This is a genomic window from Campylobacter sp. JH23 (genome assembly GCF_017846595.1).
Taxonomy (GTDB): Bacteria; Campylobacterota; Campylobacteria; order Campylobacterales; family Campylobacteraceae; genus Campylobacter_D; species Campylobacter_D coli.
The window spans coordinates 57,672-115,342 of sequence record NZ_JAEQBP010000003.1; the positions used below are offsets into that span (position 1 = coordinate 57,672).

Consider the following 57,671-nt stretch of genomic DNA (forward strand, 5'->3'; position numbering starts at 1 on the left):
TTTCCCGCAAGCGTTCTTACTAATGTTAAACACGAAGATGAGATCATGCAAAAAGAAATTTTTGCTCCGATTTTACCTATTGCTAAATTTGATACACTTGATGAAGCTATTGATATGGCAAATGATTGTGAATATGGTCTTACAAGTTCTATTTATACACAAAATTTAGATATAGCAATGAGAGCTAGCAGAGAAATTAAATTTGGTGAAACTTATATTAATCGTGAAAATTTTGAGGCTATGCAAGGTTTTCATGCAGGCTTTAGAAAAAGTGGCATAGGCGGAGCTGATGGAAAACATGGTCTTGAAGAATATTTAGCTACCCATGTGGTATATTTGCAGTATAATACTAATAAACAATAATTTTATTATCTCATCTAGTTTTAGATGGGATAGGATTTTTAATTTTAGTCACTACTAAAACATCTCTAGTTTATATTTTTGTAAGTAAAATTTAGATATCATCTAAAGTTTATTATATTTTTTAAAGAAAGGAATTATTGTGCCTACCATAAATCAATTGGTTAGAAAAGAGCGCAAAAAAGTTTTAGAAAAATCTAAATCTCCAGCGCTTAAAAATTGTCCACAAAGAAGGGGAGTTTGCACTAGGGTTTATACTACAACACCTAAAAAACCAAACTCAGCGTTAAGAAAAGTTGCCAAAGTAAGACTTACTAGTGGCTTTGAAGTGATCAGCTATATCGGCGGTGAAGGTCATAACTTGCAAGAACACAGCATTGTTTTAGTGCGTGGTGGTAGGGTAAAAGACTTACCAGGGGTTAAATATCACATCGTTCGTGGTGCTCTTGATACAGCAGGTGTTGCAAAAAGAACAGTTTCTCGTTCTAAATATGGTGCTAAACGCCCTAAAGCAGGCGCTGCAAAATAATCATTCATACAGACAAATCCGTTAGATTTGATTTTGTTTGAGTAAAATTTAAAATTTGAAGGAAAAATAATGAGAAGAAGAAAAGCTCCGGTAAGAGAAGTCTTGCCTGATCCGATTTATGGTAACAAAGTAATCACAAAATTTATTAATTCTTTAATGTATGATGGTAAAAAAAGCACAGCTACTACGATTATGTATGGTGCTTTAGAACTTATCGATAAAAAAGGTGGAGAAAAAAAAGGTATTGATATCTTTAATGATGCGATTGAAAATATTAAACCTTTGCTAGAGGTAAAATCTCGCCGCGTAGGTGGGGCGACTTATCAAGTTCCAGTAGAGGTTCGTCCTGCTAGACAACAAGCTTTAGCAATTCGTTGGATTATTTCTTTTGCTAGAAAAAGAAGTGAAAGAACTATGATAGATAAACTTGCAGCTGAACTTTTAGATGCGGCAAATAGCAAAGGTGCTTCATTTAAGAAAAAAGAAGATACTTACAAAATGGCTGAAGCAAATAAAGCATTTGCTCACTATCGTTGGTAAGAAGGAGAAAAAATGTCTAGAAGTACTCCTTTAAAAAGGGTTAGAAATATCGGTATTGCTGCACATATTGATGCGGGAAAAACAACTACAAGTGAGAGAATTCTTTTCTTTACAGGTATGAGTCATAAAATAGGCGAAGTGCATGATGGTGCTGCAACTATGGACTGGATGGAACAAGAAAAAGAGCGTGGGATTACTATCACTTCTGCGGCTACAACTTGTTTTTGGAAAGATCATCAAATCAATCTTATTGACACTCCAGGCCACGTGGATTTCACCATAGAAGTTGAAAGATCTATGCGTGTTCTTGATGGTGCTGTTGCAGTATTTTGTTCAGTAGGTGGGGTGCAACCTCAAAGCGAAACTGTTTGGAGACAAGCAAATAAATATGGTGTTCCAAGAATAGTTTTTGTAAATAAAATGGATAGAATCGGCGCAAACTTCTATAATGTAGAAGATCAAATTCGTAATCGCTTAAAAGCTAATCCAGTTCCACTTCAAATTCCAATCGGCGCTGAAGATAATTTCAAAGGTGTTATCGATCTTGTAACTATGAAAGCTTTAGTTTGGGAAGATGATACTAAGCCAACAGATTATGTAGAAAAAGAAATTCCTGCTGAGCTTAAAGAAAAAGCAGAAGAATATCGCACTAAAATGATAGAAGCGGTTTCAGAAACTTCAGATGAGTTGATGGAAAAATATTTAGGCGGAGAAGAATTAAGCCTTGAAGAGATTAAAACAGGGATTAAAGCAGGGTGTTTAAGTCTTTCTATTGTTCCTATGCTTTGTGGAACTGCATTTAAAAATAAGGGTGTTCAACCTTTACTTGATGCTGTTGTGGCTTATTTGCCAGCTCCAGATGAAGTTGCTAATATCAAAGGAGAATATGAAGACGGCACAGAAGTTTCTGTAAAATCAACCGATGATGGCGAATTTGCAGGACTTGCATTTAAAATTATGACAGATCCATTTGTAGGACAACTTACTTTCGTGCGTGTTTATCGTGGATGTTTAGAAAGCGGTTCTTATGCTTATAACTCAACCAAAGATAAAAAAGAAAGAATTGGTCGTTTGTTAAAAATGCACTCTAATAAAAGAGAAGAAATTAAAGTTCTTTACGCAGGAGAAATCGGTGCAGTTGTAGGACTTAAAGATACTTTAACAGGGGATACTCTTGCAAGTGAAAAAGATAAGGTAATTCTTGAAAGAATGGATTTCCCAGATCCTGTTATTTCTGTTGCAGTAGAACCAAAAACTAAAGCAGATCAAGAAAAAATGTCTATTGCGCTAAATAAACTAGCTCAAGAAGATCCAAGCTTTAGAGTTTCTACGGATGAAGAAAGTGGTCAAACTATCATTTCAGGTATGGGTGAATTACACCTTGAAATTATTGTTGATCGTATGCTTCGTGAATTTAAAGTGGAAGCTGAAGTGGGACAACCTCAAGTTGCTTACCGCGAAACCATTAGAAAAACTGTTGAACAAGAATACAAATACGCTAAGCAATCAGGCGGTCGTGGTCAATACGGACATGTATTCTTACGCCTTGAGCCACTTGAGCCAGGTAGTGGATATGAGTTTGTTAATGATATCAAAGGTGGGGTAATTCCAAAAGAATATATTCCTGCGGTTGATAAAGGTGTTCAAGAAGCATTGCAAAATGGTGTTTTAGCAGGTTATCCTGTGGAAGATGTTAAAGTAACTGTTTATGATGGAAGTTATCACGAGGTGGATTCATCTGAGATGGCGTTTAAACTTGCTGCTTCTATGGGCTTTAAAGAAGGTGCTAGAAAAGCAGGTGCTGTGATCTTAGAGCCTATGATGAAAGTTGAAGTAGAAACTCCTGAAGATTACATGGGCGATGTTATTGGAGATCTTAACAAACGCCGTGGTCAAGTAAATAGCATGGATGAGCGTGGTGGAAATAAAATCATCACAGCATTTTGTCCTTTGGCTGAAATGTTTGGTTATTCTACTGATCTTAGAAGTCAAACTCAAGGTCGTGCGACTTATTCTATGGAATTTGATCATTATGATGAAGTTCCTAAAAATGTTGCGGATGAAATCATCAAAAAAAGAAACGGTTAAATTTTTAGCGGGATTTTTCCCGCTTTCTGTCCTCGTAGCTCAGCAGGATAGAGCGCAAAATTCCTAATTTTGAGGCCGTGAGTTCGAATCTCGCCGTGGACACCATTTAAATTTTTTAAATAAACTTAAATAGAATATAAATTTCAAGGAAAATTATGTTGAAATTTTTTTTCACAATATCATTATCTTCCTTACTTTTTGCTCAAAATTTTATAGATTTTGCAAGTCAAAATAATGCTTTAAAACAAGAACAAAACACAAGCAAAGAAAATACTCCTTTAAAAAGAATTAAAATTCCAACCCATTGAAAATGCAAGATAGTATTAAATTAGCCCAATTGAGTGATGGTTATCGTTACAACAGCGATTCTTTACTTTTAGCTGATTTTGTTTTAGAAATGGGTATTAAAAATCAAGTCTTGGAAGTAGGTTCGGGATGTGGTATTATAGGAATTTTACTTAAAAAATTTGTTTCTAATTTAGATTTATCTTTGCTTGATATACAACAAGAAAATATAGAACTCATTCATCGTAATCTAAAACAAAATAATATACAAGCTGGAGTATTGCATGAAGATTTTAGAAATTTTCAAAATGATAAAAAATTTGATTTTATAGTTTGTAATCCACCTTTTTATAGAGATGGGGCGCATGAGGGTAAAAATACGCATAAAAATATAAGTAAATTTCAAAAATATTTGACTTTAAATGAATTTATTGTTAGATCCAATGCTTTGTTAAAACCTATGGGGGTATTGTATTTTTGTTACGAAGCCTTGGCTTTAGATAAAATTTGCCTTGTTTTAGAGAGTAAAAAGCTAAAATTAACTAAAATTCGTTTTGTACATACTCATCAAAATATTTCAGCAAGACTTGTCTTGGTGCAAGCTAGAAAAAGTGTAAAATCGCCTTGTGAGATTTTACCCCCTTTTTTTATCTATAAAAATGAGAATTTGAGTGAGCAAATGCAAGAGATTCACTCTAGATTTAGGTTGGAAAGTTATGATATTTAATAAAGATTTTTCTTATGGATTTAATGAAAATGCTTGTCAAGAATGCGGTGGAAAATGTTGCACAGGAGAAAGTGGAAATATTTTTGCAAACAAGGAAGAGTTAAAGGCTTTGAGAGAGCATTTGCAATTAGATGAAAAAGAATTTGCTTTGAAATATTTAAAAAAGGTAGGCTTTAGAATGAGTTTTAAGGAAGTTGAATTTGAAGATGGATTTGCATGTATTTTTTTCGATAAGGAAAAAAGAAATTGCTCTATTTATGATTTTCGTCCGAAGCAATGCCGCACCTTTCCTTTTTGGGAATATTTTAAAACACATCAAGAGGAGCTAAAAAAAGAATGTATAGGAATTTGTTATTTGTCTTAATAGGCTTTTTTTTAACTGCGTGTGGGGCTTCAAAAACGATTATAGCTTACCCCGATTATAAGCAGCAAAAGAGCAATGAATTTGATTTAAGGATCATGAAAGCTTATAATTATGAATATTTTAATCAATATGAAGAAGCTAGGGATGAGTTTTTGGCACTTTTTAGAGATTATAATATTACTAATTTTTTAGAAAATGCATTTTTGCTAACTCTAGCAAACAACCTTGATAAAAAAGAAGAGATAAATAATATAGCCAAGCCTTATCTTGATAAGAGTGATAATCTTAAGCGTCTTAGTGCACTTTATGCCTTAAATTCTTATAATCTTAAAGAAGCTCAAGAGCTTATCCAAGGGCTTTTAAAGAAAAAAAGTGATGATCCAAGAAATTTAGAGCTTTATGGAGATGTATTAATACGCCAAAATAATTTAAAAGATGCCATAAAATATTATCAACTAGCCTATAATCAAGTTCAAAACGAGGAGATTTTGTTTAAGCTCGTGGGTGTTTATGCTATATTAAATGATACTTCAAGCATTAAAAATATACTAGAAAATTCAAAAAATATTAATGGTTGCACTCTTAAAACTTGCATTTTACTAGCAAAGATTTATAATGATAAGGGCAATAGCAAAGCTTTACAAGAAATTTATATAGAGCTTTATAATATTACAAAAAACAAAAGCTTTATCCTAGCTCTTATCGAGCTTTTAAGTTCTCAAAACAAAGACAAAGAAGCATTGCATTTTGCTTTAAAATATAATGCAGATGATGATATGAAGCTTTATTTATATCAAAGGTTAAAATTATACAACAAGGCTAAAGATCTTAGTATGCAAATTTATAAACGCACTCAAGAGAAAGAATATCTTTTGCGTGCAGCAGTGTTTGAATTTGAAGAAGCAAATTTGAATAAAAAAATCACTCCGCAGGTTGTTGCTCTTGTGAGCGAAAAATTTTCTAATGCGATTGATGAAAATAGTGATGCTTTGTATTTGAATTATTATGGGTATTTATTGATAGATTATGATTTAGATCTTAAAAAAGGTATGAAATTGGTTGAACTTGCCTTAAAAAAAGAGCCTCAAAATTTATACTATTTGGATTCTTTAGCGTGGGGGTATTATAAACAAGGTGATTGTAAAAAGGCTTGGGAAATTTTGAAGCAAACTTTAGAGGATAAAGAATTTGCAAATTCTGATGAGAGCAAGGCTCATGCAAAAGCAATAAAGGCGTGTATTAAACCATGATTTTAGATAAAATTTTTGAAAAAACTAAAGAAGATTTAAAAGAGCGTAAGGCGCAACTGCCTTATGATATGTTGGGACGATCTTTAGCATCGAATCCTTTTTTTCCTAAAGATGTTAAAGCTGCTTTAAAAAGAATAGAAAATGAAGTAAGAATTATCGCAGAGGTTAAAAAAGCTAGTCCAAGTAAAGGGGTTATAAGGGAAAATTTTGATCCTTTAGATATAGCTTTAAAATACGAAAAAAATGGAGCTGCTGCTATTTCAGTTTTAACAGAACCGCATTTTTTTCAAGGGAGTTTAGAATACCTTAGCATGATACGCCGTTATACGCACGCTCCTTTGTTGCGAAAGGATTTTATTTTTGATGAGTATCAAATTTTAGAAGCTTTGGTTTATGGGGCGGATTTTGTTTTGCTTATCGCTAGAATGTTAAGTATGAAAGAGCTTAAAAGATTGCTTGAATTTACAAGACATTTGGGACTTGAAGCCTTGGTGGAAATTCACGATAAAGAAGATTTGAGCAAAGCGATTTTTTCAGGAGCTGATATTATAGGCATAAATCATCGCAATTTGGATGATTTTTCTATGGATATGAATTTATGCGAAAAACTCATCCCACAAATTCCAAATTCAAAAATTATTATCGCAGAAAGTGGTTTAGAGGATAAAGATTTTTTAAGGCATTTGCAAAATTTAGGCGTTGATGCTTTTTTAATCGGAGAATATTTTATGCGTCAAAACGATGAAGGAGAGGCTTTGAAAGCCTTGCTTTAAAAGGATAAAAATGCAGTATTTGTATGCACCATGGCGAAGTGAGTATTTTGAAAAAGAAAAGAGCGAGTGCCCTTTTTGTGATTGTGCTAATAAAATCAAAAGCGACGAAGAATTAGGAGTGATTTTTAGAGCTAAGTATTGTTTTGGCGTGATGAACCGCTATCCTTATTCTGCAGGGCATTTTATGATAATACCTTATTTGCATGAAGAGCATATAGAAAATTTAAGTGATGAAGCTTGGCAAGAGATAAGTCAATTTGTGCGTCTAGGGGTAAGAATTTTAAAAAGTGAACTCCATGCAGGTGGGGTAAATATCGGTATGAATTTAAGTAAAGATGCGGGTGCTGGGATAGCTCCTCATTGTCATTATCACCTAGTGCCGCGTTGGGCAGGGGATACTAATTTTATCACCACTATAGGAGAGACTAGGGTTTGTGGTACCAATATAGAACAAGTTTATCAAAAACTTGTTTTGGCGTTTAAAAATGTTAAATGAAGTAGATTTTGCAGAATTTCAAAAAGAAAATTTCTCTCTTTTAATCGATGCAAGAAGCCCTAGGGAATTTTTACATTCTCATTTGATAGGGGCGTTGAATTTTTATGCTTTAAATGATGAAGAATATCAAGAAATAGGAACAATTTATAAAAAAAATCAAGCTTTGGCTAAGGCTAGGGGTGCGAGTTATATTTGTCAAAATATGTCAAAGCATATCTTAGAGCTTGCCCACAAATTCCGTATAGGAGATAAGATCGGAATTTACTGCTCTCGTGGGGGTTTGCGTTCAAAATCTATTGCAGTGATTTTGAGCGAATTGGGCTATAGAGTGGTGCGTTTAAAGGGTGGCTTTAAAGCTTATAGAAGTTTTTTGGCGCATTATTTTGATAATGAAATAAATTTAGATTTTTTTGCTCTTTGTGGTAATACAGGCTGTGGAAAGACAGAACTTTTGGAGCTTTTGCCCCATCATTTAAATTTAGAAAAAATGGCAAATCATCTAGGATCATCTTTTGGTGATATTTTAGGTGCTCAGCCTACGCAAAAAGCTTTTGAAGCAAACCTTTTTTATACTTTAAACTCTTTAAAAGATTTTATCTTTATAGAGAGCGAAAGTCGTAAAATAGGTGAAATAGTTTTACCTTTAAAGCTTTATGAAAAAATGCAAAAAGCATTTAAAATTCATTGTTTTTGTTCTTTAGAAAAGCGCATAGACAGGATACAAAAGATCTATCAAGAAAAAATGACTCCTTTAAAATTTAAAGAATGTCTTGCTAAGATCAGTCCTTATATCAGTGTAAATTTTCGTCAGGATTTGCTAAAAAGTTATGAGCAAAGAGAATGGCAAAGGCTTATTGCTTTGCTTTTGGCTTATTATGATAAGAGTTATAAAAAGCCACAAAAAATAGATTTTGAGCTAAACACTGATGATATCTTCAAAGCCAAAGAAGAGCTTTTAGGCTATTTTAAAACGCAATTGCTTTTTTAATACTAGATAATTTCTACTTTTAATTTAAAAAAAACTTTTACCAAATCATCAAAATTTTCTTTATTATCTTGCAAGAATTCTTTTTTATTGTTTTAGTTTAGCCCTAAATTTTTATTTTAATGCTAGTAAATTTGAATTATAGAGAAGTGAAATATTTTTTAAAATCCCTATTTATAGTAATTTCATATAAAAAAATAAACTTTGATAAAAAAAATATATAAAATATTTCTTAAATTTATATTTTTTTAAATCATTTTAAATATAATTATCTCGCAATTAAATTTTGTAAGAAAGGATAGGTAAATGAATGCGATAAATTCAAGTTTTATTGTGTTGTGTACTTTGCTAGTTTTGCTTATGACTCCAGCTTTGGCAATGTTTTATTCAGGTATGGTAAGAAGTAAAAATACTCTTAATACCATAATGAATTGCTTTATTGTTTTTGGTGTTATTACTTTACAATGGGTAGTGCTTGGATTTAGTCTTTCTTTTGGTAAAGATGAAGGACTTGGGCTTGTAGGAAATTTCGAGAATTTCCTCTTAGAGGGTATTAGCGGATACAACGCTTCAGGCGTTCCAAATATTCTTTTTGTGATTTTTCAAATGATGTTTGCACTTATTGCATCTGCTATTATAACAGGCTCTTTGGTGGGAAGAATCAAACTGGGTGTTTTGGTGATATTTCTACTTTTTTGGAGTACTTTAGTTTATGATGTGTTAGCGCATATGATTTGGAGCAGTGAGGGATTTTTGCTTAAAAGAGGAAGTCTTGATTTTGCTGGGGGCGGTGTTGTGCATATCAGCTCTGGGGTTGCCGGACTTGTAGGAGCTTTGATGGTAGGCGCTAGAAAAAGTGATGATGAGGATAAAAACGCGCATTCTATTCCTTATGCTTTCTTGGGTGCGATTTTGCTTTTTATAGGATGGTTAGGTTTTAATGCTGGAAGTGCTGGCGAAATGAATGATATTGCTATCAATGCTTTTATAGTAAGTATTATATCAGCAGCTTGTGGCTTTTTATCTTGGGTGGTACTTGAGTGGCTCATCCATAAAAAACCGACTATTTTAGGTGGACTTAGTGGGCTTGTAGCAGGGCTTGTGGGAATTACTCCAGCTTGCGGTTATGTAGATATTTATGCTTCTCTTGTTATAGGGACTTTGTCTTCTGTGTTTTGTTATTTTGGTTTAAGTTTTATCAAATACAAACTTAAATGGGATGATTCTTTAGATGCCTTTTCTTTGCATGGAATCGGAGGTATTTGGGGAGGAATTGCCACAGGGCTTTTTGCAAGTGCTAAAGTAAATCCTAATGTGATTGCCCAAAATGCACTTGGCGAGGGATTTTTTATCAGTGGAAGCCTAGAGCTTTTAAAAGAGCAAATTTTTGCTATTGTGATTTGTGTGGTTTTGTCAGCTCTTATAAGCTTTGTTATTTTTAAGATTATCTCTTGTTTTACAGACTTAAGAGTAAAAGAAGAAGTAGAGCAAAAAGGCTTAGATGTGAGTTTGCACGGAGAAAAAGCTTATACTTTAGCTTAGTTGGCTAAATTTTTACTAAAAAGTCCTTGTAATCATAAACAAGGACTTCAAAATCATTCTTAATTAAAATCAGACAAATACTTTAAAATAAAGTGGATAAATTCATCACTATCATTTGGGCAAGTGATTAAATCATAATCGCACTTTGCTAAATGTTTATACTCCATACCTAGCTCAAAAATCGTTTCAGAACAATCTATGCAAAAAGAAATAGGATAAATCAAAGCTTTGTTATCTAAATTTGCCAAAATATCGCTTGTATTTGGTTCAAGCCATTTTACTGGTCCTAGTTTTGATTGGTAAGCTAAGATAATCTCATCAAAATGATCTTTTAATCTTTCTTTTAAAAGTTCTACATGATGATTGACATGTTTTTCATATAAATCGCCCTTGTCAATAATGCTTTGCGGTAAAGAATGTGCTGAAAAAATTAAAGTTTTAGCATCAAACTCACTTTTTTTGGTCAAAATATGAGAAACAATCGTCTCATTATAAAGCTCATCTTCGTAAAAAATATCTACAATCTTTATTTTTGCCTTGATTTTTTGTTTTAAAATTTCATTTTGCAAAACTTCAAGCGATGAAGTAACTGTGGTGCTTGAGTGGTGTGGATAAAGTGGAAAAAGAATGATTTCATCATTTTCACTTAAAGTGTATTTTTGCAAAACTTCATTGGCAAAAGGCGGCACATAAAGATTGACAAAATCAAATTTAAAGTCTTTTGTTTTTGCATTAAGCTTTTCGCACAAACTTTGAGTAAGTTCATTGAGTGGAGATTTTCCACCCATTTGTTTATAATTTTCTCTCATAGCTTTTACGCGAGATTTCGTAATAATCCACGCCACAAATCTTCTTATAAATTTATTTTTAATACCCAAAATATAAGGATCATTAAACATATTTTTTAAAAAAGTTTCACAATCTTGTAAATTTGTGGCTCCGCCCATATTTAAAAATAAAACTAATTTCATCTAAAAACCTTTTTTTAATTTTATTTTACTTCAGTATGGATTTAAAATCAATAAATTTTTATCTAAGTGTTTTATTGAAACTCAAGTTATTTGGAGTTTATTGCATTATTTTAGAAAAATTAAAATTTTTCTAAAATTTCTTGCACAGCATAAGCATTTTGTATATTTGCTAGGTAATTTTCCTTATTTAAAAGCAAATCATATAAAGCCATATGTTCGCCAAAAAGGGGTGTTTGTGTCATCAGTTCTAAGTTTTGTCCATCTTTACTTAGGGAAAAATCTGCTAAATTTGCCTCGTAAAAATGATTTTTACTCACAAGTGTAATTTTTCTTAGTCTTTGCGTACTGTTCCAGCTTTGATGCACACAAGCGATCGTTTTTTCTAACTTGCAGGTTATAATGCTTTCATCTTCTCTTTGTTTGTCTTTATTGAAGCTTTTTAAAATGTTAGCGTTTATAATTTTCTCTGCGCTTAAAAAATGAAGTAAGTCAAGATCATGCACAGCCAAATCTTGTAAAATTCCTACATCACTGATTCTTTGCGGATAGGTGGAAAATCTTTGTATATTGATGCTGATAATTTCTTCATTTTGAAGCTCTTTTTTTAGAGCCAAAACTGCAGGATTAAATCTTTCACAAAATCCCACACCCACTTTTACACCATAGCTTTTAGCTAAATTTGAAATTTCATCTATTTCATTTAAATTCAGAGCTAAAGGCTTTTCGATTAATACACATTTACACTTACAAAAAACCTTTCTAGCTATTTCTAAATGTGAATTTGTCGGTGTTGCAATGATGATGATGTCATTATCTTGATTTAAAAATTCATCCAAATTAGTAAAAAAAGGCGCGTTTAAATTTTTATTTTCAACCATATCAAACAAAGCGTTGATTTTAAAATTTTTATTTTTACTAAGCTCGTTTAAATGGTTTTGCCCCATTTTTCCAAGGCCTACAATTCCTACTTTCAAGAGAAAAATCCTTCATTTTCAAGTTCGCTTAAAACTTGTTTTAAGAGTTTGATTTTTTCCCATTGAGAATGAGTGAAGATTTCATTTCCTTCTTCAGTGGAGCTAAAGCCACATTGTGTGCTGATTTCAATTTGTTTTGGATTTAAAAATTGAGCTGCTATTTTTACTCTTGCTTTTAACTCTTCTACGCTTGGACTTTCATTGGTTTTGCTAGTAAGAATTCCTAAAACCGCAATTTGATCGTTGATGTATTTTAAAGGTTCAAAATTTCCAGCCCTTTCATCATCAAATTCTAAGAAGAATTTATCGACTCTAAGTTCTCCAAAAAGCTTCTTAGCGACTTTCATATAGCCCCCACTTGCTACATAGCGACTGCGGTAGTTTCCACGACAAATATGAATTGCACTCATTATGTTTTTTGGCATAGTTTTTAAACTCTCATTTAAAAAATCTACATATTCTTCACAAATATCATCTGCGTTGATCTCATTTAAAGCGCAAAATTCATAATCACATAAAGAACCAAAGCTTGTATCATCAAGTTGCAAATATACTCCACCAAGAGCTGCAAATTCTTTGTAAAAATTTTCATAAGCATTTAAAATATCATTTTTAAGTTTTGTAAAATCTTTACCATAGTAATTAAATTCTGTGTTTTTGCCCCCGCGGATAAAAAGCATATATAAAAGCATTGAAGGGCTTGGAATGGTAAGTTTTAAGCGATTTGTATCTATTTTTAAACCTTTTGCAATTTGCATTAATCTTTCAAAATCTTTTAAAAAAGGATGGTTATTGCACTCGATTTTACTTTCAATTTCTATGCCCTCAGCCCTTGTTTCTATCCCTTTAAAGATATAACCCTTTTCTTTTTTGATTTTTTTAATGCCGCCAAAACCCCAGTAAAAATCAAGATGCCACCAAGAACGGCGTAATTCCCCATCACTTAAATAATAAATTCCCGCCTTATCGCACTCTTCTAAAAGATCTCTTATGCAAGAATCTTCAATGCTGCGAAGTTGTTCTTCATCGATTTTTCCCAAGGCAAAATTTTCTCTAGCTTCTTTTAAAATTTTAGGTCTTAAAAAAGATCCCACTTGATCTAATTTCATAGTCCTTCCTTAAACACTTTAATTACACTTTCTTGCTCACTTTGACTTAAAAATGCTGAAAATGGCAAGGATAAAATATGCTTACTCGCAAATTCTGATTTTTCTAATTTTAAATGCGAAAATTCACTGAAGCAAGGTTGCTTGTGAAGTGGTGTAGGATAATGGATAGCATAAGGAATGTTTGCTTTTTCAAAAGCTTTTAAAACTCTAGCTCTATCCTCTACTAAAACGCTATATTGCGCATAAGCACTGATGGCGTTTTCATCAATCTTTGGAATTTGGCAATTTGTCAAATTTTCGTTGTAGAATTTTGCTATTTCTTGTCTTTTGTTAATTTCTTCATCTAGGTGTTTTAATTTTACATTTAAAATGGCTGCTTGAAGAGTATCAAGACGAGCATTTATCCCTATAAATTCATGTTTATAACGATCAGTTTGTCCGTGGTTGAGTAAAATTCTTAAATTTTTAGCTATGCTCTCATCATTGCAAAAAATCGCTCCGCCATCGCCATAAGCTCCTAAGGGCTTAGAAGGGAAAAAGCTAGTGCATGAAATTTTGGCAATAGAGCAAGATTTTTCACTCTTAAAGCTTGCTCCAAAACTTTGTGCGCCATCTTCAATCAAGCTTATATTTTTACTTTCGCAAAAGGTGTTTAATTCTTGTAAGTTGCTCATTTGACCAAACATACTCACAGCAATAATTGCTTTTGTTTTAGGGCTGATAGCGTTTTTTAGGAGTTCAAAATCGATATTAAAATTATCTAAATTTATATCTACAAATACAGGCTTAGCTCCTAGTAGTGCTACCATTTCAGCAGTAGCTATAAAAGTAAAGCTAGGCACTATGACTTCATCTTCTTGTTTGATATCTAAAGCCCTTAAAGCAAGATATAAAGCACTTGTGCCACTTGAGCATCCTATGGCGTGTTGTACATGAGTGTATTGGGCTAAATTTGTTTCAAATTCATTTAATTTTGCACCCCCTATAAAAGAGGAGCTTGATAAAACACTTGCGATTTCAGAATCGATTTCTTCTTTATATTTAAGATATTGAGCTTGAAGATTGATAAAATTCATAAAAAACCTTGAAAATTAAAGAAATTAATTAAAAAGGCTTATTGTATTTTAGTTTTACTTAATTTAAAGTAATTTTGGTATGATATGCTTTTATAAAAATTTCTTAGGAAAATCTTATGGATGTTAGAAGTGAATATTTAAATTTTTTTAAGTCTAAGGGTCATGAAATCACCCCTTCAAGTCCTTTAGTTCCTGATGATGCAACCTTGCTTTTTACAAATGCAGGAATGGTGCCTTTTAAAAGTATATTTATAGGAGAAGTGCCTCGTCCAAATCCACCACGCAAAACAAGTTGCCAAACTTGTATAAGAGCAGGGGGAAAACACAATGATTTAGATAATGTAGGCTATACCGCTCGCCATCATACTTTTTTTGAAATGTTAGGAAATTTCAGCTTTGGGGATTATTTTAAAGAACAAGCTATCGCTTATGCTTGGGAATTTGTAACCGAGGTATTAAAACTTCCTAAAGATAGACTTTATGTAACCGTACATGAAAGCGATGATGAAGCGTTTGAATTGTGGCAAAAACATATCCAAAAAGAAAGAATTTATAGATTTGGCGATAAGGATAATTTTTGGCAAATGGGCGATACAGGTCCTTGTGGTCCTTGTAGTGAGATTTTTTATGATCAAGGCGAAGAGTATTTTAATGGCGAAGAAGATTATATGGGTGGAGATGGAGATAGGTTCTTAGAAATTTGGAACCTTGTTTTCATGCAGTATGAAAGAAGTGCTGATGGTAAACTTACGCCTTTGCCAAAACCAAGTATTGATACAGGAATGGGGCTTGAAAGGGTTACAGCTATCAAAGAGGGTAAATTTAGCAATTTTGATAGCTCGCTTTTTATGCCTATTATCGATGAAATTGCAAAACTTTGTGGTAAAACTTATATTTATGAAAGTGGAGCTAGCTTTAGAGTTATCGCTGATCATATAAGATCGAGTGTATTTTTGCTCGCTCAAGGAACGAGTTTTGATAAAGAGGGTAGGGGTTATGTTTTACGCCGTATTTTACGCCGTGCTTTAAGACATGGGTATTTATTGGGGCTTAAAAAACCTTTTATGTATAATTTAGTTGATGTAGTTTGCAAGCTTATGGGTGAGCATTATACCTATCTTAATGAAAAGAAAGATTTTATAAAAGAGCAAATCTGCTTAGAAGAAGAGAGATTTTTGAGCACTATAGAAAACGGTATTGAAATTTTTAATGAAGAGCTTAAAAATACCAAAGAAGTTTTTAGCGGAGAGGTTGCATTCAAGCTTTATGATACTTATGGTTTTCCACTTGATTTAACGCAAGATATGTTAAGAGAAAAAAATCTTGTGGTAGATGAAGCTAAATTTGAAGAATTGATGAATGAACAAAAAAATCGTGCAAAAGCTTCTTGGAAAGGAAGCGGCGATAAGGTAGTAAGTGGAGATTTTAAAAATTTACTTGAAAAATTTGGAGAAAATTGCTTTGTGGGTTATGAAAAAACAGAATGTCAAGCCACCGTTTTAGCTCTTTTGGATGAAGATTTTAAAGAAGTTTCAAGTCTTAAAGGCCTAGGCTGGGTTATGCTTGATAATACTCCTTTTTATGCAACAAGTGGGGGGCAAATTGCTGATACAGGATATATAGGAACTAGCGAAGTGCTAGATACTCAAAAGTTTTTCAATCTCAATCTTAGTCTTGTAAAAGCTAATGAAGAAATCAAGCTTAATGATAAGATAATAGCAAAAATTGATACCGACAAAAGAGAACAAACTGCACGCCATCATTCAGCTACTCATCTTTTACATCACGCTTTAAGAGAAATTTTGGGTTCTCATATCAGTCAAGCAGGTTCTTTGGTTGAAAGCAATAAATTAAGATTTGATTTTACTCATCACAAAGCTTTAAGCAAGGAAGAATTAGAAAGTATTGAAAAAAGAGTTAATGAAATGATTATTAGCTCAAGCGAAGCAATTTTAGAAAATATGCCTTTAGAAGATGCTAAAAAAAGTGGAGCTATTGCTTTATTTAATGAAAAATATCAAGGTAATGTACGCGTTTTAACCTTAGGTGAAAGTAAAGAGCTTTGCGGAGGAACTCATGTAAAAAATACAGCTCAAATAGGAAGTTTTTACATAGTTAAAGAAAGTGGTGTAAGTGCAGGTGTAAGGCGTATAGAAGCGGTTGTTTCAAGAGCAGCTTTAGAATTTTGCAAGACTTTTATGAATGAAAATCTAAACCTTAAAGAAGAGCTTAAAAGCAATGATTTAAGTCTTGGGGTAAAAAAACTTAAAAATGAAATTCTAAAATTAAAAAACGAGCTTAAAAATTCTAACAAATCACAACTTAACTCAAGCAATATCAATGGAGTTCAAATTTGCGTTGAATGCGTAGAAAGCGGTGATATAAAAACCATGATTGATGAATTTAAAAACAAATTTGAAAAAGCTGCTATTTTACTAATACAAACAAAAGATGATAAGATAACCCTTGCAGCAGGTGTGAAAAATTGTCCTTTAAAAGCTGGAAATTTGGTTAAAAATATTGCTCAAATTTTAGGTGGCAATGGCGGCGGAAGAGATGATTTTGCTACAGCAGGCGGTAAAGATATAAGCAAGATAGATGAAGCTTTAAAACAGGCTTTGGATTTGATCCAAAAAGGACTTTAAGCAATGTTAATTCTTGCTTCAAGTTCTGTTTCTAGATCGAATTTGCTCAAAGAGGCAAAGATTGAATTTCAACAAATAAGCTTTGACTATGATGAAAATTTAGACAAAAATTTAAAGCCTAGTATTTATGTGCAAAAAATCGTCTTAGAGAAAGAAAGACAATTTTGCACGACTTATGAAGAGAAATTTAAAGATGAAACTTTACTCTTTGCAGACAGCATAGTTTGCATAGGAGATAAAATTCTTACTAAGGCAAATACCAAAGAAGAAGCTTGTGAAATGCTTGATTTACAAGATGGAAAATGTGCTAGTATTTTAAGTGCTTTTTTGTTAAAGAATTTAAAAAAAAGAGTTTTCTCTCTTTCAAAAACAACGCTTTATTTTTCAAAATTTGATCCTCGTGATTTAAAAGACTATGTAGAAAATGGATTTTATAAGGGTAAAGCAGGGGCGATTATGTGTGAGGGTTTTCATAAAAACTATATCATTAAACAAGAGGGAAATTTAAACACCGCTTTAGGACTTGATACTCAAAATTTAAAGGCTTATTTATGAAAATTTTAAAATATATATTTTCATTTTTTGTTGTGTGTTTGATCGCTGTATTTATTTATGTGGCCTATCTTTTTGCAAATGCAGATACTCAAGGATATACTTTTAAAGAGTATAAACCTCCACTTACAACGCAAATTTACGATAGAAATGGAAAATTAGTAGCCAATATCTTTGAACAACATCGTTTTTATGCAAGCTATGAAGAATTACCCCCGCGTCTTATAGAAGCTCTTGTAGCTATAGAAGATACTAGCTTTTTTGAACATGATGGGGTAAATATTGATGCTATTTTTAGGGCTATTGTTAAAATTATAAGAAGTGGTGGAAAAACCATGGAGGGAGCTTCAACGCTTACTCAACAATTTATCAAAAATACAGAATTAACCCCTGAAAGAACTATCACTCGTAAAATTCGCGAAGCCTTGCTCGCCTATAAAATGGAAACAATTTTAAGCAAAGAGCAAATTTTGGAAAGATATTTAAATTATATCTTTTTTGGACATGGATATTATGGGGTTAAAACAGCTGCGCAAGGATATTTTCATAAAAATCTAAATGAGTTAAGCCTTAAAGAGATTGCTATGCTTGTGGGTATGCCAAAAGCACCAAGTAGCTATGATCCTACAAAACATTTAGATCTTTCTATCGCAAGGGCAAATAATGTTGTAGCAAGAATGTATACATTAGGTTGGATTTCTAAAGCAGAATATGATGAAGCTATGAAAGAAATTCCTCAAGTTTATGATGATACTTTAACGCAAAATGCAGCTCCTTATGTTGTAGATGAGGTGATTAAGCAATTAAGTCCTAGCATTAAAGATCTTAAAACAGGCGGCTATAAAATCACTTTAAATATAGATTTAGATGTGCAAGAAATGGCTCAAAATGCCTTAAAATTTGGTTATGATGAAATAGTAAAGCGTGATAAGGATGCAAATTTAAGTACGCTAAATGGAGCTATGGTGGTGGTTAATCATCAAAGTGGAGATGTTTTAGCCTTAGTGGGTGGGGTTGATTATGAAAAAAGTAATTACAACCGAGCTACTCAAAGCACACGACAACCAGGCAGCTCCTTTAAACCTTTTGTGTATCAAGCAGCTATTAATCTAGGCTATTCGCCTATGAGTGAGATTGCAGATATTTCTAGAATTTTTGAAGGTGGAGCAGGGGATAATAAAGACTGGAAACCTAAAAATGATGGAGGTAAATTCCTTGGCTTGATTACCCTAAAAGAAGCCTTAACACGTTCAAGAAACCTAGCTACTATCAATCTTGCTCTTGGTATGGGACTTGATGTGCTTCATTCAAAGCTTGTAGAATTTGGCTTTAGGGATATTCCGGCTAATTTATCGATTGTTTTAGGAAGCTTTGGAATTTCTCCTTTGGAGTATTCTAAATTTTATACTATGTTTGGAAATTATGGAGTTATAAAAGAGCCACAAATCATTAAGCAAGTACAAGATAGAAATGATCAAATTATTATGGAATTTAACTCAAATGAATACAGAGTGAGCGATGAAGCGCAAAGCTTTTTGGTTTTGGATATGATGAGAAATGTTGTAGAGCATGGTACAGGACGCAATGCAAGGGTTGAAGGCATAGAAATAGCAGGCAAAACAGGAACTACCAATAAAAATATCGATGCTTGGTTTTGTGGCTTAACACCTGAGATTGAAGCTTTGATTTGGTATGGAAATGACAATAATAAGCCTATGCGTTATACAGAGGGTGGGGCTAGGACTTCTGCTCCCGTGTTTAAGGAATTTTTAAATAAATACTTAGAGAAATTTCCTGATGCTACAAGAAAATTCAGCATTCCAAATGGGGTATATAGAGGAAGTTATAAGGGGCAAAATGCTTATTATACTATCAAATCACCTCTGCCAAGAGCGAATATGAAATTTAATGAAAGTGAGATTTTATTTTAAAAGTATGTGAAGAAATAGAAAAATCTATTTCTTCTAAAAGAGTTAAGCTTTTTCGATAACAATCTCATCATTTTTTGCATCGATAACAATCTCATCATTTTCATTAAGCTTGTCTGCAAGTATCATATCGCTTAGCTTGTCTTCGATTAAATCATAAATAGCCCTTCTTAAAGGTCTAGCACCAAAGTCAGGATCAAATCCGTCCTTAGCGATTAAAAGCGCAGCATTTTCACTAAGACTTGCTTTTATACCCTTATTTTCCAAACTTTTTTGCAAGTCTTTAAATAAAAGTTTAACTATCTCATATGCCTCATCTTTTCCAAGTGGATTAAAGGTGATGATATCGTCTAAGCGGTTTAAAAATTCAGGTTTAAAGAAATTTTTTAACTCATTTTTTACCGCATCTTCTTGTTCTTTTCCGCTTAAATTCATGATAGCACTTGAGGCGATATTAGAAGTTAAAATAATAATGGTATTTTTAAAATCCACAGTTACACCCTTGCTATCAGTTGCCCTACCATCGTCTAAAATTCCTAAAAGTACATTAAACACATCCTTGTGGGCTTTTTCGACTTCATCAAATAAAAGCACGCTATAAGGTTTTCTACGCACCGCTTCAGTAAGCTCTCCGCCTTCTTCATGCCCTACATAACCTGGAGGCGCTCCTAAGAGTCTTGAAACGCTATGTTTTTCCATAAATTCACTCATATCAAAGCGAATCATTGCTTTTTCATCATCAAATAAAAATTTCGCCAAAGCCTTAGCAGATTGTGTTTTTCCTACTCCTGTAGGCCCTAAAAATAAAAAGCTTCCTATAGGCTTATTGTCTGCATTTAATCCTGCTTTATTGCGTTTGATAGCTCTTGCTAAAGCGCTTAGAGCCTTATCTTGCCCAATCACACTTTCTTTTAAGTGTTTTTCTACTTCCAAAAATTTTTGCTTCTCTGAAGTCAGCATTTTTTGCACGCTAATTCCTGTCCATTTGCTTAAAATTCCAGCAACCAAATCTTCATCCACTTGATTTTTAAGCAAGACTCCATTTTCGCTCATTTTTTTCCATTTTTCTTCTAAATTTGCCACTTCTTTTTCGCATTCTGGAATTTTGCCATATTCTAATTCTGCAGCTTTTTGGAATTCACCCTTATTTTTTGCAAAAACAGCTTCGTTTTTAAGACTATCGATTTCTTTTTTCTTTGCGCTTATGCTATCAAAAACTGCTTTTTCATTTTCAAATTGTGAATTTAAAGCACTTTGTTTTTCTTTTAAATTGGCCAGTTCTTTGGCAATTTCATCTAGTCTTTTTTGATTTTTTTCATCATTTTCCATCTTTAGAGCTTCATTTTCTACTTCTAAAGTTTCTATGTCTTTGCGTGCCTTTCTCAAAGAGCTTGGTTCGCTTTCAATTTGCATTTTAAGTTCAGCCGCAGCTTCATCGATTAAATCAATTGCTTTATCGGGTAAAAAACGATCGGCAATATAGCGTTTTGAAAGCTTAGCTGCCGCTACTAAAGCACTATCATTGATGGTGACATTGTGATGAATTTCAAGTTTTTCTTTAATACCCCTTAGCATTGCTAAAGCTTCATTTACGCTAGGTTCGCCTACATTTACAGGTTGAAAACGGCGTTGCAAGGCCGCATCTTTTTCAAAGTATTTACGATATTCTTTAAGAGTGGTTGCTCCTATGGTGTGAAGTTCGCCTCTTGCAAGTGCCGGCTTTAAAATATTTGCAGCATCCATACTTCCTTCGCTTGCTCCTGCGCCTACTATGGTGTGAATTTCATCGATAAAAAGTATGATATTTTCACTTTTAATGACCTCATTTACCACCGCTTTTAATCTATCTTCAAATTCTCCACGATATTTTGCTCCTGCGATCAATGCACTCATATCAAGAGCTATGACTTTTTTATTTTGTAAAGATTTTGGCACATCTTTTTTGATAATTCTTTGTGCTAAAGCTTCTACGATCGCTGTTTTTCCTACTCCTGGTTCACCTAAAAGTATAGGGTTGTTTTTTGTTTTGCGTATAAGAATTTGCATTAAGCGTTCGATTTCTTCTTCTCTGCCTATAACAGGATCAAGCTTTCCTTCACTTGCTTTTGCGGTTAAATCTATACCAAATTTATTTAAGCTATCTAGGGTTTCATCACTTGTTTTGCTTTCGATTTTGCGTCCTGCTCTTAAATTTTGGAGCTCTTTTTGAAATTCTTTAATATCTATAAATTTGGCTAAAATTTCTCTAATAGGATTTTTTTCGCTTTCGCTTATAAGCCAAGTATCTACACTTAAGTAATTATCACCATTGGCACTCATAAGTCCTTTAGCACTTTCTAAGGAATTGATAAATTCATTAGAAAAACGCATATTTTCACGATTGACATTAGAGCTTGTTGCAAGATTTGAAATTCTGCTTTTGATTTCAAGTTCTAAGGCTTCTTTAGAAATATTTAATTTATTTAAAATTTGATTTAAAATACTTGTACTATCTACGCTTAAAGCCCATAAAAGATGTAAAGGGACAACTTCATTATTTTTAGAATGAATCGCCAAAGACGCTGCACTTTCAAGGTTTGAAAGCATATTGTCGGTTAAAAATTCTTGTATATTTGCCATTGTATATCCTTTTTCAAGTTTTATATATGAAGTATTATATAACTTTAGTCAAATAATGTCAAGTTATTTTATAAAATTTTTGCAATAAAATTAAGTATATTTTAGAAAGTATTGAATTTTAAGCACTTAAATAGCTATTTTACAAACATATCAATAGCCTTGTTTAAATCCTCTATGCTTTGCGTATCTTTTTCCATCACCGCATGATACATACAATGGGCTAAATGTTCTTTAAGTATGGCTTTAGCGGTATTGTTAACCGCTGCTTTAACCGCAGCAAGCTGGATAAGAATATCACTACAATCCTCATCTCTTTCAACCATTTTTTTAATAGCTTCTAAATGTCCTATAGTGCGACTTAAACGATTACTTATGGCTTTGATATGTTTTGGAGAATGCGTATGAGTGTGTTTCATTTATATTCTTTCTTGCTTTGAAATTAAAAAATATAAAATATTTTAGCATTAATTTTTTTAAATCCATTAAACTTATAACAAATTTAGTATTATTTACGAATTTTTAAGCAAAAGTTATTAAAATTTGGGCTTAAAATATTTAATTTTGGAGTTCATTTTGAGTAGTAAAAGATTTCTAGCCGCTATTACAGGTTTTACAGGCTCTTTGGCTCTTTGTGTTTTTTTAGCAAGCAACCTACAAGCAAAACCAAAGAATCCATCTGATTTAATGCAACAACGCTTAGAGTCTTTAGATAAATTGACTAAAACTTTGGCTATAGTTGAGCAGTATTATGTAGATGATGAAAATATTACAGATTTGATTGATAAATCACTTTCTGGACTTTTGAGCAATCTTGATGCGCATTCTTCTTTTTTAAATGAAAAAGATTTTAATGATATGAAAATTCAAACAAGTGGTGAATTTGGTGGACTTGGGATCACTGTAGGTATGAAAGATGGCGCCTTGACTGTTATTTCTCCTATAGAGGGAACTCCAGCAGATAAAGCTGGGATTAAATCAGGCGATATAATATTAAAAATCAATGATGAGGCTACTTTGGGAATCAATTTAAACGATGCAGTGGATAAAATGCGCGGAAAACCAAAGACGCAAATCACTCTTACTATATTTAGAAAAGGAGCAACTAAGCCTTTTGATGTTACTTTAACGCGTGATATTATCAAAGTAGAAAGTGTTTATGCAAAGCTTATCGAAGATGAAAATATACTTTATTTAAGAGTTACGAATTTTGATAAAAATGTTGTGGACATGACAAGTAAAGAGCTTAAAAAACATCCTAATGTAAAGGGTGTAATTTTGGATTTAAGAAATAACCCTGGCGGTCTTTTAAATCAAGCTACAGGGCTTGTTAATTTATTTGTAGATAAAGGAGTAATTGTTTCTCAAAAAGGACGCGTTACAAGTGAAAATCAAGAGTATACAGCAAATCCAAAAAATAAAATTTCTAACAGTTCTTTAGTAGTGCTTGTGAATGGCGGAAGTGCGAGTGCTAGTGAGATTGTTAGTGGGGCTTTGCAAGATCTTAAGCGAGCTATAATCGTAGGAGAAAATACTTTTGGAAAAGGCAGTGTTCAGCAAATTATTCCGATCAATGAAACTGAAGCTTTAAGACTTACTATTGCAAGATATTATTTGCCAAGTGGGCGCACTATACAAGCAGTAGGTGTAAAACCTGATATTGAAGTATTTCCAGGAAAAGTTAATACTCAAGAAGATGGCTTTAATATCAAAGAAAGTGATTTAAAGCAGCATTTAGAAAGTGAATTGGAAAAACTTGATAAAAATGAGAAAAAAGAAGACAAAAAAGAGCAAAAAAATGATAAAAATATCATTACTCAAAAGCAAATTAATGATGATGCGCAGTTAAAATCTGCCATAGATACCATTAAAATATTAAATATTAAACAAGGACAATAATTATGAAAAAAAAAGAATTACTTTATGAAGGTAAGGGTAAAAAACTCTATACAACCGAAGATGAAAATTTTCTTATAAGCGAATTTAAAGACGATTTAACAGCCTTTAATGCTGAAAAAAAAGGAAGTGAAAGTGGAAAGGGTGCATTAAATTGCAAAATCAGCACAGAACTTTTTCATTTGCTTGAAAAAAATGGCATAAAAACTCATTTAGTTGAAACCATTAGTGATAATGAGCAAGTGGTAAAAAAATGCAAAATTGTGCCTATTGAGGTTATAGTGCGCAATGTTGCAACAGGATCACTTACAAAAAGATTGGGTATTAAAGACGGCACAGTTTTGCCTTTTGCTTTGGTGGAATTTTGTCTTAAGAACGATGAGTTAGGAGATCCTTTTATCAATGATGAGCATTGTTTGATTTTAAATTTAGTACAAAATGAAGCACAGATTAAAGAAATTAAAGAAATGGCTAAAAAAATCAATGCGATTTTAACTCCTTTTTTTGATGCTAAAAATTTAAGACTTATTGACTTTAAAATTGAGCTAGGTTTAACTAAAGACAATGAGCTTGTTTTAGCCGATGAAATCAGTCCTGATAGCTGTAGATTTTGGGATAAATTTAGCAATGAAAAGCTAGACAAAGATAGATTTCGTCAAGATTTAGGAAATGTTAAAATGGCCTATGAAGAAGTTTTAAAAAGAATTTTAAACTAAGGAATATCATGAAAATACTTGTCAATGTTTTTTTAAAAAATGGTGTTTTAGATCCTCAAGGAAAAGCTATAGAAAAGGCTTTACATTCTTTAAATTTTAATGAAATCAAAGAAGCAAGAGTAGCCAAACAAATCGTGCTTGATTTAGATGAGAGTGATGAACAAAAAGCAAAAGAACGCGTGAAAAGTATGTGTGAAGAGCTTTTGGTAAATAGTGTAATCGAAGATTATGAGCTTATTGTAAGTGAGAAATGATGAAAGTTGCTATTATTAGATTTCCTGGAACAAACTGCGAATTTGATACCCAATATGCTTTTGAAAAACTTGGTGTAAAAGCACAAATCATTTGGCATGAAGAAAAAGAAATTGATGCAGACTTAGTGGTTTTGCCTGGAGGATTTTCGTATGGAGATTATCTAAGATGTGCAGCCATTGCTAAAATCGCTCCTGCTATGCAAGGTGTTATCGCACATGCGAAAAGAGGAGGATATATTTTAGGAATTTGCAATGGCTTTCAAATCTTGCTTGAAAGTGGACTTTTAGAAGGTGCTATGAAGCACAATAATAATTTAAGTTTTATCTCCAAAAATCAAAATTTAAGAGTTGTTTCAAATGATAATGTTTTTTTAAAGAATTTTCAAAAAGATGAAATTATCAATCTTCCTGTTGCTCATGGTGAAGGAAATTATTATGCAGATGAAGCTACCTTGAAAAAAATGCAAGATAAAGATTTAATTCTTTTAAAATACGAACCAAATCCTAATGGCTCTGTGTTGGATATCGCAGGAATTTGTGATGAAAATAAAAAAATTTTTGGCCTTATGCCTCATCCAGAGCGCGCTTGCGATAAAATATTAGGTAATGATATAGGCTTAAGAATGCTCGAAGGTTTTATGTGAGAATAATATTTTTTTTAGTTTTTGTTTGTCTGAGTCTTTTTGCTCGAAGTGAAATTTCTGTTTTTGATGGTCAAGATGAAAATATGCAAAGAGAATTGCAAAAACTTCCAAAAGAGGAACAGCAAATCTATCAAAATATCGCTCCAAGTGATGAAAATTCCGATTTTGATAGTAATATATATGATCCTTTTATACCTCAAAGTTCATTAGTTCTTACTACTGATGATTATGTTAATAAAGTATATGTTGGAGAAGTATTTCCCATAGTTCTTCATGCTAAGATTACAGAGGATACAAATTTTGATTTTAACATCACTTTGCAAAAAAGCAAGGACTTGATCTTTTTAAATCCTGATTTAAAATGGGAATATATTAAAGGCGATTATAGGACTGTTTTGTGGTTTGAGGCTAAAACTTCAAATGCAAATTTAGAACAGATTTCAGTCAGCCTTTTAAGAAATGGAAAAATTTTTCAAAGTGCTAGTATTAGTATAGGTGCTATCCATTTTGAAAATACACCTAATAATAAAAATTTTTCACATCTTGTGGCAAGTTCCTTGGAGGTTAAAAAAATCAAAACCAGTTATTTTGATGATTCAAGCATTATTACAATGATTGAACTAAGCGCCACAAATGCAAATCTTAAGAGCTTTTTTGTAAATGGAGTCGAGAAACAGGGTATTGAAAATTTAAAGGGTGATTTTAATTCTTCTAATGCTTTTTATTATGCTATTTTTCCATCGACTAAAACAGATTTTGAATTTTCTTATTTTAACAAAGATACTAAAAAAATGGAAAATATGAGCTTTAAGCTTAAAATCAGCGATGATGAGGTGAGCACTCAAAGCGATTTAAATCCTACAAATAGGGATTTTAATATTTATAAACAATATGCTCTTTGGGCTTTGACTCTTATTTTGGCATTATGGTTTGTTTGGAAGAAAAATTATTTTATTTTAGCAGGAGCGCTTTTATGTTTTATACTTGGTTTTCTTGTAGATACTAACACAGAAAATGCAATTTTAAAAGCGGGTTCTAGGGCTAAAATTTTACCAACTGAATCATCAACTTATTTTTATACAGCAAATTCTAACGAAAAGGTTGAGGTGTTAGGCAAAAGACTTCATTATGTTAAAGTGCTTTTTCGCGATGATAAGATAGGATGGGTTGAAAGTAGTGATTTACAAAAAAATTAAAGCTTTATATTTTTGGTTCTTTTTTATTATAAGCGTAGCTTTTGTTGTGCTATGTTTTTGTTTTATCAAATCTCAAGATACGCTTTGGAAACTTCGAAAATCTTGGGCTAGATTTCAAAAAAATATTCTTTTTTGCAAATATGAAGTCATAGGGGAATTTGATCTTAAAGCAAATATGATTTTAATGAATCATCAAAGTACCTTAGATATCATAGCTTTAGAGGATTTGTATCCTAAAAATTTATGTTGGATTGCCAAAAAAGAATTAGGCGAAATTCCTCTTTTTAAAATTGCCATTAAAAAACCTAAACTTCTTTGCATAGATAGAAAAAATCCACGCGATTTGGTGCGTGTTTTAAAAGAAGCTAAACAAAGGCTTAGTGAAGATAGAGTTTTGGCGATTTTTCCTGAAGGAACGCGTTCTAGGAATGAAAAATTGCTTAAATTTCAAAGTGGTGCTAAAATTTTAAGTGAAAAGCTTGATTTAAAAGTGCAGCCTATTTTGATTGTTGATTCTGCGAAAATTTTAGACACTAAAAGTTTTAGTGCTAGTTCTGGAGTATTGAAAATCATTTGCATGGATTTAGTGGATACGAGTGATAAAAAATGGCTTGAAAATACTAGAAAAAAAATGCAAGAATTACTAGATCAAGAAAGAGCTAAGCTTTGCTAAATACCATTTTAGTTGTTGGTCTTGGGGGTTTTATAGGGGCGGTTTTAAGAATGCTTTCTATCAATTTGATAAATAAAATTTTACCCCATTCTATAAGCTTTGGTACTCTTTTTGTTAATGTCTTAGGATCTTTTATGATGGGGCTTTTGTTTTCTTATACACATCATAAGGGTTTATCTCCTGCGCTCAAAAGCTTTATAAGTACAGGATTTTTAGGAGCTTTTACAACTTTTTCTACATTTTCTTATGAAAATTTACTGCTTTTACAAAGTGGAAATTATTTTAATTTTTCTTTAAATATTTTATTAAATATAATCCTTTGCCTGATAGCAGTTTGGCTTGGTTTTATAATTTTTAAGTAAGCTCTTGAAATTTACCTTAGAATTTGTATTTTTTGCTAAAATATCTGTTTCAAAATTTATAAAGGAGAAAAAATGCAGTTTCAAACTGAAGTAAATCAACTTTTACAATTGATGATTCATTCCTTATACTCAAACAAGGAAATATTTTTAAGAGAACTTGTATCAAATTCAAGTGATGCTTTGGATAAACTTAATTTTTTAAGCGTGAGTGATGATAAATATAAAAGTTTAAAATTTGAACCTAGAATAGATATTAAAATCGATAAAGATAAGAAAACCCTTACTATTAGCGATAATGGTATAGGTATGGATAAAGATGATCTTATTAACAATCTTGGAACCATAGCAAAAAGTGGTACAAAAAGTTTTTTAGAGAATTTAAGTGGTGATGCAAAAAAAGATTCTCAACTTATAGGACAATTTGGTGTAGGTTTTTATTCTGCATTTATGGTGGCTAGTAAAATCGAAGTTTTAAGCAAAAAAGCTTTAGATGATAAAGCTTATCTTTGGATTTCTGATGCAAATGGCTATGAGATTGAAGATGCGACTAAAGAAGAGCAAGGGACAAGTATTACTTTATATTTAAAAGATGATGAATTTGCAAATTCTTATAAAATCGAAAGTATTATAGAAAAATATTCAAATCATATCCAATTTCCAATTTTTATGGAAAAAGAGGAATTTATCCCTGCTAAAGAGGGCGAGGAAGAAGGAAAAACCGAGCTTAAAATTTCTCAAATTAATAAAGCTAATGCCTTGTGGAGAATGCAAAAATCAAGCCTTAAGACAGAGGATTATGAAAGATTTTATGAGCAAAATTTTCACGATTCTAACAAGCCTTTGCTTTATCTTCATACTAAGAGTGAGGGAAAATTAGAATACAATTCTTTATTTTTTATTCCGCAAAATGCACCTTTTGATCTTTATCGTGTGGATTATCAAAGCGGATTAAAACTTTATGTAAAACGCGTATTTATCAGCGATGATGATAAGGAGCTTTTACCGACTTATTTGCGTTTTGTGCGCGGGATTATTGATGTAGAGGATTTACCACTTAATGTAAGCCGTGAAATTTTACAAGAAAATCAAATTTTAAAAGGCGTAAAAGAAGCCAGCGTTAAAAAAATACTTAGCGAGCTTGAAAAACTTAAAAATAAAGATAAAGAAAAATATTTAAGCTTTTTTAAGAATTTTGGCAAAGTGTTAAAAGAGGGACTTTATGGTTTTGGTGGCGAAAAAGACAGTCTTTTAAAACTCATGCTTTATAAAAGCACTAAGGGTGAAAGTTTGCGCTCTTTAGAAGAATATAAAAATGATATACAAGGCGAGCAAAAAGAAATTTTCTATATCACTGGAAACAATGAAAGCTTGCTTAGAAATTCACCTTTACTTGAAGAATATAAGCAAAAAAATATAGAAGTATTACTTATGGATGATGAGATTGATTCTTTGATTGCTCCTATGCTTGGAGAATATGAAGGCTTGAAATTTATAGCCATTAATCAAGTTGAAGATAAAAATGAATTAAGCGATGAGGAAAAAAATGAATTTGCTCCATTGGTGGCTAAATTTAAAGAGCTTTTAAAGGATCAAGTTGAAGATGTGAGACTTACAAGTCGTTTAAAAGATAGTCCAAGTTGTATTGTTTATGATAAAAATAAGCCTGATTTTGCAATGCAGCAGCTTTTAAAACAAATGGGACAAGAACAAAACTTTAAACCTATTTTAGAAATCAATCCAAAACACGCCATTTTTACAGGTCTTAAAAATAATGAAACTTTTAGTGCTGATATAGCAACCTTAGTTTTAAATATGGCAAAACTTAGCGAAGGTATGGGTGTGGATAATCCGGCTGAATTTAATGCAAGCCTTACAAAAATCATCACTAAGGCTTTCTCATGATTACAAATCTCCCAGCAAGTGTTTGGATGAAGCAGGATTTAAGCGAATATCAAATTTTTGATGTTCGCACTCCAGCTGAATGGGAGGAGGGTGTTTTACCTCATGCTGAATGTGTAGCTTTGTATGATAATCATGGGCTTTTAAATGCTAATTTTTTAGAAGAATTTCAAGCGAGAAGAAATGAAAATAAAAAACTTGCTTTTATTTGTCGTGGAGGTCATAGAAGTATGATGGCTGCAAATTTTATTAAAAATGAACTCGGTTTAGAAAGTGTAAATTTAGATGGTGGGATGTTGGCATTAAAAGGCTTGATATGATAGGACTTTATTTGTTGATAGCAGCGTTATCTTTTTTACTCCTTTATTTTGCACTTAAAAAACTTACTTTAAATATAGATGAAAAGGCCTTGCTTGAGCCTATAAAATCAGATATTTATCCCAAATTTTGTGATATTATCGATGAAAGAATTAGAGAATTTAAGGATGGGGTTCAAAATAATAGTTTTACCTTAAAAGATCAAGATAAAAAAGATGAATTATTGGAAAAATTAGGGGATTTAAGCAGAGAGCTTACCTTCATACAAACAATGAATTTAAGCAATAAAAGCGATAGTGTATGGCAAAGTGAGCTTTTTGATTTTTTAAAAGAGCTTGAAAAATTATTGCTTGAATATTTGGAAAATGGCGAAGAAGAGGCTGAAAATTTAAGAGAAAATTTGATGAATGAATTTGAAAAGCTTAGAGGCTAAGGTGCAAGAACGCAAAAACTTTTTAAAATATCTCAAGATGACTTTTTGGGGTATTTTTACTTTGGTTTTAATCTTTGCTTTAATTCGATTTAGTGAATTGGCTAATTTATTGGCTGGAGTTGCAATTTTACTTATAGGAATGACCAATTTAAGCCTAGGATTTAAATCTTTTAGTGGCGGCTTGCTTGAAAAAATTCTTACTCACTCGACAAATACAAAACTTAAAAGCATACTTTTTGGTGCTATTAGCACTCTTATCATGCAATCTTCAACTTTAGTTTCGATTATCTCTCTTTCTTTTTTGAGCGCAGGACTAATATCTTTAGTTGCTGGTGTGGGTATTATTTTTGGTGCAAATTTGGGAAATACTGCAAGTTCATGGTTGATTGTTTGGCTTACAAGAGTTAATATTTCTATCTTGGCTATACCTTTGCTCGTAATTGGAGTTTTGTTTTTCTTTCAAAAAGATAATATGATTAAAAGTTTTGGAAATATTTTTATAGGTATAGGTTTTTTCTTCTTAGGAGTGGATTATATAAAAAATGGTTTTAATGAATTTCAAGATGCTATAGATTTGTCTTATTTTGATTTTACAGGTTTTAAGGGAGTGTTGATTTTTGTAGGTCTTGGGGCTTTGCTTACAGGTATTATTCAATCAAGCACAGCAACAATAGCCATTATAGTCGCAGCACTATTGACAGGGCAAATCAGTTTTGAAAATTCTTTAGCAGCGACTTTGGGTACGAGTGTAGGAGGTGTGGTAACAGCTGTGCTAGCTTCTTTAAGTACTAATGTTGAGGGCAAAAAGCTTGCTTTTGCAAATTGTATTTTTAATTTTACTATTGCAATTATAATCATACTTATTTTTCCTTATTTTATTGATTTTTTAAATGGGATGGCAAAAATTTTAAATATAGAAAATTTAGCTTTAAAAATGGCCTTATTTCATACTTTGTTTAATCTTTTAGGAATATTTATCTTTGTATTGTTTATCCCACAATTGGTAAATTTTTTAAACAAAATCGTTAAAGCACCTAAAGATAAAAATAAAGATCGACCCTTATATCTTGAACCTAGTTTATTGAAATTTAGTGATACAGCTATCGAAGCTTTGCAAAAAGAAAGTGAACATCTTTATGATAATGCGTATGCGATTATCGCTCATGCTATAGGGTTGAGTCGTAAAGATATACAAAGCAATAAAAGCTTTGAAGAAATTTTGCAAAATAAAAAATGGTTTAGTAAAAATGTGGATTTGGATTATTTGTATCAAACTAGAATCAAAGTGCTTTTTGAAGCTATCATTGACTTTTCAACCAAAGCGCAAATTCACATAGATGATGAACTTAAAAATCACAGAATTTTTACTTTTAAAATCGCTGCTAAAAATCTTACAGAGGCAACTAAAAATTTAAAATTAGTTCAAGAAAATATCAAAAAATACTCTAATTGCGGTAATAAAGATTTGGCCTTAGAATACAATAAAATAAGATCTAATTTAGGAGAATTGCTAAGAAGTATTCAAGAGCTTAGAAGCGTGGACGATGAAAAAGTGTATTTGATTATTAAAAATCTTCAAAAAGGTAAGGAAATTCTAAAAGAAATTGATGGTTTAACTCTTAATAATGTCGAACATCTTATTTTAGTTAGAAAAATCACTACCGCAGAGGGTATATCTATAATTAATGATACAAGTTTTATTGCTAAGATTGCTAAAGATCTTATAGATGCCGTTGAAATCATTTTCGCAAGAGAAAAGGTGCTTTGGGATGATATTAATTAAGAGTTTGATTATTTTCTGTGATGATAGGGGTTAGAAAATCTTCATTGATTAAAATATCTACAACATCTTTAAACATAGGCAAAGCACTTTGAGCAGCATAGTAACTATAAGGCTTGGTAGGGTTTCTTACTAAAACCCCTATGGTATAGTTATGTTTTGTATCGTTGGCAAAACCGAAAAAAGAAGCATTATAGCGATTGGAGGTATAGCCTTGTCTTTCTGCAATACGCGCAGTTCCTGTTTTACCCCCTACGATTATACCTTGAGTGATAGCTTTTTTTCCTGTACCTTTTTCTATAACATCAATAAGAATTTTTTGCATGGTTTGCGCTGCTTGCGGGGTTAAAATAACTTCTTTTTTGATATCCTCTTCAAGACTTACAAAGCGTCCATCTTGATAGAATTTTTCAGCCAAATGCGGAGTGATGTAAACTCCATTGTTATTAAAAACATTATAAGCAGCAAGTAGTTGTATAAAGGTTGTTTTTAAGCCATATCCATAGCTTAATACCGACTTTTCTATATCTCTTAAGCGCTTGGAATTAGGGATTTCTCCTTTTTGCTCGTAAGGCAAGTCAATTCCGCTTTTTTCGCCAAATTTAAAAATTTTAAGTCCAGCAATGATTTCAAGATTACTCAATCTTTTCGCAATTTGTATCATACCTATATTAGAAGAATATCTAATCACCTCTTCCATAGTCATTTGATCCATTTTATGATCATCTCTAATAGTGAAACGCCCCAGTTTATAAGCTCCACCATAGGTGTTAATTACTTCATCTGTCTTGAGTTTGCCAAGTCTTAGAGCAGTTGTAAAAATAAAAGGCTTGATAACCGATCCTGCTTCATATCCATACTCTATAGCGCTTGCATTTAAAACAGATAAATCTTTACCGCGATTTTGGGGATCATAACGCCTAGAACTTGCCAGAGCTAGAATTTGACCTGTTTTACTATCCATAACTCCAACTATGATTTCATTAGCTTTTAAATCTTCATTTCTTCCATCAATCGCTTTTTCAATGCTTTTTTGAAGTTTTAAGGATATATTAAGATATAAAAGACAGCCATCAATCTTTTTTTGCTGCAATGAGTTTAAATTTAAGATTATATTTCCACCTATATCTTTTAGGCCTTGAATTTTTTCATTTTGGAGTGGACTTAAGCAGTCGTCATAGTATTTTTCAAGTCCTTTTACTCCAACATTTTTTAAAATTCCGCTTTGAGGATCTAAAACCATTTTAGTATAACCTATGGCTGGAGTTAAAGCATCTTTAGACATATAAATTCTATCTTCTTCATGTTCGATAATGCTTAAACCTCTTGTTTCAACCTTTCCTAGGTTATTGGTAAATGCTTTAAAAAATCCTTGTATATAAAGCTTTTTTGCAAGATCTCTAAGATAGCTTGCTTGTTTAGAATCTAAATTTTGAGAAAGGATAAAATGATAGGATCGTTTTTTCTGTTTTTGAATTCTTTTTTTAATATCTGCAATTTCATCATCGCTAATTCCACTATATATTTGAAAAAGCTTTAAAAATAAATCAAATTTATCCTTATTGATACTTCTTAAATCAATTTCTGCGCGATAAATTTGCCTTGAGCTTGTGATAGTAAAATTATCTTTAGTGATGATATTTCCGCGTAAGGCAAGAGAGTATTGATCTTTTTCAGTGTTGGGGATATGGCGCTTTGAAGTGAGAAAAAAGGTAGAGCTAAGAAAAATGATCATAAAAAAAAGCGCCATGCAGTAAGCAAAGGCGACTTTTGAAACACGATTTTTCTTATGCTCTTGCATACAGCTTAAATTTGTGTTCTTGTGATTTCTTTATAAGCGCTGATAGCTTTATTTCGAACCTCTAGCATAAATTTCATACTGCTTTCAGCTTTTGTGATAGCAATAGCTGCTTGGTGTAAATCTTTTACCTGTCCTGTTGCAATATCTGTCATCGCAGCTTCTGCAGTTTTTTGAGTTTTATCTAAATCTTCGATTTCGTTTTTAAGCATTTTAGCAAATTCGTCGCCGATTTTATCATTAGAATTTTGGCTTTTGTTTGCATTTGAAATGTTATTATTTAATCTTAAATCATTAATATTATTCATATTTTATTATCCTCTTAATAAATCAATCGCACTTTGAGCTATGGTTTTTGCACTTGTAAAAGCACTAACATTAGCTTGATAAGCTCTTGTTGCTTCAATCAAATCTGCCATTTCGATGACAGGATTTACATTTGGATATGCTACATAGCCTTGCGCATTAGCATCAGGATGAGAAGGATCATATTTCATACGAAAATCTTTATCATCTCTTACGACTTTATCTACAACAACGCTTTGTATAGCAGGCTTTGCCTCTTCAGGTGAGCTTGGATCATTTAAAGGATTTTCATATTTTAAAAAGTTATTGTCCTTATTAATTTGCTCGTTTAAAAGCTTATCAAAATCTGTCGCTTTAAAGATCACTTCGCGTCTTCGATAAGGTCCGCCTTCAGCTGTTCTTGTTGTGTTTGCATTAGCTATATTGGAGCTAATAACATTCATTCTAAAGCGTTGCGCACTTAAACCATATCCGCTAATATCAAAATCACTTAAGTATGCCATAATTTACCTTTAACTTAATTTAGAACTTGCATCAAGTATAGAGCTAAAAATATTACTTTGTCTTCTTAAGACCCCATCAAGAGCTGTAATCATCACTGTATTTTTACTCATTTCAGTTGTCTCAACATCTAAATCCACAGTATTTGCATCATTTCTTGCTAAATGTCCATCCCTTAGATAAATAGTAGATTTGCTAGGATCTGGGAATTTCCAAGGTTTTTGATGTCCTTCTTCAGTTATTGCTAATTGTAATTCTTTATTATCATTTTTTTTAAAGATTTCATTTGCACGATTTACTAAAGCAGTTTCAAATTCAATATCTCTTGCTTTATAAAAAGGAGTGTCAACATTTGCAAGGTTTGCATTGATGAGTTGATTTCTTAAATTTCTACCCGCTAAAGCACTTGTGATAAGTTCTTTTGATTTGAATGGGTTAATCATTTTTTATCCTTTTTATAATTTCAAAAATTAACAAGCAAATACTGTTCCAACTTGCATAAATTTTTGCAATTTTAGTTATTTGTTTTTTTGTGATTGAATGGCTTTATTATGATCATTGAGATTGGTGCTAAAAATATGCGCCCCTGTGGTTTTATCTCTTACAAAATATAAATAATCAGTTTTTGCAGGAAAGATAGCAGCACGAATTGCGGATAAAGAGACATTACAAACTGCTTCTTTAGGCAAACCTTCAAATTTATAAGTATTATAAGAGCTATTATCTTCTCTTATTCTTTGAGGAGTGATTTTTGTATGAGAATAAAATCCATAGTTTAAGGTTCCATCCATTTGGAGCTTCATACCTTTTTTTATACGGTTATAAATAACGCTTGCAACTATAGGCATTTCGCTTTCATTAGCCGCTTCTTTTTGAATGACTGATGCTGTTATGATGTATTGGTGCCATTTTTTGGCATTGTATTCGCCAAAAATTTTCTCCGAAGTTTTTCTATTTGAATTTTCTGCATGTTTGAGCAAAACTTGAACCAAAAGTGCTTCTGTGATTCCTTTTGGAATTTTGTAAGTTTCAGGAAGAAAAACCCCTTCTTTATATGTAGCTTGTTTTTCAAATTCGGCTAAAAGCGTGTTTTTATCAAGTTCTAATTGTTTTGCAGCTTGCTCTAAAAAAATCACACTGGTTTCTCCAGGGATGAGAGTAAGGGTTTCTAATGCTGCTTTAGCTATGGTGAGTTTGTGTAAAAATTCTATTCTATTGAGTTCTTTTGTGCCTATATTTATCCAGCCTGATTGAGGATGACCCAAGAAAAATAAGATATATTTATCAATCGTGCTCATTTCATATTTATTTTGTTTTAGATGTGTTATAATTTGAGCAATGGAACCTTGAGGCAAAAAAACAACAGAATTGCTTTTTAAAGGTTGTGTTAAATAATAAAAAATTCCTAAAATAAATATCAAAAAGAAGTTTCTAATGAAAAAGAAAATTGTATATGCATTACTTGTTTTAATTGTATTTATCTCAGTTGTATTTTTAGTTCTTAAGAATGGTATTCTCATATCTCATATCCAATTTAGTTTTTTAAATTTGGAGCAATTATATATTAAATTAGATAAAAAACTCATTGTGCGAGCAAAAAATATCACATTTAATGAAGATAACAATGCAAGTATTCAGGATGATAAGAATGTAAATTCTGACTTTGCTTCTAAGGAATTGTTAAATATTACTAAAAATTTAAAATATCTTTATACTTTTGTTGAGGAAATAGACATACAAAATTTCAATATCAAAGATAATCATATGCGTATATTGTTTAAAAATGATGAATTTTTTGTAGATAATGATTTATTGTTTTTAAAACTTGCGCTACACAGAGAAGGAAAGGAAATTAATGCTGATATTAAAAATCTTTTGCTTAAAGATTATAATTTAAGCATAGATGGAAATTTAAGTATTAATGCAAAAAGTGAATTTTATAATTTTAAAGGCCAAGCAAATAGTGATTTGGCTGATTTTAAGATAAATATTTCTTACAAAAATCAAAACCTAGCCTATAAATTTGAAGATATCAATATTAGAGATATTACCACTATCTTCAATCAAGCAAAAAAAAGAATAGCATTGCCCGAACCTTTAGTTCTTTGGGTTGCGCATAGGGCTAAAGGAGATTTTTATCATTTTGATTTTATTCAAGGTTTTATTGATTTTTCTAAAAATAATTATTATTTTGATGATATCAGTGCTTGGGGTTATGCAAATAATGTAAAAGTTCGTTTGGATAATCAAATGAATGCTATTAATTTTCCAAAACTTGATTTAAATTTAAGCAATCAAAAATTAAATTTTACCTTCAATAAGGCAAGTTATAATGAATCAGATTTAAGTGAAAGCAAGGTGTTTTTATATGATTTATTTGATAATAAAAAGCATGGAATTTACTTGCGTATCAAATCTAAAAATTTAAAATTTGATGAAAAACTTGCTAAGGCATTAAAAAATTATGATTTAAATTTACCTTTTTACCAAAAAAATGGAAAACTTGGAAGTGATTTAGAGCTTATAATCGATTTTAACGAAAAGGGTGATGTAAAATATAATGGCACTTTGTCTTTAGAAAATGCGGAGCTTTCATTAGCAAATTTTAGCGTGGCTAGAGCTTTTGTTAAATTAAATCAAAATGCTTTGAGTATAGAAAATGCAAGCGTAAAAAATGAGTTTTTGGAAGCAGATTTTAATGCTAAAATCGATCTAGCTACCCATAAGGGTATTTTTGATACTCAAATTTCAAGATTATATTTTGACAATGGCGAGCTTTTTGATATGAGAAATCAAAAAACAAAGATAAATTTAGACTATACAGATGATTTACAGCTTAGTGTGCCAGAATGGGATTTGACTTTAAATTTTAAAGAAGGACTTGAAGCATATGCAAACAATCCTAATATTTTAATCCCTCATTCGCCTTTATTAAAAAAATTCGGTTTTATGGGTGCAAAAAGTATTTATTATAAAAGTGTAGACTTTAATGATTTTAATGCGCAAATACAGGATGCTCATTTTAAAAATAACTTATTGGTTAATAACAAGCCTTACGAAAATGATAGCTTTGGTATTGTTCGTAAAAGTGGTGTTTTAAACATAAATACACAAAGTGGTTTAGCTAATGTTAAGGTTATTGATAATAATAAAACCATACATCTTAAAAATTTAACTTATATTTACCAAAAAGATGAAAATGCTTCTACTTCTTCATTTGATATAGCAAAAAATACTCAAAATATTATACTTAATGGAGAAAATCTCACTTTGATTTTAGCAGATTTTAACAAAACTCTAAATTTCGATAAAATGGAGGCAAATTTAAAAAGTGATATCTTAGATGCTAGGGCTACTCGCAAGAATGCAAATTTTGATCTTCATTATAGTCCTAATGATTTGAAATTATTTATTAAAAATATAAACGATGAACATCTGAATGAATTTTTGCAAAAACGGGCTGTGCAAGAGGGTGTCTTTAATTTTAGCGTGATAGGTAGTGGCCTAGATTATTTTGAGGGGGAATTTAATTTTAAAGATACCTTTATAAGGGATCTTAAAGGGGTTAATCAGCTTATATCTTTTATCGATACGGTTCCAAGTCTTTTGATGTTTAAAACTCCTACTTTTAATGAAAAAGGTTTAAGTTTGCATGATGGAAGAGTTGTTTTTAATCGTAAAAAGGATTTGTTAAGTTTTGAAGCGATTAATTTAAATGGCAACAGTATGGATTTGTATGGTTTAGGCAGTGCAAATTTAAGATTAAATACCATAGATATAGATTTAGAATTAAAAACTTTAAAATCAGCTTCTGAAACTATTTCAAAGGTTCCGATTTTAAATTATGTTATTTTGGGGAAAAATCAAGAGATAAGCGCCAATATAAAAGTCGATGGCGCTTTAGATGATCCAAAATTTCACACTCAAATTTTAAGCGATACTTTAAAAACCCCTTTTAATTTGATTAAAAATATCATACAACTTCCTTCTAATTTGTTTAATTAAAAGTGTTTAAAGTTTGTTTTAAAACTAAAACAAACTTTAAATTTACTCTTGCATTTTTTTTTAATTGTAATATACTTTAGATTGAAAAATAAAATTAGTGTTTAAAAGGACAGAAAATGCAAGTTACTTACACTTTGACAGATGAGTCTCCAGCACTTGCGACCTATTCGTTTTTACCTATAGTAAAAGCTTTTTTAAGCAAGGCGCATATAGGAGTAAAAACTTCTGATATTTCGCTATCTGGAAGAATTTTAGCTACTTTTAGTGAGTATCTAAAAGAAGATCAAAGATGCGAAGATGCTTTGGAGCTTTTGGGTGAGCTCGTAAAAAAATCAGATGCAAATTTAATCAAAACTCCAAATATTTCAGCTTCTATTCCACAGCTGAAAGCTGCTATTAAAGAATTGCAGGAAAAGGGTTATATGTTACCAAACTACCCAGACGAACCAAAAAACGATGAAGAATTTCAAATAAAAGCAAAATATCAAAAAGTTTTAGGTTCAGCGGTTAATCCTGTGCTTAGACAAGGCAATTCAGATCGCCGTTCTACTAAAGCGGTAAAAGATTATGCAAAGAATAATCCTTATCGTGTGGTTGAGTTTAATCCTAATTCTAAAACTCGTGTATCTTATATGAAAGAAGGTGATTTCTTTTCTAATGAAAAAGCGGTTTTAATCGATGAGGATTGTGTAGCAAGTATTGAATTTGTTGCAGATAGTGGTAAAAGTGAAATTTTAAAAGAAGGCTTAAAGCTTGAAAAAAATGAAATTTTAGATGCAACCTTTATGGATGTAGAAAAATTGCAAGATTTTTATGCTAAAGAAATCAAAGCAAGCAAAGATAATGATTTACTTTTCTCTCTTCATTTAAAAGCTACGATGATGAAAGTAAGCGATCCTATACTTTTTGGTTATGCGGTAAAAATCTTTTTTAAAGAATTATTTGATGAATTTAAAGATGAATTTGAAACACTTGGAATCAATCCAAACAATGGATTGAGCGAACTTTTAAGCAAGGTGCAAACTTCAAGCAAGAAAGACGAAATTTTAAGAAGATACAACGAAATTTTAAACAGTCGTGCTGATATTTCTATGGTAAATTCAGATAAGGGTATCACCAATTTACATGTTCCAAGCGATGTTATTGTTGATGCTTCTATGCCTGCTATGCTTAAAAATGGTGCAAGATTATGGGATAAAGAAGGCAAAGAAAAAGACACAAATGCAGTTATCCCTGATCAAACTTACGCAACTATTTATGAAGCGGTTATCGAAGATTTGCATAAGAATGGCACTTTAAATCCTGCGAAATTAGGCAGTGTATCTAATGTAGGTTTGATGGCTAAAAAAGCTCAAGAATACGGCTCACATGATAAAACATTTGTTGCTAAAGAAGATGGAGTGTTTAAAATCATTGCCAAAGGTAAGGTTTTATTAGAGCATAAAGTTAGAAAAGGTGATATTTATAGAGCCAATCAAGCTAAATTTGACGCTGTTTTAAATTGGATCGATTTGGGTATAGAAAGAGCTGATTTGACAGGAGCTGAAGCGATTTTTTGGCTAGACAGTAAAAGAGCTAGTAATAAAATTATGATAGATTTAGTTCAAAACCGTCTTAAGGAAAAAAATAAAAATATAGCTATCCTTGCTCCTTATGAAGCTTGCTTAAAAAGCTTAGAATTGATTCGTGCTGGAAAAGATGCTATTTCTATTACAGGAAATGTCTTAAGAGATTATTTAACCGATCTTTTTCCTATTCTAGAGCTTGGAACAAGTGCTAAAATGCTTTCAGTTGTACCAATGTTAAATGGTGGAGCTATGTTTGAAACCGGAGCAGGAGGTTCAGCACCAAAGCAAGTAGAACAATTAGTCGAAGAAAATCATTTACGTTGGGATAGCTTGGGTGAATTTTTAGCCCTACAAGCAAGCTTAGAATTTTATGCTAATAAATGCAATAATCATAAAGCTAAAGTCTTAGCAGAATGTCTTGATGAGGCTATAGGTGAATGGCTTGAAAACAATAAAGCTCCATCAAGAAAAGTAAAAGAAGATGATAATCGTACAAGCCATTTTTATTTAGCAATGTATTTTGCAAATCATTTGGCAAGACAAGCAAATGATATGGAGCTTCAAAGCTTTTTTAAAGATATTGCCTTAGAGCTTTCCTCTAATGAAGAAAAAATTAGAGCCGAATTTAATGATGCACAAGGTGTGAAAGTCGATTTGGGTGGATATTATAAATTTGATGATGAGAAAGCAAATAAAATTATGCGCCCAAGTGCAACTTTTAATGCTATCATAGAAAAAATAGGACAAAGATGAAAATCACAATCATCGGTGCAGGGAATGTAGGCTCAAGCGTAGCCTATGCTTTAATTTTGCGTGAATTGGCAAATGAGATTGTTTTAGTTGATATCAATGAAGATTTATTGATTGCAAGGGAATTAGAATTATCCCAAAGCATAGCTGCTTTAAATTTAGACATAGAATTAACTTGTACTAAGGATTATACTTATACAAAAAATTCTGATATTGTGCTTTTTAGCGCAGGATTTGCAAGAAAAGATGGCCAAAGTAGAGAAGAGCTTTTGCAGCTAAATACAAACATTATGCTTGATTGTGCTAAAAAAATTAAAGAATTTAATCCTGATCCACTTTTTATCATTTTAACAAATCCGGTGGATTTTTTGCTCAATACTCTTTATGAGAGTGGAATTTTTTCTTCTAAAAAAATTGTTGCTATGGCAGGGGTTTTAGACAATGCAAGATTTAAGTATGAAGTAGCTAAAAAGTTAAAAGCTAGAATTTCAAGTGTGGATACAAGATTAATTGGTTTTCATAATGATGATATGGTTTTAGTAAAATCTTATGCAAGTGTTAAAAATCAAAAACTCGGAGAACTTTTAAGTGAAGAAGAATTTGAGGATTTGGAAAATGAAGTTAAAACCGGTGGAGCAAAGGTGATTAAACATCTTAAAACTTCAGCATATTTGGCACCTGCAAGCGCTTGTGTAAGAATGCTCGAATCTATAAGAAGTGGAGAATTTTTACCTATGAGTGTGATTTTGCATGGAGAATTTGGAGTGCAAAATAAAGCTTTAGGTACTATGGCAAGATTGGGTTTAGAGGGCGTTGTTGAGATTATGAAGCTTGAACTTAGCGACGAAGAAAAAGACAAGGTAAAAAAATCATTAATAAAATATCAATATATAAAGGAAGATAAATGAATATACATGAATATCAAGCAAAAGCGATTTTTGCAGACAATGGTATCCCTACTTTAAAGGGAAAGGTTGCATTTAGCGTAGAAGAAGCTGTAGAAAATGCTAAAGAATTAGGCGGTAGCGTTTGGGCTGTGAAAGCTCAAATCCATGCAGGTGGTCGTGGTCTTGGCGGTGGTGTTAAAATCGCTAAAAATTTAGATGAGGTAAAAGATTATGCAAGTAAAATTTTAGGAATGAATTTGGTTACTCATCAAACAGGACCTGAAGGTAAGCTCGTGCAAAAACTTTATATAGAAAGTGGTGCAAATATAGTAAAAGAATATTATTTGGCTATTTTATTTAACAGAATGGCAGAACAAATTACAATCATTGCTTCAAGCGAAGGGGGGATGGATATAGAAAAAGTGGCTAAAGAAAGCCCTGAAAAAATCGCAAAAGTAGGCATTGATCCACAAATTGGCTTTAAAATGTTTCATGGTCTTGAAGTGGCAAAGGTTTTAGGATTAGATAAAGATGAAAGCAAAAAACTTATTTCTATGATAGCAAAACTTTATAAGCTTTATATGGATAAAGATATGAATATGCTTGAAATCAATCCTTTAATTAAAACTGCAGAAGGAGATTTTTACGCTCTTGATGCAAAATGTAGTTTTGATGACAGTGCACTTTATCGCCATCCAGAGATTGCCGAACTTAGAGATATCACAGAAGAAAATCCTGCTGAAAGAGAAGCAGCTGAATTTGGTTTAAGTTATGTAAAATTAGACGGTGATGTTGCTTGTATGGTAAATGGTGCAGGACTTGCTATGGCAACAATGGATATTATCAATTATAGTGGTGCAAAACCTGCAAACTTCTTAGATGTGGGCGGTGGCGCATCTGCTGAAACAGTTGCAAAAGCTTTTGAAATCATTTTAAGAGATAAAAATGTTAAAGTAATATTTATCAATATTTTTGGTGGTATTGTTCGTTGTGATAGAATCGCAAATGGTATTTTGGAGGCAACTAAAAATGTTGAGGTGAACATTCCTATCGTAGTGCGTCTTGATGGTACAAATGCAGCTGAAGCAAAAGCGATCTTAGATAGTTCAAATCTTAAAAATATCAAAGCAGCAACCAATCTTAAAAATGGTGCAGAATTAGTAAAAAGTTTAGTAGGATAAGGATAAAAAATGAGTATATTGGTTAATAAAAATACAAAAGTAATAGTTCAAGGTTTTACAGGTAAAGAAGCAACTTTTCATGCAGAGCAGTGTATGGCTTATGGTACAAATATAGTCGGAGGTGTAACTCCTCATAAAGGTGGTCAAACTCATCTTGGCAAGCCTGTTTTTGATACAGTTGCAGATGCAGTTAAAGCCACAGGAGCTGATGTAAGTTTGATTTTTGTTCCTGCTTTTGCAGTAGGTGATAGTGTGATTGAAGCAGCGGATGCAGGCATTAAGCTTGCTGTTGTAATTACAGAACATACTCCGGTTAAAGATATGATGTTTGCCAAGCAGTATGCAAATAAAAAAGGCATGAAAATTATAGGACCAAATTGCCCAGGAATCATTACTTCTGAAGAATGCAAATTAGGCATTATGCCAGGCTTTATCTTTAAAAAGGGTTGCGTAGGGCTTATTTCAAAAAGTGGAACTTTAACTTATGAAGCAGCTAATCAAGTAGTTCAAGGTGGGTATGGAATTTCAACAGCAGTAGGCATTGGTGGAGATCCTATCATAGGACTTGCTTATAAAGAACTTTTAAGTGAATTTGAAAAAGATAACGAAACAAAAGCTATTGTTATGATAGGGGAAATCGGCGGTAGCTTAGAAGTAGAAGCAGCAAAATTTATTAAAGAAAATATTAGCAAACCTGTGGTAGCATTCATTGCGGGAGCGACTGCGCCAAAAGGTAAAAGAATGGGACATGCAGGAGCTATAGTAGGTAGTGCTGATGAAAGTGCTGCAGCTAAAAAAGAAGCATTAAAGTCTTATGGAATTCATGTAGTGGATTCTCCAGCTTTAATCGGTGAAGAAATACAAAAAATATTAGGCTAAAAAAGGAAAAAGATATGAGTATAGCAGCTCCAAAAGATACCCCTGTTTGGGTAGATGAGCATAGATGTAAAGCTTGCAATATCTGCGTTAGCTATTGCCCTGCAGGGGTTTTAGCTATGCGCGATGATGTTCATGCGGTTTTGGGACAAATGATAGAGGTTGTACATCCTGAGTCCTGTATAGGTTGTACTGAGTGTGAAACACATTGTCCAGATTTTGCTATTATGGTGGCAAAAAGAGATGAATTTAAATTTGCCAAACTGACTCCGGAAGCTAAAGACAGAGCCGTAGCAGTAAAAAATAATAAATATAAAAAATTAGCATAGGAAAGACAATGAGAGAAGTTATAGCAACAGGTAATGTTTTGATTGCAAAAGCAGCAATTGATTGTGGATGTAAATTTTTTGGAGGTTATCCTATTACACCAAGTTCTGAAATTGCACATGAATTAAGCCATATGCTTCCTGCAAATGATGGAACTTTTATACAAATGGAAGATGAAATTTCGGGTGTAAGTGTGAGTATTGGTGCTGCTATGAGTGGCGTAAAATCAATGACCGCAAGTAGTGGTCCTGGAATTTCGCTTAAAGCAGAGCAAATCGGTCTTGCTTTTATCGCTGAAATTCCACTTGTTATTGTAAATGTTATGCGTGGTGGTCCTTCAACAGGTCTTCCAACAAGGGTGGCTCAAGGGGATTTATTTCAAGCAAAAGCACCTACTCATGGGGATTTTGCTAGTGTGGCTATCGCACCAGCGAGTTTAGAAGAAGCTTATACAGAAACCATAAGAGCGTTTAATTTGGCTGAAAAGTATATGACTCCTGTATTTTTACTTATGGATGAAACTGTAGGGCATATGAATGGTAAAGCGGTATTGCCTGATTTAAAAGATATAGAAATTATTAATCGTAAAAAATTCACAGGCGATAAAAAAGATTATAAACCTTATGCAGCGGGCGAAAATGAACCTGCAACACTCAATCCATTTTTTACTGGCTATCGCTATCATGTAACCGGACTTCATCATGGAGATATAGGTTTTCCAACAGAAGATGGCGCTATAGTTAAGAAAAACATGGAAAGACTTATAGGTAAAATTAAAAACAACCAAGATGATATTTGTACTTATGAAGAATATATGCTTGATGATGCTGAATTTTTAATCATAGCTTACGGAAGCGTAAGTCGTTCTGCTAAAGAAGCTATCAATAGGCTCAGAGAAGAGGGTATTAAGGTAGGACTTTTCCGCCCTATCACACTTTATCCTGTAGCTGAAAAGAAAATTGCTGAAGTGGCAAGCAAATTTAAAAAGGTAATGGTAAGCGAATTAAATATGGGACAGTATCTTGAGGAGATTGAAAGAGTAAGTTCTCGTCGTGATTTTATTAGCTTACATCGTGCAAATGGTCGTCCTATAACACCTAGCGAAATCATTGCTAAAGTAAAGGAGAATATATAAAATGGCGTTTAATTATGATGAATATTTAAGAACTGATAAACTTCCTACTCAATGGTGTTGGGGTTGTGGCGATGGTGTAGTTTTAAAATGTATTATCCGCGCGATAGAAAAGCTGGGTTGGAATATGGATGATGTTTGTCTTGTTTCAGGTATAGGATGTAGCGGTAGAATGAGCTCTTATGTAAATTGCAATACCGTGCACACTACTCATGGTAGAGCTATTGCTTATGCAACAGGCATAAAACTAGCCAATCCTAGCAAACATGTTATTGTAGTAAGTGGCGATGGTGATACTTTAGCAATTGGTGGAAATCATACTATACATGGATGTCGTAGAAATATAGATTTAACTCATATTGTAATCAACAATTTTATTTATGGGCTTACTAATTCTCAAACTTCTCCAACTACTCCAAAAGGTTTTTATACAGTAACTGCACAATTTGGAAATATCGATCCAAATTTTGATGCTTGCGAATTAACTAAAGCTGCTGGAGCTTCTTTCGTGGCAAGAGGAAATGTTATTGAGGCAAATAAATTAGAAAATTTAATTTATAAAGCTTTAGCACACAAAGGTTATAGCTTTGTTGATGTTTTCTCAAATTGTCATATTAACCTAGGTAGAAAAAATAAAATGGGTGAAGCAGTGGCTATGCTTGATTGGATTAAAAATCGTGTTGTGGATAAGTCTAAATTTGAAAGTATGGATTTTGAAGAAAGAAAAGATAAATTCCCAACAGGTGTTTTATATGAAGATAGCACGCAGCCAGAATATTGTCATGCTTATGAAGAAGTGCGTCGTGCAGCCAAAGAAAAAAGAATGGTTGATTTAGGAGCCTTAAAATGAAATATCAATTAAGATTTGGTGGTGAGGGTGGTCAAGGTGTTATCACCGCAGGAGAAATTTTAGCTGAAGCAGCGATTAAAGAAGGTCGTCAAGCCTTTAAAGCTTCAACTTATACTTCCCAAGTGCGTGGAGGTCCGACTAAGGTTGATATTATCATCGATGATAAAGAAATTCTTTTTCCTTATGCGGTAGAGGGCGAAGTAGACTTTATGCTTTCAACTGCAGATAAGGGTTATAAAGGTTTTCGTGGTGGAGTAAAAGAGGGTGGCATCATAGTTGTAGAACCAAATTTGGTTCATCCTGAAAGCGAAGATTATAAAAAATGGCAAATTTTTGAAATTCCTATCATTACTATAGCTAAAGATGAGGTAGGTAATGTAGCTACTCAATCAGTTGTTGCACTAGCCATAGCTGCTTATATGAGTAAATGTATTGATTTGGATATTCTTAAAGAAACGATGCTTCATATGGTTCCAGCTAAAACAAGAGATGCAAATTCTAAAGCTTTTGATTTGGGTGTTAAATATGCACAAGAAACCAAAGCTCATTCTTAAATAAATTTGGGTTTATTCCCAAATTTATTGCTTCTTGAAATAAATTTTTAAACTTTTTCATTTTTTAATTTAGCTACTTTTAACGATTAAAATTTTATAATCAAAAACATATTTATTAAGGAAATTCAATGGATATTTTTGACGAAATGTTTAATAAAACTCCTAAGGAAAAATTTATAGAAATTATACAAAATGGAAATTTAGGAGCTTTAGAAAAAGTATTTGAAAACTTTTTTGCTGATCATATTGCTATGATCGAGCTTTTAGAAAAACAAGGTTTTAATGAAATGGATATGAAAAGCTTTATACTTGAAAATGGAGATTTTATTCAAGAAAGGCAAAACGATCTTTTTATAGAATTAGGTGCTAAAATTTTAGGACATGAGGGCTAATGAGCATTAGGCTTTTGGTTTTTTTTACTTTGATGGCAAATTGCATTGTTTTAAATGCTGCTCCTGTTTTTGATTATACATATAAATTTACACTTAAAAAAGACGAGAGAGCTAGCGTGGAGATTAAAGAGCTTGGTTATGATAATGGGGTTCAAAATTTTGATTTTTATTGGACTTTGTTTGATAATACCAATATAGTCGTTCATTCTAAATTTCGTAAATATCCGCGTCAATTTGTGATGAGTTTAAGAAGAAATTTGGACTGGGTAACCCAAACTTTAATTCCTGATTATAAAAATCCACATATTGATAGAGCAAGGCTTATTTTAGAATTTAGCGAATACAAAAAAGGTGAGGCAATTTTTACTGTGTATATAGAAGATAAGGATTCTAGACTTGAAGTGAAATTTCTTGATCCAAGAAAAATGCAATTAACAAATCCGCCTCAAAATAATCAAGTAGTGCCTATGATAGATTTTAATGAGCCTCAAGTAGAACCATTGATACAACGAGAAAATACCACAAACTAAATTTAAAGGATATAGGGTGCAGCCAATAGATGATTTGATAAAACAATATTTGCAAGAGCTTGATTATGAACCTATTTTAACTATGCTTGCTAATACCAAATCAGGCAAAAAATTGCGTTCAAAGCTACTTTTAGCAATCGCAGGAGAAAATGCAAATTCTTATAAAATTTGTGCCGCAATAGAACTTATACATTTAGCAAGTTTGTTGCATGATGATATCATAGATGAAAGCAAATTAAGACGTGGTGCAAAGTCTGTTAATGCCGAATTTGGTACAAAAAACGCCCTTATGCTTGGAGATATTTTATATTCAAAAGCTTTTTATGAATTGAGCCAACTAGATGCTTGTTTTGCAAGTATTATTTCAGATGCGGTTGTTAAGCTTGCTGTAGGCGAGCTTATGGATGTTGAGCTTAGCAAAAGTTTTAATGCGGATAAAGATAAATATCTAAAGATGATTTATAATAAAACCGCAGTTTTAATCGAAGCAAGTGCAAGGTGTGGGGCTATTTTGGCAAATTTAGATGAAAAAGCTTTTGGAGAATATGGCAAAAATTTAGGTCTTGCATTTCAAATGATTGATGATATTTTAGACATTAAGGGCGATGAAAAAACCCTTGGAAAACCTGCTATGAATGATTTTAAAGAGGGTAAAACCACTTTGCCTTATATTTATCTTTATGAAAATTTAAATAATGAGGATAGGGCTCAATTAAAGAATTTATTTCAAAAAGATTTAAACAATGATGAAAAAATTTGGATACAAACCAAATTTGAAGAAACAAAAGCTTTAAATAAAGCTATATTGGAGGCTAAAGAATATGCCCACCAAGCAGCACTAGCTATAAAAGATTTTTCCAATGAAAAACTTCAAGATATAATTCAAGCTATGATAGATAGGGATTTTTAATGTATTATTGCATATCTTTTACTCATAAAAATACAGATCTTTCTTTAAGGGAGAGATTGAGTTTTTCAGATGAAGCAAAAAAAAACGAGTTTTTGAGATTGCTAAGCATTCATGAAAATATTGAAGAATGTTTGGTTATAAGCACTTGTAATCGTGTAGAAATAGTAGCTTATGTAAAAGAAGCTTGTGCAGAATATATTATTAAATCCTTAGCTTTATTATGCAATGTAGATAAAGAAAGCTTAGTTCAAAAAGCTGATATTTTTGAAGATAGCGGAGCTATTCATCATCTTTTTTCGGTTGCAAGCTCACTTGATAGTTTGGTTGTTGGAGAAACACAAATCGCAGGGCAATTAAAAGATGCTTTTGCTTTTGCTTTAAAAAATAATTTTTGCGCGGTACATCTTTCAAGGGCAATTCACAGTGCATTTAAATGCGCAGCTAAGGTTCGTAATGAAACCCAAATTTCAAAAAATCCTATTTCAGTCGCTAGTGTAGCAGTAGCTAAGGCTAAAGAACTTTTGCCTTTAGATGGAAAAAGTGCTATAGTTATAGGTGCGGGTGAGATGGGAGAGCTTGCAGCCAAGCATTTAATCACTGCTGGAGCTAGAGTTATAGTGTTAAACAGGGATATGGAAAAGGCTCGTATCCTTTGTGAGAGATTGGGTGTTTTAAGCGAGTGCGATAGCTTAAATAATTTAAAAAAATATCTTAATGAGTATGAACTTTTTTTCTCAGCTACCAATGCCCCAAATGCTATTATTGCAAATTCTTTAATCGATGAGGTCTCTCATAAGAGATATTTTTTTGATATTGCTGTGCCACGAGATATTGATATTAGTGAAAATGAAAAAATATCAGTTTTTGCGGTCGATGATCTTGAAGTTGTTGTGCGAAAAAATTTAGCCTTAAGAGAACAAGAAGCGCGTATGGCGTATGGTATCATCGGGCGTGAGACAGCAGAATTTTTTAGATATTTAAATGATTTAGCTTTAACTCCTATTATAAAAGCGATTCGCTTGCAAGCAAAAGAATGTGCCAACAAACAGCTTCAAATCGCTTTAGATAAAGGATATTTAAAACATTCTGATGAAGAAGAGGCAAGAAAATTAATCCATCAAGTTTTTAAAGCTTTCTTGCATACTCCAACTATGAATTTGAAACATTTGCAAGGTAAAATGCAAAGTGATACAGTGATTAATGCTATGCGTTATATTTTTGATTTGGAAAATAATCTTGAAGGTTTAAATCAATACACATGCGAATTTAATATGGAGAATAATGATGAAATTTAGTAAATTATATGCACCAAGTCTTAAAGAGGCTCCAAAAGATGCGACTTTACCGAGCCATATTTTTTTAACACGCGCTGGCTTTGTTGAGCAAATTGGTAGTGGGCTTTATAATTTTTTACCTTTGGGAAAAAGAGTTTTAGACAAGATTAAAAATATAGTTAAAGAAGAAATGGATAAGGCTGGAGCACAAGAAGTAAATCTTAGTTTTATCACTCCTGCAAGTTTGTGGCAAGAAAGTGGGCGTTATAATGTTTTTGGAAAAGAACTTTTGCGTTTTAAAGACAGAAAAGAAAATGAATTTGTTTTAGGTCCAACACATGAAGAGGCTATGCTTTCTTTGGTAAAAAACAAAATCACAAGCTATAAACAACTTCCTTTGCATTTATATCAAATTGGACTTAAATTTCGTGATGAAGCAAGGCCTAGATTTGGGCTTTTAAGATGTCGTGAATTTCTAATGAAAGATGGATATAGTTTTCATGCTAATGAAGAAGATTTAGGGCGTGAGTTTGAGCTTATGTATAAAACTTATTCTCAAATTTTACAAAGAATGGGGCTTGATTTTAGAGCAGTTGAAGCTGATAGTGGGGCTATTGGTGGAAGTGGTTCTAAGGAATTTATGGTTTTGGCAAAAAATGGTGAGGATGATATTTTAATTTGTGAAAATTGTGATTATGCTGCAAATGTTGAAGCTGCAGTTAGAGCCAATAAAACTTGTGATGAAGAGCGTCCTGAAGCAAATTATGCAAGTAAATTTCACACTCCAAATATTAAAACTATAGATTCTTTAGCACAATTTTTTAAAATTAATGCTTTTTATACGATTAAAGCAGTGGTAAAAAAAGCTATTTATGAAAATGAAAGCAAATTAGTTGTGTTTTTTATAAGAGGAAGTGATGATTTGCAAGAGGTTAAGGCTCAAAACGCTTGCAATGCTCTTGAGCTTGTGGATGCGAGCGAAGAAGAATTAGAAAAAGCGGGATTGGTTGCAGGTTTTATAGGCTTTGTGGGTTTGAAAAATGTTGATTTTTATTTGGATAAAGAGCTTGAAGGCGAAAAACAAATGATAATGGGAGCAAATGAAAAAGATTATCATTTAATAGGCATTGATGTAGTTAATTTAAACAAAGATCGCTTTAAGGATTTAGCAGAGGTTAAAGAAAATGATTGCTGTGCTAAATGTGGAGCAAAATTAAAATTAAGCAAGGGTATAGAAGTAGGACATATTTTTAAATTAGGGCAAAAATATTCTAAGGCTATGAATGCAAATTTCTTAGATGAAAATGGCAAAAGCAAGCCTTTTTACATGGGATGTTATGGTATAGGGGTTTCGCGTTTACTTGCAGTAGCAATTGAGGCAAATCATGATGAAAAGGGTTGTATTTGGAATAAAACCTTAGCTCCTTTTACGCTTGAAATTATAATTTCAAATATCAAAGATGAGAAGTCTTTGGAATTTGCTACCAAGCTTTATGAGGATTTAAGCAATGCAGGTATTGAAGTTTTACTTGATGATAGAAATGAGCGTTTTGGTGTTAAGATGAATGATTTTGAGCTTATGGGCTTTCCTTATGCTTTAGTTGTAGGCAAGGGCTTAGAAAAAGATGAGTTAGAATTTATAGATAGAAAAACACTAGAGAAAAAAATCATATCAAGTAAAGAAGTATTTGATTTTATTAAAAAGAGTGTAGAATGAATTACAAGCTAAGCCTTAGTCCGCTTTTTTTACTAGAACTTGTTGCAAGTATTTTATTTATTGTATTTTTTGGTTTGGGAAATTTTTTAATTTTTATTTTAGCTAGTATGATTTTTGGAGTAATTTTGCTCGGAATTTTTTGGAAAAATATGCTTGAATTTCGTATAAGCGGTTTTAAAGATATGTTGACTCAATTTGCTTTTGTAATGGCGGCTTTTTTGTTTATCTTTCCAGGAATAGTAACGAGTATTTTTGGATTTTTTGTTTTGTGTTTTGGTTTGATTTTTAATTTTGCTAAGCCTAGATATAAAAGAAACTACAGACAAAATAACACTTCTGATGAAGAAATTATCGATGTTGAAATTATAGAGGAGAGAAAATGAAAGAGCTTGTTATAGCTACAAGAAAGAGTCAATTAGCTCTTTGGCAAAGCGAATTTATAGCAGATTTTTTAAATAAAACTCATGGCATAGCAGTTCGCTTAGAAGGCTTTAAAACCAAAGGAGATGTTTTGTTAGATAGCCCACTAGCAAAAATAGGTGGTAAAGGACTTTTTACTAAAGAACTAGAAGAAAGTATGCTAAGAAATGAAGCGCATTTAGCTGTGCATAGTTTAAAAGATGTGCCAAGTTTCTTTCCGCAAGGCTTGGTTTTGGCTGCAGTTAGCAAAAGAGAACAAAGTAATGATGCGATGTTGAGTCAAAATTATAAAGATTTTCTTTCTTTGCCAAAAGGCGCAAAGATAGGCACTACAAGTCTTAGACGCAAAATGCAACTTTTATTATTAAGACCTGATTTGGAAATCATTTCTTTGCGTGGCAATGTAAATTCTCGTATAGAAAAATTAAAAAATGGGGATTTTGATGCGATTATCTTAGCTATGGCAGGTATTAAGCGTTTGGATTTAGATAAACAAGTAAATTTTGTTTATACATTTAGCAAAGATGAGCTAATCCCAGCGGCATCCCAAGGAGCTTTAGGCATAGAAAGTATAGATGATGAAAAATTTTTAAAATTTTTAAAATGTTTAAATGATGACAATGCTTTGATAGAAACTACCATAGAAAGAGAATTTATCTCTACTTTAGAAGGAGGATGTCAAGTGCCTATAGGTATTAACGCAGAACTCTTAGGAGATGAAATTTGTGTGCGTGCTATACTTGGATTGCCTGATGGTAGTGAAATTTTAAAAGAAAAAAGAATGATCAAAAAAAGTGATTTTAAAGGCTTTGGAGAGAGTTTGGCTAAGGAGTTTATTGCTAAAGGTGCTAAAGAACTTTTAAAAAAAGCTGAGAGTATGATATGAAAGAATTTATTCAAATTTTAAAAGAAAATGATCTTTTAAGGGTAATTGAAGAACCTGTAGATGTAGATCTTGAAATCGCTCATTTAGCCTATATAGAAGCTAAAAAAGGAGAAAAAGGGAAGGCTTTATTATTTAAAAATCCTATAGATAAAAAATTAAATAAACAATATAAATTTCCTGTTTTGATGAATACTTTTTGCAATAAAAAGGCTTTAAATTTAGCTTTTGGACGTGATTATGAAGAGGTGGCTGAAGAAATTTCAAAACTCATCAAGCTTCATATTCCTACGAGTTTTAAAGCAAAAATGGATTTTTTTATGAATTTGTTAAGTTTTAAAAATATTCCTCCTAAAAGACTGAAAAAAAATAAAGCCTTGTATGATTATGAAATTTTAAACTCACTTGAAGAACTTCCCATACTAAAAACTTGGGAAGATGATGCGGGTAAATTTATTACCATGGGGCAAGTTTATACACAAAATTTAGATAAAACTCAAAATAATCTTGGAATGTATCGTTTGCAAATGAGTGATAAAAATGAACTTTTAATGCATTGGCAAATTCATAAAGATGGGGCAAATTTTTATCACGAATACAAAAATGCTGGTTTTAAAAAAATGCCTGTAAGTATAGCCATAGGTGGAGATCCGCTTTATATTTGGTGTTCTCAAGCACCTTTACCTAAGGGAATTTTTGAACTTTTACTTTATGGTTTTATTAAAAAAACTCCTGCAAAAATTACTCCTTGTGAAAATGGTATTTTTGTACCTTATGATAGTGATGTGGTTATTGAAGGTTATGTGGATTTAGAAGAGTTTAAAATCGAAGGTCCTTTTGGAGATCATACGGGTTTTTACACTCCTGCTGAACTTTTTCCTGTGATGAAAGTAGAAAAAATTTATGCTAAAAAAGATGCGATCTATCAAGCAACGGTTGTAGGAAAGCCTCCTTTAGAAGATAAGATCATGGGGCTTGGTACTGAAAGAATTTTTTTACCCTTGCTTCAAACTTCAGTACCTGATTTAATTGATTATAATATGCCTGAAAATGGGGTCTTTCATAATCTTATCTTAGCAAAAATCGATGCAAAATATCCCGCTCATGCGCAACAAATTATGCATGCATTTTGGGGAGTAGGGCAAATGAGTTTTGTTAAGCATGCAATTTTTGTGGATAAAAATGCACCTTCTTTGAAAGATTATGATGCTTTAATTCCTTATATGTTAGATCGTTTTAATACAAAGAAAATTTTAATTTCAGAAGGAATTTGTGATCAATTAGATCATGCTTCACCTAATTCTTGTTTTGGGGGTAAAGCAGGACTTGATGCTTGTGAAGAAATACAAGTTGAAGAGCTTGAAATTTTAGAAGATGAAAAATTACTAGAACTTTTTAAAACTAAGGTAGAACTTTTAAATTTAAAGCAATTTTATAAAGAAAGTAAAAGTCCTATAGTTTGTATTTTGCTTGATAAAAAAGAAAAAATCGAACAAAGTTTTGACAAACTTTTAGAATTTAAAAAACATTTTAGGATTTTAGTGTTTTTAGATGCTGAAAATAAGCTTGAAAATTCTTATATGCTTGTTTGGCGTGTGGTAAATAATATAGATGCTAAAAGAGATATTTTTATCAAAGAAGAAAGACTTGGAGTAGATGCAAGTGCTAAAGGTGAAGCTGAGGGTTATTTAAGAGCTTGGCCTAAGCAAACAGATTGCACTAAAAGCGTGATAGAAGATTTGATCTTGCGTAATATTTTAGAAAATAATCCAGATCTTTTTAATAAATTTGAAATTTTTTAAGATAATTGAGATTTATTTTAAAATTTTGGCACAGTTTTTGCTTATTATTTTTTTATTATTGAAAAATAAAATTTTCTTTATAAGTGTTCATAAATTTATAAATTTGTCGATATAAGCTTTTAACTAGCAATAGGAAATTTTAAAAAGGATTTTAAAATGGAAATATCGAAGGCAAATGGGCAAATGGATACAGCTTTGGCAAACATTAGCCAAAGAACAAGTGAGACACAGGCTAGTTTAAACATTCAAACCGATAGAAGTCAAGGCCAAGAAGGCGATGATGGACAGCAACGAGGTGTGAGTGAAAAGTTGGCTGATATTACAAAAAAGTTAAATGAGCAAATGGATTCTCTAGATACCAATGTTCGTTTTGGTTATAGTGATAAAATCGGTTCTATGTATATTAGCGTGACTGAAAAAAGCACTGGAAGGGAAATCCGTCAAATTCCTAGTGAAGAAGCTATGAGATTAGCTGAGTATTTTAGGGATGTGATAGGAATGATATTTGATAAGGAGAGTTAAAAATGGCATTTGGTAGTCTATCTAGTTTAGGATTTGGTTCTGGGGTTTTAACTCAAGATACTATAGATAAATTAAAAGAAGCAGAGCAAAAAGCTCGTATTGATCCTTATACTAAAAAAATTGAAGAAAATACAACCAAACAAAAAGATTTAACAGAAATCAAAACTAAATTACTAAGTTTTCAGACGGCTGTTTCATCATTAGCCGATGCTACGGTTTTTGCGAAAAGAAAAGTTGTAGGAAGTATTAGCGATAATCCTCCAGCAAGTCTTACGGTTAATTCGGGTGTTGCTTTACAAAGCATGAATATCAATGTTACTCAACTTGCACAAAAAGATGTGTATCAAAGTAAAGGATTAGCAAATGACGGTGGTTTTGTTAATGCACAATTAAATGGAACTGCCGATCTTACTTTTTTTTCAAATGGCAAAGAATATACTGTTACGGTAGATAAAAACACAACCTATAGAGATTTAGCTGATAAAATTAATGAAGCTAGTGGAGGAGAGATTGTCGCTAAGATTGTAAACACAGGAGAGAAAGGCACTCCTTACCGCTTAACTTTAACCAGTAAAGAAACAGGCGAAGACAGTGCGATAAGTTTCTATGCGGGAAAAAAAGATTCGAATGGTAAGTATACAAGTGATTCAGAGGCAGAAACAATATTCAAAAATCTTGGATGGGAATTAGATACAACGAGTTCTATTGATCCAGCTAAGGATAAAAAAGGTTATGGTATTAAGGATGCTTCTTTGCATATCCAAACTGCGCAAAATGCAGAATTTACACTTGATGGTATTAAGATGTTTAGATCAAGTAACACTGTTACCGATCTTGGTGTAGGAATGACTTTAACTTTAAATAAAACAGGTGAAATTAATTTTGATGTACAGCAAGATTTTGAAGGTGTGACAAAAGCCATGCAAGATTTGGTGGATGCTTATAATGATTTAGTAACCAATCTTAATGCTGCAACTGACTATAATAGTGAAACTGGAACAAAAGGAACTTTACAAGGCATCAGTGAAGTAAATTCAATACGCTCAAGCATTCTTGCTGATTTGTTTGATTCTCAAGTTGTTGATGGAACTACTGAAGATGCAAATGGTAATAAAGTAAACACTAAGGTTATGCTTTCTATGCAGGATTTTGGCTTAAGTTTAAATGATGCAGGCACTTTGAGTTTTGATTCTTCTAAATTTGAACAAAAAGTTAAAGAAGATCCAGACTCTACTGAAAGTTTTTTTTCAAATATTACTAAATACGAAGACATTAATCACACAGGAGAGGTAATTAAGACAGGAAGTTTAAGTAAATATCTTAATTCCAATGGAGGTAATACTAATGGTTTAGAATTTAAACCAGGAGATTTTACTATAGTTTTTAATAATCAAACATATGATTTATCTAAAAATTCTGATGGTACTAATTTTAAATTAACAGGGAAAACAGAGGAAGAATTGCTTCAAAATTTAGCTAATCATATAAACAGTAAAGGTATTGAAGGCTTAAAAGTTAAGGTTGAATCCTATAATCAAAACAATGTTACAGGGTTTAGGTTGAATTTTAGTGGAGATGGTAGCTCGGATTTTTCAATCAAAGGAGATGCTAACATTCTCAAGGAATTAGGTTTGTCTGACGTAAATATAACCTCTAAGCCTATAGAAGGTAAAGGTATTTTTTCAAAATTAAAAGCCACGTTGCAAGAGATGACTGGAAAAGATGGTTCAATTACAAAATATGATGAGAGTTTGACAAATGATATTAAATCATTAAATACCTCTAAAGACTCGACTCAGGCTATGATTGATACAAGATATGATACAATGGCGAATCAATGGTTGCAATATGAGAGTATTTTAAATAAACTCAATCAACAGCTAAATACTGTGACTAATATGATTAATGCGGCAAACAATTCTAATAATTAAGGATAAAAAGATGCAAAATAATTTAGCCTATAATGCTTATTCTCAAAATCAAGTGGGGATAGAGTCCCCGCAAAAACTTATTGAAATGCTTTATGAGGGAATTTTGCGTTTTTGTGCAAGAGCTAAAGTAGCCATAAGAAATGAAGATATAGAACAAAGAGTGTATTTTGTAAAAAGAACCACGGCTATTTTTATAGAGCTTATTAATACTTTAAACTATGAAAAAGGCGGAGAAGTGGCACATTATTTAAGCGGGCTTTATACAAGAGAAATTCAACTTTTATCTTTGGCAAATTTAGAAAATAACGAAGATAGAATCAATGAAGTTATAAATGTAACCAAAGGTTTACTAGAAGCTTGGAGAGAAGTGCATAACAATGAAACAGTGGCTCAGTGATTTTAAACTTGCATTAATCCAAGAAGATGTCAATAAACTTGAAAATTTACTTGATGAACTTGATATGAAAGCTTTTATTAAAAATTTAGCCAAAGAATCGCCTTCAGAAGATTTTTTAAAAGAAAATGCAAATGATGTATTTTATCAAGTTCAAGCTCTTTTGCAAGAAGCTGTTAT

Annotated in this window: 58 protein-coding genes and 1 tRNA gene (2 of these 59 cut by a window edge); 48 read left to right on the forward strand and 11 right to left on the reverse strand. The window is 32.0% G+C overall.

From position 1 onward, the window contains the following. From aldA to KAR88_RS03390, 13 genes are all read left to right on the forward strand, one after another. Window positions 1-363, forward strand: the 3' end of a protein-coding gene (gene aldA / locus KAR88_RS03330) for an aldehyde dehydrogenase (protein ID WP_002779469.1). Its footprint begins 1,077 nt before the window's first position; 363 of the gene's 1,440 nt are visible here — the last part of the coding sequence; its start codon lies beyond the left edge, outside the window; its stop codon occupies window positions 361-363. Between the two features lie 139 nt (window positions 364-502). After that, a complete protein-coding gene (gene rpsL / locus KAR88_RS03335; RefSeq protein WP_002782934.1) occupies window positions 503-889 on the forward strand; it encodes a 30S ribosomal protein S12 in 387 nt (128 codons plus the stop codon). Window positions 890-958: 69 nt separating this feature from the next. Beyond that, window positions 959-1,429, forward strand: a complete 471-nt coding sequence (gene rpsG, locus KAR88_RS03340) for a 30S ribosomal protein S7 (RefSeq protein ID WP_002782933.1) — start codon at window positions 959-961, stop codon at window positions 1,427-1,429. Window positions 1,430-1,441: 12 nt separating this feature from the next. Next, window positions 1,442-3,517, forward strand: coding sequence for an elongation factor G (gene fusA, locus KAR88_RS03345; RefSeq protein ID WP_002780804.1), 2,076 nt, complete (start codon window positions 1,442-1,444; stop codon window positions 3,515-3,517). Window positions 3,518-3,545: 28 nt separating this feature from the next. Continuing rightward, a tRNA-Arg gene (locus KAR88_RS03350) sits at window positions 3,546-3,622 on the forward strand. Between the two features lie 50 nt (window positions 3,623-3,672). Continuing rightward, window positions 3,673-3,825, forward strand: a complete 153-nt coding sequence (locus tag KAR88_RS03355) for a hypothetical protein (protein ID WP_002779473.1) — start codon at window positions 3,673-3,675, stop codon at window positions 3,823-3,825. Window positions 3,826-3,827: 2 nt separating this feature from the next. Continuing rightward, window positions 3,828-4,529: a methyltransferase gene (locus KAR88_RS03360; protein WP_002779475.1), complete on the forward strand. Its 702-nt coding sequence runs from the start codon at window positions 3,828-3,830 to the stop codon at window positions 4,527-4,529. Continuing rightward, window positions 4,519-4,893: a YkgJ family cysteine cluster protein gene (locus tag KAR88_RS03365; protein WP_002779476.1), complete on the forward strand. Its 375-nt coding sequence runs from the start codon at window positions 4,519-4,521 to the stop codon at window positions 4,891-4,893. Before KAR88_RS03360 ends, KAR88_RS03365 begins: the two co-directional genes overlap by 11 nt. After that, on the forward strand, window positions 4,866-6,143 hold the full coding sequence (locus KAR88_RS03370; protein WP_002779477.1) for a hypothetical protein: 1,278 nt from the start codon (window positions 4,866-4,868) through the stop codon (window positions 6,141-6,143). The genes KAR88_RS03365 and KAR88_RS03370 overlap by 28 nt, the downstream gene beginning before the upstream one ends. Continuing rightward, a complete protein-coding gene (gene trpC, locus KAR88_RS03375; RefSeq protein WP_002780808.1) occupies window positions 6,140-6,916 on the forward strand; it encodes an indole-3-glycerol phosphate synthase TrpC in 777 nt (258 codons plus the stop codon). The genes KAR88_RS03370 and trpC overlap by 4 nt, the downstream gene beginning before the upstream one ends. Window positions 6,917-6,926: 10 nt before the next feature. Continuing rightward, window positions 6,927-7,412, forward strand: coding sequence for an HIT domain-containing protein (locus KAR88_RS03380; RefSeq protein ID WP_002779479.1), 486 nt, complete (start codon window positions 6,927-6,929; stop codon window positions 7,410-7,412). Beyond that, window positions 7,402-8,400 (forward strand): tRNA 2-selenouridine(34) synthase MnmH, encoded by a 999-nt coding sequence (gene mnmH, locus KAR88_RS03385; protein WP_002780810.1) that lies wholly within the window; start codon window positions 7,402-7,404, stop codon window positions 8,398-8,400. Before KAR88_RS03380 ends, mnmH begins: the two co-directional genes overlap by 11 nt. A 303-nt stretch (window positions 8,401-8,703) precedes the next feature. Then, window positions 8,704-9,939 carry an ammonium transporter gene (locus KAR88_RS03390; RefSeq protein ID WP_002780812.1) on the forward strand — a complete coding sequence of 412 codons (1,236 nt, stop codon included), beginning with the start codon at window positions 8,704-8,706 and terminating at the stop codon, window positions 9,937-9,939. 59 nt (window positions 9,940-9,998) lie between these two features. Here the strand turns inward: KAR88_RS03390 and hemH are convergent, their stop codons facing one another. From hemH to KAR88_RS03410, 4 genes are all read right to left on the reverse strand, one after another. Further along, window positions 9,999-10,910 (reverse strand): ferrochelatase, encoded by a 912-nt coding sequence (gene hemH / locus KAR88_RS03395; protein WP_002823718.1) that lies wholly within the window; start codon window positions 10,908-10,910, stop codon window positions 9,999-10,001. 119 nt (window positions 10,911-11,029) lie between these two features. Beyond that, on the reverse strand, window positions 11,030-11,884 hold the full coding sequence (locus KAR88_RS03400) for a Gfo/Idh/MocA family oxidoreductase (RefSeq protein WP_002812537.1): 855 nt from the start codon (window positions 11,882-11,884) through the stop codon (window positions 11,030-11,032). Next, complete coding sequence (locus KAR88_RS03405) at window positions 11,881-12,993, reverse strand: cobalamin-independent methionine synthase II family protein (RefSeq protein ID WP_002829734.1); 1,113 nt, start codon at window positions 12,991-12,993, stop codon at window positions 11,881-11,883. Before KAR88_RS03405 ends, KAR88_RS03400 begins: the two co-directional genes overlap by 4 nt. Next, window positions 12,990-14,069, reverse strand: coding sequence for a DegT/DnrJ/EryC1/StrS aminotransferase family protein (locus tag KAR88_RS03410; RefSeq protein ID WP_002829732.1), 1,080 nt, complete (start codon window positions 14,067-14,069; stop codon window positions 12,990-12,992). The genes KAR88_RS03405 and KAR88_RS03410 overlap by 4 nt, the downstream gene beginning before the upstream one ends. A 116-nt stretch (window positions 14,070-14,185) precedes the next feature. Between KAR88_RS03410 and alaS the strand changes: the two genes are divergently transcribed. Genes alaS through KAR88_RS03425 form a run of 3 tightly spaced genes read left to right on the forward strand, consistent with a single transcriptional unit; the run spans window position 14,186 to window position 19,197 of the window. After that, window positions 14,186-16,714, forward strand: a complete 2,529-nt coding sequence (gene alaS / locus KAR88_RS03415; RefSeq protein WP_002822730.1) for an alanine--tRNA ligase — start codon at window positions 14,186-14,188, stop codon at window positions 16,712-16,714. Between the two features lie 3 nt (window positions 16,715-16,717). Further along, entirely contained in the window at window positions 16,718-17,269 is a 552-nt protein-coding gene (gene maf / locus KAR88_RS03420) for a septum formation inhibitor Maf (protein ID WP_002779739.1), read from the forward strand. Then, entirely contained in the window at window positions 17,266-19,197 is a 1,932-nt protein-coding gene (locus tag KAR88_RS03425; RefSeq protein ID WP_060785233.1) for a penicillin-binding protein 1A, read from the forward strand. Before maf ends, KAR88_RS03425 begins: the two co-directional genes overlap by 4 nt. A 42-nt stretch (window positions 19,198-19,239) precedes the next feature. On the opposite strand, the gene KAR88_RS03430 is transcribed toward KAR88_RS03425, so the two are convergent. Both KAR88_RS03430 and KAR88_RS03435 read right to left on the reverse strand, forming a co-directional pair. After that, window positions 19,240-21,813, reverse strand: a complete 2,574-nt coding sequence (locus KAR88_RS03430) for an AAA family ATPase (RefSeq protein ID WP_060789935.1) — start codon at window positions 21,811-21,813, stop codon at window positions 19,240-19,242. Window positions 21,814-21,947: 134 nt separating this feature from the next. Next, entirely contained in the window at window positions 21,948-22,229 is a 282-nt protein-coding gene (locus tag KAR88_RS03435) for a metal-sensing transcriptional repressor (protein ID WP_002779742.1), read from the reverse strand. A 142-nt stretch (window positions 22,230-22,371) separates the two neighbouring features. Here KAR88_RS03435 and KAR88_RS03440 point away from each other — a divergent pair, with 142 nt between their 5' ends. The 11 genes from KAR88_RS03440 to KAR88_RS03490 all read left to right on the forward strand — a co-directional run bounded on the left by KAR88_RS03440 (window position 22,372) and on the right by KAR88_RS03490 (window position 31,984). Beyond that, complete coding sequence (locus KAR88_RS03440; protein WP_025431524.1) at window positions 22,372-23,709, forward strand: S41 family peptidase; 1,338 nt, start codon at window positions 22,372-22,374, stop codon at window positions 23,707-23,709. A gap of 2 nt (window positions 23,710-23,711) precedes the next feature. Next, window positions 23,712-24,422 (forward strand): phosphoribosylaminoimidazolesuccinocarboxamide synthase, encoded by a 711-nt coding sequence (gene purC / locus KAR88_RS03445; RefSeq protein ID WP_002776052.1) that lies wholly within the window; start codon window positions 23,712-23,714, stop codon window positions 24,420-24,422. Window positions 24,423-24,430: 8 nt separating this feature from the next. Beyond that, window positions 24,431-24,676 (forward strand): phosphoribosylformylglycinamidine synthase subunit PurS, encoded by a 246-nt coding sequence (gene purS, locus KAR88_RS03450; protein WP_002776055.1) that lies wholly within the window; start codon window positions 24,431-24,433, stop codon window positions 24,674-24,676. Continuing rightward, window positions 24,676-25,320, forward strand: coding sequence for a phosphoribosylformylglycinamidine synthase I (purQ, locus tag KAR88_RS03455; RefSeq protein ID WP_002776057.1), 645 nt, complete (start codon window positions 24,676-24,678; stop codon window positions 25,318-25,320). The genes purS and purQ overlap by 1 nt, the downstream gene beginning before the upstream one ends. Continuing rightward, window positions 25,317-26,516, forward strand: coding sequence for an SH3 domain-containing protein (locus KAR88_RS03460; protein WP_002829727.1), 1,200 nt, complete (start codon window positions 25,317-25,319; stop codon window positions 26,514-26,516). Before purQ ends, KAR88_RS03460 begins: the two co-directional genes overlap by 4 nt. Beyond that, window positions 26,497-27,189 carry a lysophospholipid acyltransferase family protein gene (locus KAR88_RS03465; protein ID WP_025431522.1) on the forward strand — a complete coding sequence of 231 codons (693 nt, stop codon included), beginning with the start codon at window positions 26,497-26,499 and terminating at the stop codon, window positions 27,187-27,189. The genes KAR88_RS03460 and KAR88_RS03465 overlap by 20 nt, the downstream gene beginning before the upstream one ends. Further along, window positions 27,183-27,551 (forward strand): fluoride efflux transporter CrcB, encoded by a 369-nt coding sequence (gene crcB / locus KAR88_RS03470; RefSeq protein WP_002793521.1) that lies wholly within the window; start codon window positions 27,183-27,185, stop codon window positions 27,549-27,551. Before KAR88_RS03465 ends, crcB begins: the two co-directional genes overlap by 7 nt. A 72-nt stretch (window positions 27,552-27,623) precedes the next feature. Next, the gene (htpG, locus tag KAR88_RS03475) at window positions 27,624-29,453 is read left to right on the forward strand and encodes a molecular chaperone HtpG (protein ID WP_002776065.1); all 1,830 of its coding nucleotides are present in this window, start codon (window positions 27,624-27,626) and stop codon (window positions 29,451-29,453) included. Further along, window positions 29,450-29,770: a rhodanese-like domain-containing protein gene (locus tag KAR88_RS03480; RefSeq protein ID WP_002780862.1), complete on the forward strand. Its 321-nt coding sequence runs from the start codon at window positions 29,450-29,452 to the stop codon at window positions 29,768-29,770. Before htpG ends, KAR88_RS03480 begins: the two co-directional genes overlap by 4 nt. Beyond that, window positions 29,767-30,201: a hypothetical protein gene (locus KAR88_RS03485; RefSeq protein ID WP_002780864.1), complete on the forward strand. Its 435-nt coding sequence runs from the start codon at window positions 29,767-29,769 to the stop codon at window positions 30,199-30,201. The genes KAR88_RS03480 and KAR88_RS03485 overlap by 4 nt, the downstream gene beginning before the upstream one ends. Continuing rightward, a complete protein-coding gene (locus tag KAR88_RS03490) occupies window positions 30,176-31,984 on the forward strand; it encodes a Na/Pi symporter (RefSeq protein ID WP_002776069.1) in 1,809 nt (602 codons plus the stop codon). Before KAR88_RS03485 ends, KAR88_RS03490 begins: the two co-directional genes overlap by 26 nt. Here KAR88_RS03490 and KAR88_RS03495 read toward each other — a convergent pair. The 5 genes from KAR88_RS03495 to mltG form a co-directional block, all read right to left on the reverse strand. Beyond that, complete coding sequence (locus tag KAR88_RS03495; protein WP_002780868.1) at window positions 31,977-33,782, reverse strand: penicillin-binding protein 2; 1,806 nt, start codon at window positions 33,780-33,782, stop codon at window positions 31,977-31,979. The two genes, KAR88_RS03490 and KAR88_RS03495, sit on opposite strands and share 8 nt — an antisense overlap. Window positions 33,783-33,787: 5 nt before the next feature. Next, window positions 33,788-34,087, reverse strand: coding sequence for a flagellar hook-basal body complex protein FliE (gene fliE / locus KAR88_RS03500; protein WP_002776071.1), 300 nt, complete (start codon window positions 34,085-34,087; stop codon window positions 33,788-33,790). Window positions 34,088-34,093: 6 nt separating this feature from the next. Beyond that, window positions 34,094-34,588, reverse strand: coding sequence for a flagellar basal body rod protein FlgC (flgC, locus tag KAR88_RS03505; protein ID WP_002776072.1), 495 nt, complete (start codon window positions 34,586-34,588; stop codon window positions 34,094-34,096). Window positions 34,589-34,597: 9 nt separating this feature from the next. Further along, window positions 34,598-35,029 (reverse strand): flagellar basal body rod protein FlgB, encoded by a 432-nt coding sequence (flgB, locus tag KAR88_RS03510; RefSeq protein WP_002776076.1) that lies wholly within the window; start codon window positions 35,027-35,029, stop codon window positions 34,598-34,600. Window positions 35,030-35,104: 75 nt separating this feature from the next. Further along, a complete protein-coding gene (gene mltG, locus KAR88_RS03515) occupies window positions 35,105-36,106 on the reverse strand; it encodes an endolytic transglycosylase MltG (RefSeq protein WP_002776077.1) in 1,002 nt (333 codons plus the stop codon). Between mltG and KAR88_RS03520 the strand changes: the two genes are divergently transcribed. The 21 genes from KAR88_RS03520 to KAR88_RS03620 form a co-directional block, all read left to right on the forward strand. Next, entirely contained in the window at window positions 36,021-38,591 is a 2,571-nt protein-coding gene (locus KAR88_RS03520) for an AsmA-like C-terminal domain-containing protein (RefSeq protein ID WP_002776078.1), read from the forward strand. The genes mltG and KAR88_RS03520 overlap by 86 nt on opposite strands. A 116-nt stretch (window positions 38,592-38,707) precedes the next feature. After that, the gene (locus KAR88_RS03525) at window positions 38,708-40,912 is read left to right on the forward strand and encodes an NADP-dependent isocitrate dehydrogenase (protein WP_002776080.1); all 2,205 of its coding nucleotides are present in this window, start codon (window positions 38,708-38,710) and stop codon (window positions 40,910-40,912) included. Beyond that, on the forward strand, window positions 40,909-41,817 hold the full coding sequence (locus KAR88_RS03530) for a malate dehydrogenase (protein WP_002786005.1): 909 nt from the start codon (window positions 40,909-40,911) through the stop codon (window positions 41,815-41,817). The genes KAR88_RS03525 and KAR88_RS03530 overlap by 4 nt, the downstream gene beginning before the upstream one ends. Further along, the gene (gene sucC, locus KAR88_RS03535) at window positions 41,814-42,977 is read left to right on the forward strand and encodes an ADP-forming succinate--CoA ligase subunit beta (protein ID WP_002776084.1); all 1,164 of its coding nucleotides are present in this window, start codon (window positions 41,814-41,816) and stop codon (window positions 42,975-42,977) included. Before KAR88_RS03530 ends, sucC begins: the two co-directional genes overlap by 4 nt. A gap of 9 nt (window positions 42,978-42,986) precedes the next feature. After that, window positions 42,987-43,856 carry a succinate--CoA ligase subunit alpha gene (sucD, locus tag KAR88_RS03540; protein WP_002776090.1) on the forward strand — a complete coding sequence of 290 codons (870 nt, stop codon included), beginning with the start codon at window positions 42,987-42,989 and terminating at the stop codon, window positions 43,854-43,856. A gap of 14 nt (window positions 43,857-43,870) precedes the next feature. Further along, window positions 43,871-44,182 carry a 4Fe-4S binding protein gene (locus KAR88_RS03545; RefSeq protein ID WP_002776091.1) on the forward strand — a complete coding sequence of 104 codons (312 nt, stop codon included), beginning with the start codon at window positions 43,871-43,873 and terminating at the stop codon, window positions 44,180-44,182. Between the two features lie 8 nt (window positions 44,183-44,190). Further along, window positions 44,191-45,315 (forward strand): 2-oxoglutarate synthase subunit alpha, encoded by a 1,125-nt coding sequence (locus KAR88_RS03550; RefSeq protein WP_002829720.1) that lies wholly within the window; start codon window positions 44,191-44,193, stop codon window positions 45,313-45,315. Window position 45,316: 1 nt separating this feature from the next. Continuing rightward, window positions 45,317-46,162 (forward strand): 2-oxoglutarate ferredoxin oxidoreductase subunit beta, encoded by an 846-nt coding sequence (locus KAR88_RS03555; RefSeq protein ID WP_002776093.1) that lies wholly within the window; start codon window positions 45,317-45,319, stop codon window positions 46,160-46,162. Continuing rightward, complete coding sequence (locus KAR88_RS03560) at window positions 46,159-46,716, forward strand: 2-oxoacid:acceptor oxidoreductase family protein (RefSeq protein ID WP_002776094.1); 558 nt, start codon at window positions 46,159-46,161, stop codon at window positions 46,714-46,716. The genes KAR88_RS03555 and KAR88_RS03560 overlap by 4 nt, the downstream gene beginning before the upstream one ends. 128 nt (window positions 46,717-46,844) lie before the next feature. After that, on the forward strand, window positions 46,845-47,108 hold the full coding sequence (locus KAR88_RS03565) for a DUF2018 family protein (protein ID WP_002780876.1): 264 nt from the start codon (window positions 46,845-46,847) through the stop codon (window positions 47,106-47,108). Next, window positions 47,108-47,638, forward strand: a complete 531-nt coding sequence (locus KAR88_RS03570) for a hypothetical protein (RefSeq protein ID WP_002780877.1) — start codon at window positions 47,108-47,110, stop codon at window positions 47,636-47,638. Before KAR88_RS03565 ends, KAR88_RS03570 begins: the two co-directional genes overlap by 1 nt. 16 nt (window positions 47,639-47,654) lie before the next feature. Then, window positions 47,655-48,548 (forward strand): polyprenyl synthetase family protein, encoded by an 894-nt coding sequence (locus tag KAR88_RS03575; protein ID WP_002780880.1) that lies wholly within the window; start codon window positions 47,655-47,657, stop codon window positions 48,546-48,548. Then, on the forward strand, window positions 48,548-49,843 hold the full coding sequence (gene hemA / locus KAR88_RS03580; RefSeq protein ID WP_134162909.1) for a glutamyl-tRNA reductase: 1,296 nt from the start codon (window positions 48,548-48,550) through the stop codon (window positions 49,841-49,843). The genes KAR88_RS03575 and hemA overlap by 1 nt, the downstream gene beginning before the upstream one ends. Continuing rightward, window positions 49,830-51,539: a proline--tRNA ligase gene (locus KAR88_RS03585; protein WP_004284949.1), complete on the forward strand. Its 1,710-nt coding sequence runs from the start codon at window positions 49,830-49,832 to the stop codon at window positions 51,537-51,539. The genes hemA and KAR88_RS03585 overlap by 14 nt, the downstream gene beginning before the upstream one ends. Beyond that, window positions 51,536-51,922: a hypothetical protein gene (locus KAR88_RS03590; RefSeq protein WP_002782917.1), complete on the forward strand. Its 387-nt coding sequence runs from the start codon at window positions 51,536-51,538 to the stop codon at window positions 51,920-51,922. Before KAR88_RS03585 ends, KAR88_RS03590 begins: the two co-directional genes overlap by 4 nt. Beyond that, window positions 51,919-52,845, forward strand: a complete 927-nt coding sequence (gene hemC, locus KAR88_RS03595; protein ID WP_002782915.1) for a hydroxymethylbilane synthase — start codon at window positions 51,919-51,921, stop codon at window positions 52,843-52,845. Before KAR88_RS03590 ends, hemC begins: the two co-directional genes overlap by 4 nt. Then, window positions 52,842-54,644 (forward strand): menaquinone biosynthesis decarboxylase, encoded by a 1,803-nt coding sequence (locus tag KAR88_RS03600; protein WP_192801222.1) that lies wholly within the window; start codon window positions 52,842-52,844, stop codon window positions 54,642-54,644. Before hemC ends, KAR88_RS03600 begins: the two co-directional genes overlap by 4 nt. A 156-nt stretch (window positions 54,645-54,800) precedes the next feature. Continuing rightward, complete coding sequence (locus KAR88_RS03605) at window positions 54,801-55,166, forward strand: FlaG family protein (RefSeq protein WP_002776146.1); 366 nt, start codon at window positions 54,801-54,803, stop codon at window positions 55,164-55,166. A 2-nt stretch (window positions 55,167-55,168) separates the two neighbouring features. Next, a complete protein-coding gene (gene fliD / locus KAR88_RS03610; RefSeq protein WP_038401136.1) occupies window positions 55,169-57,097 on the forward strand; it encodes a flagellar filament capping protein FliD in 1,929 nt (642 codons plus the stop codon). Window positions 57,098-57,107: 10 nt separating this feature from the next. Next, window positions 57,108-57,494, forward strand: coding sequence for a flagellar export chaperone FliS (gene fliS / locus KAR88_RS03615; protein ID WP_002776169.1), 387 nt, complete (start codon window positions 57,108-57,110; stop codon window positions 57,492-57,494). Then, window positions 57,475-57,671 carry the 5' portion of a hypothetical protein gene (locus tag KAR88_RS03620; protein WP_002776186.1) on the forward strand. 79 nt of this gene lie beyond the right edge of the window, so 197 of the gene's 276 nt are visible here — the first part of the coding sequence; it begins with the start codon at window positions 57,475-57,477; its stop codon lies off the right edge, out of view. The genes fliS and KAR88_RS03620 overlap by 20 nt, the downstream gene beginning before the upstream one ends.

Coding starts and splice junctions, on each gene's coding strand:
- rpsG (WP_002782933.1), top strand. CDS start 959: ATGAGAAGAAGAAAAGCTCCGGTAAGAGAAGTCTTGCCTGATCCGATT.
- fusA (WP_002780804.1), top strand. CDS start 1,442: ATGTCTAGAAGTACTCCTTTAAAAAGGGTTAGAAATATCGGTATTGCT.
- KAR88_RS03355 (WP_002779473.1), top strand. CDS start 3,673: ATGTTGAAATTTTTTTTCACAATATCATTATCTTCCTTACTTTTTGCT.
- KAR88_RS03360 (WP_002779475.1), top strand. CDS start 3,828: ATGCAAGATAGTATTAAATTAGCCCAATTGAGTGATGGTTATCGTTAC.
- KAR88_RS03365 (WP_002779476.1), top strand. CDS start 4,519: ATGATATTTAATAAAGATTTTTCTTATGGATTTAATGAAAATGCTTGT.
- KAR88_RS03370 (WP_002779477.1), top strand. CDS start 4,866: ATGTATAGGAATTTGTTATTTGTCTTAATAGGCTTTTTTTTAACTGCG.
- trpC (WP_002780808.1), top strand. CDS start 6,140: ATGATTTTAGATAAAATTTTTGAAAAAACTAAAGAAGATTTAAAAGAG.
- KAR88_RS03380 (WP_002779479.1), top strand. CDS start 6,927: ATGCAGTATTTGTATGCACCATGGCGAAGTGAGTATTTTGAAAAAGAA.
- mnmH (WP_002780810.1), top strand. CDS start 7,402: ATGTTAAATGAAGTAGATTTTGCAGAATTTCAAAAAGAAAATTTCTCT.
- KAR88_RS03390 (WP_002780812.1), top strand. CDS start 8,704: ATGAATGCGATAAATTCAAGTTTTATTGTGTTGTGTACTTTGCTAGTT.
- hemH (WP_002823718.1), bottom strand. CDS start 10,910: ATGAAATTAGTTTTATTTTTAAATATGGGCGGAGCCACAAATTTACAA.
- KAR88_RS03405 (WP_002829734.1), bottom strand. CDS start 12,993: ATGAAATTAGATCAAGTGGGATCTTTTTTAAGACCTAAAATTTTAAAA.
- KAR88_RS03410 (WP_002829732.1), bottom strand. CDS start 14,069: ATGAATTTTATCAATCTTCAAGCTCAATATCTTAAATATAAAGAAGAA.
- alaS (WP_002822730.1), top strand. CDS start 14,186: ATGGATGTTAGAAGTGAATATTTAAATTTTTTTAAGTCTAAGGGTCAT.
- maf (WP_002779739.1), top strand. CDS start 16,718: ATGTTAATTCTTGCTTCAAGTTCTGTTTCTAGATCGAATTTGCTCAAA.
- KAR88_RS03425 (WP_060785233.1), top strand. CDS start 17,266: ATGAAAATTTTAAAATATATATTTTCATTTTTTGTTGTGTGTTTGATC.
- KAR88_RS03430 (WP_060789935.1), bottom strand. CDS start 21,813: ATGGCAAATATACAAGAATTTTTAACCGACAATATGCTTTCAAACCTT.
- KAR88_RS03435 (WP_002779742.1), bottom strand. CDS start 22,229: ATGAAACACACTCATACGCATTCTCCAAAACATATCAAAGCCATAAGT.
- purC (WP_002776052.1), top strand. CDS start 23,712: ATGAAAAAAAAAGAATTACTTTATGAAGGTAAGGGTAAAAAACTCTAT.
- purS (WP_002776055.1), top strand. CDS start 24,431: ATGAAAATACTTGTCAATGTTTTTTTAAAAAATGGTGTTTTAGATCCT.
- purQ (WP_002776057.1), top strand. CDS start 24,676: ATGAAAGTTGCTATTATTAGATTTCCTGGAACAAACTGCGAATTTGAT.
- htpG (WP_002776065.1), top strand. CDS start 27,624: ATGCAGTTTCAAACTGAAGTAAATCAACTTTTACAATTGATGATTCAT.
- KAR88_RS03480 (WP_002780862.1), top strand. CDS start 29,450: ATGATTACAAATCTCCCAGCAAGTGTTTGGATGAAGCAGGATTTAAGC.
- KAR88_RS03485 (WP_002780864.1), top strand. CDS start 29,767: ATGATAGGACTTTATTTGTTGATAGCAGCGTTATCTTTTTTACTCCTT.
- KAR88_RS03490 (WP_002776069.1), top strand. CDS start 30,176: ATGAATTTGAAAAGCTTAGAGGCTAAGGTGCAAGAACGCAAAAACTTT.
- KAR88_RS03495 (WP_002780868.1), bottom strand. CDS start 33,782: ATGCAAGAGCATAAGAAAAATCGTGTTTCAAAAGTCGCCTTTGCTTAC.
- fliE (WP_002776071.1), bottom strand. CDS start 34,087: ATGAATAATATTAATGATTTAAGATTAAATAATAACATTTCAAATGCA.
- flgC (WP_002776072.1), bottom strand. CDS start 34,588: ATGGCATACTTAAGTGATTTTGATATTAGCGGATATGGTTTAAGTGCG.
- flgB (WP_002776076.1), bottom strand. CDS start 35,029: ATGATTAACCCATTCAAATCAAAAGAACTTATCACAAGTGCTTTAGCG.
- KAR88_RS03520 (WP_002776078.1), top strand. CDS start 36,021: ATGAAAAAGAAAATTGTATATGCATTACTTGTTTTAATTGTATTTATC.
- mltG (WP_002776077.1), bottom strand. CDS start 36,106: ATGAGAATACCATTCTTAAGAACTAAAAATACAACTGAGATAAATACA.
- KAR88_RS03525 (WP_002776080.1), top strand. CDS start 38,708: ATGCAAGTTACTTACACTTTGACAGATGAGTCTCCAGCACTTGCGACC.
- KAR88_RS03530 (WP_002786005.1), top strand. CDS start 40,909: ATGAAAATCACAATCATCGGTGCAGGGAATGTAGGCTCAAGCGTAGCC.
- sucC (WP_002776084.1), top strand. CDS start 41,814: ATGAATATACATGAATATCAAGCAAAAGCGATTTTTGCAGACAATGGT.
- sucD (WP_002776090.1), top strand. CDS start 42,987: ATGAGTATATTGGTTAATAAAAATACAAAAGTAATAGTTCAAGGTTTT.
- KAR88_RS03545 (WP_002776091.1), top strand. CDS start 43,871: ATGAGTATAGCAGCTCCAAAAGATACCCCTGTTTGGGTAGATGAGCAT.
- KAR88_RS03550 (WP_002829720.1), top strand. CDS start 44,191: ATGAGAGAAGTTATAGCAACAGGTAATGTTTTGATTGCAAAAGCAGCA.
- KAR88_RS03555 (WP_002776093.1), top strand. CDS start 45,317: ATGGCGTTTAATTATGATGAATATTTAAGAACTGATAAACTTCCTACT.
- KAR88_RS03560 (WP_002776094.1), top strand. CDS start 46,159: ATGAAATATCAATTAAGATTTGGTGGTGAGGGTGGTCAAGGTGTTATC.
- KAR88_RS03565 (WP_002780876.1), top strand. CDS start 46,845: ATGGATATTTTTGACGAAATGTTTAATAAAACTCCTAAGGAAAAATTT.
- KAR88_RS03570 (WP_002780877.1), top strand. CDS start 47,108: ATGAGCATTAGGCTTTTGGTTTTTTTTACTTTGATGGCAAATTGCATT.
- hemA (WP_134162909.1), top strand. CDS start 48,548: ATGTATTATTGCATATCTTTTACTCATAAAAATACAGATCTTTCTTTA.
- KAR88_RS03585 (WP_004284949.1), top strand. CDS start 49,830: ATGATGAAATTTAGTAAATTATATGCACCAAGTCTTAAAGAGGCTCCA.
- KAR88_RS03590 (WP_002782917.1), top strand. CDS start 51,536: ATGAATTACAAGCTAAGCCTTAGTCCGCTTTTTTTACTAGAACTTGTT.
- hemC (WP_002782915.1), top strand. CDS start 51,919: ATGAAAGAGCTTGTTATAGCTACAAGAAAGAGTCAATTAGCTCTTTGG.
- KAR88_RS03600 (WP_192801222.1), top strand. CDS start 52,842: ATGAAAGAATTTATTCAAATTTTAAAAGAAAATGATCTTTTAAGGGTA.
- KAR88_RS03605 (WP_002776146.1), top strand. CDS start 54,801: ATGGAAATATCGAAGGCAAATGGGCAAATGGATACAGCTTTGGCAAAC.
- fliD (WP_038401136.1), top strand. CDS start 55,169: ATGGCATTTGGTAGTCTATCTAGTTTAGGATTTGGTTCTGGGGTTTTA.
- fliS (WP_002776169.1), top strand. CDS start 57,108: ATGCAAAATAATTTAGCCTATAATGCTTATTCTCAAAATCAAGTGGGG.